At 58.4% G+C, this 56,344-nt stretch carries 52 protein-coding genes, 1 tRNA gene, 1 other RNA gene and 1 pseudogene (1 of these 55 cut by a window edge); 15 read left to right on the forward strand and 40 right to left on the reverse strand.

What is annotated here, in order from left to right:
* Position 1 precedes the first annotated feature (1 nt).
* Positions 2–1,126: a DNA polymerase III subunit beta gene (gene dnaN, locus AYT24_RS00005; RefSeq protein WP_010931695.1), complete on the reverse strand. Its 1,125-nt coding sequence runs from the start codon at positions 1,124–1,126 to the stop codon at positions 2–4.
* Positions 1,127–1,397: 271 nt separating this feature from the next.
* Positions 1,398–2,879: a chromosomal replication initiator protein DnaA gene (gene dnaA / locus AYT24_RS00010; RefSeq protein ID WP_010931696.1), complete on the reverse strand. Its 1,482-nt coding sequence runs from the start codon at positions 2,877–2,879 to the stop codon at positions 1,398–1,400.
* 405 nt (positions 2,880–3,284) lie between these two features.
* Between dnaA and rpmH the strand changes: the two genes are divergently transcribed.
* From rpmH to rlmD, 7 genes are read left to right on the forward strand one after another with little or no spacing between them, the layout of a single operon-like run.
* Positions 3,285–3,446: a 50S ribosomal protein L34 gene (gene rpmH / locus AYT24_RS00015; RefSeq protein ID WP_010931697.1), complete on the forward strand. Its 162-nt coding sequence runs from the start codon at positions 3,285–3,287 to the stop codon at positions 3,444–3,446.
* A gap of 59 nt (positions 3,447–3,505) precedes the next feature.
* Entirely contained in the window at positions 3,506–3,958 is a 453-nt protein-coding gene (locus AYT24_RS00020; RefSeq protein ID WP_226986822.1) for a ribonuclease P protein component, read from the forward strand.
* A gap of 58 nt (positions 3,959–4,016) precedes the next feature.
* Positions 4,017–4,268 carry a membrane protein insertion efficiency factor YidD gene (gene yidD / locus AYT24_RS00025; protein WP_010931699.1) on the forward strand — a complete coding sequence of 84 codons (252 nt, stop codon included), beginning with the start codon at positions 4,017–4,019 and terminating at the stop codon, positions 4,266–4,268.
* On the forward strand, positions 4,268–6,040 hold the full coding sequence (gene yidC, locus AYT24_RS00030) for a membrane protein insertase YidC (protein WP_010931700.1): 1,773 nt from the start codon (positions 4,268–4,270) through the stop codon (positions 6,038–6,040). Before yidD ends, yidC begins: the two co-directional genes overlap by 1 nt.
* A 6-nt stretch (positions 6,041–6,046) precedes the next feature.
* Complete coding sequence (locus AYT24_RS00035) at positions 6,047–6,643, forward strand: phosphatase PAP2 family protein (protein ID WP_010931701.1); 597 nt, start codon at positions 6,047–6,049, stop codon at positions 6,641–6,643.
* Positions 6,640–7,563, forward strand: coding sequence for an ROK family protein (locus tag AYT24_RS00040; RefSeq protein ID WP_010931702.1), 924 nt, complete (start codon positions 6,640–6,642; stop codon positions 7,561–7,563). Before AYT24_RS00035 ends, AYT24_RS00040 begins: the two co-directional genes overlap by 4 nt.
* A 41-nt stretch (positions 7,564–7,604) precedes the next feature.
* Positions 7,605–9,044, forward strand: coding sequence for a 23S rRNA (uracil(1939)-C(5))-methyltransferase RlmD (gene rlmD, locus AYT24_RS00045; protein ID WP_226986823.1), 1,440 nt, complete (start codon positions 7,605–7,607; stop codon positions 9,042–9,044).
* A 126-nt stretch (positions 9,045–9,170) separates the two neighbouring features.
* Here the strand turns inward: rlmD and fsa are convergent, their stop codons facing one another.
* The 3 genes from fsa to ffs all read right to left on the reverse strand — a co-directional run bounded on the left by fsa (position 9,171) and on the right by ffs (position 11,183).
* Entirely contained in the window at positions 9,171–9,839 is a 669-nt protein-coding gene (gene fsa / locus AYT24_RS00050) for a fructose-6-phosphate aldolase (RefSeq protein ID WP_010931704.1), read from the reverse strand.
* Between the two features lie 9 nt (positions 9,840–9,848).
* On the reverse strand, positions 9,849–10,901 hold the full coding sequence (locus AYT24_RS00055) for a 1,9-bis(guanidino)-5-aza-nonane synthase (protein WP_010931705.1): 1,053 nt from the start codon (positions 10,899–10,901) through the stop codon (positions 9,849–9,851).
* 183 nt (positions 10,902–11,084) lie between these two features.
* Positions 11,085–11,183, reverse strand: an RNA gene (gene ffs, locus AYT24_RS00060) — signal recognition particle sRNA small type.
* Between the two features lie 386 nt (positions 11,184–11,569).
* Here ffs and trpS point away from each other — a divergent pair.
* From trpS to argS, 3 genes are read left to right on the forward strand one after another with little or no spacing between them, the layout of a single operon-like run.
* A complete protein-coding gene (gene trpS / locus AYT24_RS00065; RefSeq protein ID WP_010931707.1) occupies positions 11,570–12,604 on the forward strand; it encodes a tryptophan--tRNA ligase in 1,035 nt (344 codons plus the stop codon).
* A complete protein-coding gene (locus tag AYT24_RS00070) occupies positions 12,601–13,305 on the forward strand; it encodes a beta-phosphoglucomutase family hydrolase (protein WP_010931708.1) in 705 nt (234 codons plus the stop codon). The genes trpS and AYT24_RS00070 overlap by 4 nt, the downstream gene beginning before the upstream one ends.
* A gap of 12 nt (positions 13,306–13,317) precedes the next feature.
* A complete protein-coding gene (gene argS / locus AYT24_RS00075) occupies positions 13,318–14,973 on the forward strand; it encodes an arginine--tRNA ligase (RefSeq protein ID WP_010931709.1) in 1,656 nt (551 codons plus the stop codon).
* A gap of 27 nt (positions 14,974–15,000) precedes the next feature.
* Here argS and nadD read toward each other — a convergent pair whose 3' ends face one another.
* The 10 genes from nadD to galE all read right to left on the reverse strand — a co-directional run bounded on the left by nadD (position 15,001) and on the right by galE (position 21,260).
* On the reverse strand, positions 15,001–15,588 hold the full coding sequence (nadD, locus tag AYT24_RS00080; protein ID WP_010931710.1) for a nicotinate (nicotinamide) nucleotide adenylyltransferase: 588 nt from the start codon (positions 15,586–15,588) through the stop codon (positions 15,001–15,003).
* Complete coding sequence (locus tag AYT24_RS00085; protein WP_164926787.1) at positions 15,585–16,514, reverse strand: outer membrane protein assembly factor BamD; 930 nt, start codon at positions 16,512–16,514, stop codon at positions 15,585–15,587. The genes nadD and AYT24_RS00085 overlap by 4 nt, the downstream gene beginning before the upstream one ends.
* A gap of 290 nt (positions 16,515–16,804) precedes the next feature.
* Positions 16,805–16,877, reverse strand: a tRNA-Ala gene (locus AYT24_RS00090).
* Positions 16,878–16,989: 112 nt separating this feature from the next.
* Positions 16,990–17,535 (reverse strand): F0F1 ATP synthase subunit delta, encoded by a 546-nt coding sequence (locus AYT24_RS00095; RefSeq protein ID WP_010931712.1) that lies wholly within the window; start codon positions 17,533–17,535, stop codon positions 16,990–16,992.
* A gap of 18 nt (positions 17,536–17,553) precedes the next feature.
* The gene (locus AYT24_RS00100; RefSeq protein WP_010931713.1) at positions 17,554–18,081 is read right to left on the reverse strand and encodes a F0F1 ATP synthase subunit B; all 528 of its coding nucleotides are present in this window, start codon (positions 18,079–18,081) and stop codon (positions 17,554–17,556) included.
* 85 nt (positions 18,082–18,166) lie between these two features.
* On the reverse strand, positions 18,167–18,388 hold the full coding sequence (gene atpE, locus AYT24_RS00105; RefSeq protein ID WP_010931714.1) for an ATP synthase F0 subunit C: 222 nt from the start codon (positions 18,386–18,388) through the stop codon (positions 18,167–18,169).
* An 84-nt stretch (positions 18,389–18,472) separates the two neighbouring features.
* A complete protein-coding gene (locus AYT24_RS00110) occupies positions 18,473–19,531 on the reverse strand; it encodes a F0F1 ATP synthase subunit A (protein ID WP_010931715.1) in 1,059 nt (352 codons plus the stop codon).
* A 9-nt stretch (positions 19,532–19,540) separates the two neighbouring features.
* Positions 19,541–19,933 carry a hypothetical protein gene (locus AYT24_RS00115; protein ID WP_164926788.1) on the reverse strand — a complete coding sequence of 131 codons (393 nt, stop codon included), beginning with the start codon at positions 19,931–19,933 and terminating at the stop codon, positions 19,541–19,543.
* Entirely contained in the window at positions 19,930–20,229 is a 300-nt protein-coding gene (locus AYT24_RS00120) for an AtpZ/AtpI family protein (RefSeq protein ID WP_319792416.1), read from the reverse strand. The genes AYT24_RS00115 and AYT24_RS00120 overlap by 4 nt, the downstream gene beginning before the upstream one ends.
* Positions 20,230–20,270: 41 nt before the next feature.
* On the reverse strand, positions 20,271–21,260 hold the full coding sequence (galE, locus tag AYT24_RS00125; protein ID WP_010931718.1) for a UDP-glucose 4-epimerase GalE: 990 nt from the start codon (positions 21,258–21,260) through the stop codon (positions 20,271–20,273).
* A 361-nt stretch (positions 21,261–21,621) separates the two neighbouring features.
* Between galE and pgeF the strand changes: the two genes are divergently transcribed.
* The gene (gene pgeF, locus AYT24_RS00130; protein WP_010931720.1) at positions 21,622–22,392 is read left to right on the forward strand and encodes a peptidoglycan editing factor PgeF; all 771 of its coding nucleotides are present in this window, start codon (positions 21,622–21,624) and stop codon (positions 22,390–22,392) included.
* On the opposite strand, the gene AYT24_RS00135 is transcribed toward pgeF, so the two are convergent.
* The gene (locus AYT24_RS00135) at positions 22,376–22,585 is read right to left on the reverse strand and encodes a hypothetical protein (RefSeq protein WP_010931721.1); all 210 of its coding nucleotides are present in this window, start codon (positions 22,583–22,585) and stop codon (positions 22,376–22,378) included. The two genes, pgeF and AYT24_RS00135, sit on opposite strands and share 17 nt — an antisense overlap.
* 215 nt (positions 22,586–22,800) lie before the next feature.
* On the opposite strand from AYT24_RS00135, the gene bchU reads away from it, so the two are divergent.
* Entirely contained in the window at positions 22,801–23,817 is a 1,017-nt protein-coding gene (gene bchU / locus AYT24_RS00140; RefSeq protein ID WP_010931722.1) for a bacteriochlorophyllide d C-20 methyltransferase BchU, read from the forward strand.
* A gap of 157 nt (positions 23,818–23,974) precedes the next feature.
* Here the strand turns inward: bchU and AYT24_RS00145 are convergent, their stop codons facing one another.
* The 15 genes from AYT24_RS00145 to mraZ all read right to left on the reverse strand — a co-directional run bounded on the left by AYT24_RS00145 (position 23,975) and on the right by mraZ (position 42,221).
* Positions 23,975–25,270 (reverse strand): acetyl-CoA hydrolase/transferase family protein, encoded by a 1,296-nt coding sequence (locus AYT24_RS00145; RefSeq protein WP_010931723.1) that lies wholly within the window; start codon positions 25,268–25,270, stop codon positions 23,975–23,977.
* 150 nt (positions 25,271–25,420) lie between these two features.
* Entirely contained in the window at positions 25,421–26,725 is a 1,305-nt protein-coding gene (ftsZ, locus tag AYT24_RS00150) for a cell division protein FtsZ (RefSeq protein WP_010931724.1), read from the reverse strand.
* Between the two features lie 46 nt (positions 26,726–26,771).
* Entirely contained in the window at positions 26,772–28,097 is a 1,326-nt protein-coding gene (ftsA, locus tag AYT24_RS00155; RefSeq protein ID WP_164926790.1) for a cell division protein FtsA, read from the reverse strand.
* A 14-nt stretch (positions 28,098–28,111) separates the two neighbouring features.
* Entirely contained in the window at positions 28,112–29,050 is a 939-nt protein-coding gene (locus tag AYT24_RS00160; protein WP_010931726.1) for a cell division protein FtsQ/DivIB, read from the reverse strand.
* Between the two features lie 36 nt (positions 29,051–29,086).
* A complete protein-coding gene (gene murC, locus AYT24_RS00165; protein ID WP_164926791.1) occupies positions 29,087–30,505 on the reverse strand; it encodes a UDP-N-acetylmuramate--L-alanine ligase in 1,419 nt (472 codons plus the stop codon).
* A gap of 12 nt (positions 30,506–30,517) precedes the next feature.
* Positions 30,518–31,612: an undecaprenyldiphospho-muramoylpentapeptide beta-N-acetylglucosaminyltransferase gene (murG, locus tag AYT24_RS00170; protein ID WP_010931728.1), complete on the reverse strand. Its 1,095-nt coding sequence runs from the start codon at positions 31,610–31,612 to the stop codon at positions 30,518–30,520.
* Entirely contained in the window at positions 31,609–32,775 is a 1,167-nt protein-coding gene (locus AYT24_RS00175) for an FtsW/RodA/SpoVE family cell cycle protein (RefSeq protein WP_010931729.1), read from the reverse strand. The genes murG and AYT24_RS00175 overlap by 4 nt, the downstream gene beginning before the upstream one ends.
* A gap of 59 nt (positions 32,776–32,834) precedes the next feature.
* Positions 32,835–34,232: a UDP-N-acetylmuramoyl-L-alanine--D-glutamate ligase gene (gene murD / locus AYT24_RS00180; RefSeq protein ID WP_010931730.1), complete on the reverse strand. Its 1,398-nt coding sequence runs from the start codon at positions 34,230–34,232 to the stop codon at positions 32,835–32,837.
* Position 34,233: 1 nt separating this feature from the next.
* Positions 34,234–35,340, reverse strand: coding sequence for a phospho-N-acetylmuramoyl-pentapeptide-transferase (gene mraY / locus AYT24_RS00185; protein WP_010931731.1), 1,107 nt, complete (start codon positions 35,338–35,340; stop codon positions 34,234–34,236).
* Between the two features lie 7 nt (positions 35,341–35,347).
* Positions 35,348–36,772 carry a UDP-N-acetylmuramoyl-tripeptide--D-alanyl-D-alanine ligase gene (gene murF, locus AYT24_RS00190; protein WP_164927184.1) on the reverse strand — a complete coding sequence of 475 codons (1,425 nt, stop codon included), beginning with the start codon at positions 36,770–36,772 and terminating at the stop codon, positions 35,348–35,350.
* A 24-nt stretch (positions 36,773–36,796) separates the two neighbouring features.
* A complete protein-coding gene (locus AYT24_RS00195; protein WP_010931733.1) occupies positions 36,797–38,323 on the reverse strand; it encodes a UDP-N-acetylmuramoyl-L-alanyl-D-glutamate--2,6-diaminopimelate ligase in 1,527 nt (508 codons plus the stop codon).
* A complete protein-coding gene (locus AYT24_RS00200; RefSeq protein ID WP_010931734.1) occupies positions 38,323–40,278 on the reverse strand; it encodes a penicillin-binding transpeptidase domain-containing protein in 1,956 nt (651 codons plus the stop codon). The genes AYT24_RS00195 and AYT24_RS00200 overlap by 1 nt, the downstream gene beginning before the upstream one ends.
* A 27-nt stretch (positions 40,279–40,305) precedes the next feature.
* Entirely contained in the window at positions 40,306–40,686 is a 381-nt protein-coding gene (locus tag AYT24_RS00205; protein ID WP_164926792.1) for a hypothetical protein, read from the reverse strand.
* Between the two features lie 106 nt (positions 40,687–40,792).
* The gene (gene rsmH, locus AYT24_RS00210) at positions 40,793–41,749 is read right to left on the reverse strand and encodes a 16S rRNA (cytosine(1402)-N(4))-methyltransferase RsmH (protein ID WP_010931736.1); all 957 of its coding nucleotides are present in this window, start codon (positions 41,747–41,749) and stop codon (positions 40,793–40,795) included.
* Positions 41,750–41,753: 4 nt separating this feature from the next.
* Positions 41,754–42,221 carry a division/cell wall cluster transcriptional repressor MraZ gene (mraZ, locus tag AYT24_RS00215; RefSeq protein ID WP_010931737.1) on the reverse strand — a complete coding sequence of 156 codons (468 nt, stop codon included), beginning with the start codon at positions 42,219–42,221 and terminating at the stop codon, positions 41,754–41,756.
* A gap of 235 nt (positions 42,222–42,456) precedes the next feature.
* Here mraZ and AYT24_RS00220 point away from each other — a divergent pair.
* Positions 42,457–42,735 (forward strand): annotated as a pseudogene (locus AYT24_RS00220) (phosphotransferase); the annotation flags it as partial.
* Between the two features lie 65 nt (positions 42,736–42,800).
* The gene (locus AYT24_RS00225) at positions 42,801–43,667 is read left to right on the forward strand and encodes a hypothetical protein (RefSeq protein ID WP_010931739.1); all 867 of its coding nucleotides are present in this window, start codon (positions 42,801–42,803) and stop codon (positions 43,665–43,667) included.
* Positions 43,668–43,709: 42 nt separating this feature from the next.
* Here AYT24_RS00225 and AYT24_RS00230 read toward each other — a convergent pair whose 3' ends face one another.
* The 9 genes from AYT24_RS00230 to AYT24_RS00270 all read right to left on the reverse strand — a co-directional run bounded on the left by AYT24_RS00230 (position 43,710) and on the right by AYT24_RS00270 (position 54,092).
* Positions 43,710–45,392 (reverse strand): AMP-binding protein, encoded by a 1,683-nt coding sequence (locus tag AYT24_RS00230; RefSeq protein ID WP_010931740.1) that lies wholly within the window; start codon positions 45,390–45,392, stop codon positions 43,710–43,712.
* 74 nt (positions 45,393–45,466) lie between these two features.
* On the reverse strand, positions 45,467–46,747 hold the full coding sequence (gene bioA / locus AYT24_RS00235) for an adenosylmethionine--8-amino-7-oxononanoate transaminase (protein WP_010931741.1): 1,281 nt from the start codon (positions 46,745–46,747) through the stop codon (positions 45,467–45,469).
* A complete protein-coding gene (bioD, locus tag AYT24_RS00240; protein WP_165439254.1) occupies positions 46,744–47,439 on the reverse strand; it encodes a dethiobiotin synthase in 696 nt (231 codons plus the stop codon). Before bioD ends, bioA begins: the two co-directional genes overlap by 4 nt.
* On the reverse strand, positions 47,436–48,218 hold the full coding sequence (gene bioC / locus AYT24_RS00245) for a malonyl-ACP O-methyltransferase BioC (RefSeq protein WP_010931743.1): 783 nt from the start codon (positions 48,216–48,218) through the stop codon (positions 47,436–47,438). Before bioC ends, bioD begins: the two co-directional genes overlap by 4 nt.
* Positions 48,215–48,895 (reverse strand): alpha/beta fold hydrolase, encoded by a 681-nt coding sequence (locus tag AYT24_RS00250; RefSeq protein WP_164926793.1) that lies wholly within the window; start codon positions 48,893–48,895, stop codon positions 48,215–48,217. Before AYT24_RS00250 ends, bioC begins: the two co-directional genes overlap by 4 nt.
* Entirely contained in the window at positions 48,892–50,112 is a 1,221-nt protein-coding gene (locus AYT24_RS00255; protein WP_010931745.1) for an aminotransferase class I/II-fold pyridoxal phosphate-dependent enzyme, read from the reverse strand. Before AYT24_RS00255 ends, AYT24_RS00250 begins: the two co-directional genes overlap by 4 nt.
* A complete protein-coding gene (gene bioB, locus AYT24_RS00260) occupies positions 50,109–51,110 on the reverse strand; it encodes a biotin synthase BioB (RefSeq protein WP_010931746.1) in 1,002 nt (333 codons plus the stop codon). Before bioB ends, AYT24_RS00255 begins: the two co-directional genes overlap by 4 nt.
* Positions 51,107–52,108 carry a biotin--[acetyl-CoA-carboxylase] ligase gene (locus tag AYT24_RS00265; RefSeq protein WP_010931747.1) on the reverse strand — a complete coding sequence of 334 codons (1,002 nt, stop codon included), beginning with the start codon at positions 52,106–52,108 and terminating at the stop codon, positions 51,107–51,109. The genes bioB and AYT24_RS00265 overlap by 4 nt, the downstream gene beginning before the upstream one ends.
* Before the next feature lie 229 nt (positions 52,109–52,337).
* Positions 52,338–54,092, reverse strand: a complete 1,755-nt coding sequence (locus tag AYT24_RS00270; RefSeq protein ID WP_226986824.1) for an N-acetylmuramoyl-L-alanine amidase family protein — start codon at positions 54,090–54,092, stop codon at positions 52,338–52,340.
* Between the two features lie 320 nt (positions 54,093–54,412).
* On the opposite strand from AYT24_RS00270, the gene topA reads away from it, so the two are divergent.
* Positions 54,413–56,344, forward strand: the 5' portion of a protein-coding gene (gene topA, locus AYT24_RS00275) for a type I DNA topoisomerase (protein ID WP_010931749.1). It continues 468 nt past the right edge of the window; the window shows 1,932 of its 2,400 coding nt (coding positions 1–1,932); the start codon lies at positions 54,413–54,415; its stop codon lies off the right edge, out of view.

Here is a 56,344-nt window from a genome sequence, read left to right on the forward strand (position 1 = left end):
GTCAATTGTTGATTCTGACCGGCATCACCAGAATGATCAGATCGTCCTGGCGCTCCTCGTATTTCGGTTTGAACAACACAGCCGTTGTCGGGCTGCTCATTTCGATGGAGACCTGTTCGGTTTCGATATGAGACAGGGCGGCTTCGACAAACTTTGCATTAAAACCGATCGTGATCTCTTCACCGGTGAACGTACACGGCAGCTCTTCCTGTGCAGATTCACCCTCACTGGCGTTTTCAGCCATCACCTTGATCTGTGAATCCTGTGCGCTGATCTTCAGGTCACCGATGCTTGAAAAGCGTCCGACCCTTTTAACCGAATCGTGCAACTGCGAACGGTCCGTCACAAGCTGCTTTTCGTTTTCAACCGGTATCACCGCCTCGTAATTGGGATACGGTTCGACAATGAGTGCTGACTCTAATTCCATGGTAGCAGTTTTGAACTTGACATTCCGACGCTCTGAGTCAATCGTCATTTTCACCTCTTCGTTTGTCAGCATTCTCTGAATGATTGACAGTACCCTTGCCGGCACGACGATCTTCTGCTTTTCAGCCACTGTCACCCCGGGTTTCTTTCGGCAGCGGACGAGTCGATGTCCATCGGTTGAAACAGCGGTGATATACTCTTCATCGAATTCGAACAGTACACCCATCATCGCTGGGCGCATGCCATCGACACTGCACGCGAACAGTGTTTTATGAATCATGTCCTGAAGCTCGTTTTGCTGAAGCTCAATCGAGAGATCGAAATTCCGCTTCTGACTTTCCGGTTTCGTGGTGAAGGTGCACGGAATGCGATAACGACCCTTGTCAGTGGCAATATGAATGGTGCCGAGTTCACCGATCGACTGGCGCTCGATGTCGAAGGTGACGTCAGTTTCGTACATGCTGCGCAGAAAATCCTGCAAGGTTCTGGCTCGGATGGCAATGTTGCCCTTGTCGGTTGAAGCCACATCGCAGTTCGTGGTGATCGACAGCTCACCATCAGTCGCAAACATGGTAAGCATTCCGTTCTCGAGGGTCAGGTTGATATTGTCGAACCGGGCATCGAGTGATTTTGCCGGAACGGCGAGAATAACCTTGTTTACAGCTTCCTGCAGTCGTTTGATGGTCGTATTGAATTTCATCTTCTTACAATCTTTATTTTTATATAAAAGATTTGTTGTTGTTGTTGAGCTTGTGGAAATCTGGACAGGGGAGCAATGAGACTCATTAAAATGTTATTTTATAATACGTTGTGTTCTTAATTTCTCTTCCATCTTCTGTGGATAGTGTGTTTATTTCCCTCCACAGGGCAGTTGACGGTTTGTTGGTGATTTCATGCGGCAACCCCACAGTGTTGATAACTCCCCTGAAATCAAGATTGCGCCAACAGGTTTTGAACAGGTTATACACAGGTTACATCGACATGATTTCGATCCTTTTTCTCAACTCCTCGATCTTCTTTCGCTCTTCGTTGGAAGCTGCGATCTTTTTTTCGATGGTGTTCAGGGCGTGAATGACCGTGGAGTGATCGCGTCCGCCGAAGTGAAGGCCGATGGTCTTGAGCGATGAGTCGGTCATGTCCTTCGACAGGTACATGGCAATCTGCCGTCCGACGGCGATCTCCTTTTTTTTCGATTTCCCTTTCAGGTCGTTCGAGGTGATCGAAAAATAGGAGCAGACCGCTTTTTCAATGGTTTCGAGAGTCAGTTGTTTGGTGTTGTACCGGATGATGTCCTTGAGCGTCGATTTGGCGAACTGGAGGTCGATCTCCTGGTTGTCGAGCGAGTGGGCCGCTAGCAGCTTGACGATGCACCCTTCGAGTTCCCTGACGTTGCTGGTGACGTTGGTTGCGATAAACTCAATGACTACCGGATCCAGACTGACGCCGCTCTGCTTGAGCTTGCTCTGGATGATCGCCTTGCGGGTTTCGTAATCCGGCGCCTGGATGTCTGTGGAGAGGCCCCAGTTGAAACGGGATATGAGGCGGTCTTCGATGCCCTTGATCTCCTTGATTGGCCGGTCTGCCGACAGGATGATCTGCTTGTTGGACTGGTGCAGGGTGTTGAAGATGTGGAATATCTCCTCCTGCGTCTTCTCCTTGCCCGCGAAAAACTGGATGTCGTCGATAATCAGGACGTCGATGTTTCGGTAGAACGCGGAGAACTCCTGGATGTTGCCGTTCTGGATGGCGTTGACAAAATCGATGGCGAACTTTTCGCTTGAAACGTACAGCACGGCGTCAGTGATGCGGTTTTCAAGTACCGAGTTGCCAATAGCCTGCATCATATGGGTCTTGCCGAGTCCAACGCCGCCGTAAATGACCAGCGGGTTGAAGGCATTTTGTCCCGGGTTCTGGGCGATCGATTTGGATGCGGCAAATGCCAGAGAGTTGCAATCTCCCCTGACAAGCGTCGAAAAGGTGTATTTCGGATTGAGGTTGCTCTCGAATCTGGGGCGTGCGATCTCGAGCCGTTCACGTTCGGCGGAGGCTTTTTGACCAGGCGCCTCAGGCCGGACCGATCTTTCCGCTGGCGCGGCATCGATCTGGTGCGGCAATTCGATGGTCACCGGCTGCCCCTGTGATTTGTCTATCACGATGGAGTACATCAGCTTCGCCTCCGGACCGATCACCTGCCGGAGCGCCTGCTTGACGTGCACCGAATAGTTCTCCTCGATCCACTCATAGAAAAACTGGCTCGGTACCTCGATGGTCAGTTCGCTACCCGAAAATGAAAGAGGTCTGATTGGCAGGAACCAGGTTTTGAAAGCAAGCGTGTTGATGTTCTCCTGGATAAGTCCAAGGCAGGCACTCCATACCTTCTCCGCAAATGATCGACCATGCGTCGGGGTTACTTGTAGGTTGTCCGGAGCTTCTTGCTGGATCGTATCAGACATGGGAATTGGCTGTGAGATGCGTTGTTTCGGTGATTCATCAACATTTTCTGTTTACAAGGTACGGCTTTCGGTGGACAAAAAACAATCCTGCTTCTGATTTTTGGGGTGGATGAAGCCTCTTTTGCTTACGAACATATCAACATTCTATCTCTTTTATTTATTGTGGTTTATCTGTTTTCTTGTAAAAGTTGTCAACATGTGTTGATGCCTCTCCGCATCGGTCTTGCTTGGGTTTGGGCAGTTTAGTGTTTTTTTATCCACAACTTATCAACACTGTGGATAGGTTGTGGGGTTGATGGTGTTGGTAAGTGCGAGAAATGTGGCATCTCTTGTTTATCTGTGACTAAAATGATAAATTGAAAGTCCTGTAATTTTAAACAATCATTCGAGAGGAGTTTTGAAGAGATGAAAAGGACATTTCAGCCGAGCAACAGGAAGAGAAGAAACAAGCATGGCTTTAGGCAGAGAATGGCTACCAAGAATGGACGCAAGGTTTTGTCTGCCCGTCGTGCCAAGGGCCGTCACTCCCTGAGTGTCAGCAGCTCGATGAGTGCTTCGAAACGTTAACTCACTGGCCGGAACGGGGCTTCGGTTTCACTTCCGGGCGGATTTGCGTGTATCCGGGCATGCTTTCTGAAAAACGAACCAATGCCCTGCCAAGGGGAGAAATAGCCCGGGGAAAAAGCGCTGTTTCCCGTCTGTTTAGCCAGGGTGGCCGTCTAAAGGGCGGTTTTCTCCTGTTGATCTATTCTGCTTCACGGCCGGTTGAGCAGGCACCCCGGATACCAGTGAGGGTGCTGTTCACGGTTGGCAAAAAGCTGGTTCCGAGAGCCGTTGACCGCAACCGGATCAAACGACTGATGCGTGAGGCTTACCGGCTCGAAAAAAATATTTTGACCAGAGCGCTTGCATTCGACGCCGGCAAAGGCGATCATCAGGTGATGCTGGCGTTTTTATACCGGGCTCGGGCCGATGCCATTCCATCGCTTGAGCGGTTCCGGGCTGAAATTCGGCACATGCTGAAAAATCTTCTATCGAACAGGCTGCCGCAAACGCGGGAGGGTGACAGGATTGAGTAATACGGGCAATCAACAGCATCACGGGACGGAACACAACGGCAAAACCCCTGGCCAGCTGTTGAACATCGTGCCGATTCTCCTGATACGATTTTACCAGTCATTCATTTCTCCGCTGCTTGGCCCCTCCTGCAAGTACCATCCCACCTGTTCCAACTACGCTATCGAGGCGTTCCGGCAGCACAATTTTTTCTACGCCTCCTGGCTGACCGTCTGGAGGGTGCTTCGTTGCAATCCGTTTTCAAAAGGCGGCTATGATCCGGTACCGCCAAAATCAGTGAAATCCGCAGGTAATTCAAAAGATTCGAAGTAATGGACAGAAATTCGGTGATAGGCTTTGCCCTGATTGCTGCAATCATGATCGTATGGCTACAGTTCATGAAGCCTGAGCAGAAGCTGGGACTCGAAAAAGCGGCGGCATCGCGAGAGGCGGTTCAGAAAACACCTGCGGCGGCATTGCCCGCCCCGTCGGCGGCAGTGGCGGCTGCGGCCAGGGCTGACAGCCTCGGTTCCTTCGCCCAGGCCTCCGTCGGCACGGAAAAGACCATCACCGTCAGCAACGATCTGTTCACGGCAACCCTCTCCTCGAAGGGCGCGACCCTGAAGTCGCTGGTGCTCAAAAAGCATCTCGATGGCAACCGCAAGCCCTTCAACCTGATCTCCGCCAGCGACAAGGGCGCGCTCTCCATGCTGTTCCTCAGCAGTGACGGCAAGAAGATCGATACCCGCGATCTCTATTTCCGCAGCCTCGATGCCAAAACCACCGAAACCGTGACCGGCAAAGAGAAGCTGTCCGTCAGTTATGTGCTCGATGTCGATGCCACGCGCAGCATCCAGATCACCTACACCTTCACGGGCGACAGCTACGTGGTCGATTACGATCTGAAGCTCAACGGTTTCGGCTCGTCCATCGCCGGAAACGAGTACCAGCTCGACTGGGACGGCGGACTGAACTACTCGGAAAAAGACCAGGTTGACGAGTCGCACAACGCCATTGCCAGTGCCTACCTTGGTGGTAGCGTGGTCAAGCTCGATGCCAAGGACGCCAAAAAAACCTGGCAGGATGAGGAGTCCGGCAAGGCGCAGTGGGTTGCCGTCAGGAACAAATATTTTGTCGCGGCCATCATGCCGCAGCGCACCACCGATGGCATCTATCTGCACGGCACCAAAAAGGATGGCAGCGATTTCAAGAACTATGTCGCGGCGCTGAAAATGAGCTTCCCCGCCGGTCAGCAGAGCGTCGATGACCACTACCGTCTCTACGTCGGCCCGCTCGACTACAACACGGTCAAGTCGCTGAACGCCGATCTCGAAAAGATCATGGACTTCGGCTGGGACTGGCTGACCCGTCCCTTCGCCGAATACCTGATTCTGCCGATCTTCAACTGGATGAACAAATATGTGACCAACTACGGTCTTATCATCATCATCTTCGCCTTCCTCATCAAGCTGGTCACCTGGCCGCTGTCGCTGGCCTCGACCAAGTCGATGAAGAAGATGTCGGCGCTTCAGCCCGTGATGAAGGAGCTTCAGGAGAAGTACAAGGACAACCCGGCCAAGCTGCAAAGCGAACTCGGACGCATCTACAAGGAAGCAGGCGTCAATCCGCTTGGCGGCTGCCTGCCGACGGTGATCCAGATGCCGCTGCTCTTCGCGATGTTCTACGTCTTCCGCTCCTCGATCCAGCTTCGCCAGCACGGCTTCCTCTGGGTGAAGGATCTTTCCGTGCCCGACTCGGTGTACCATTTCGCCTTCAAGCTGCCGCTCTACGGCGACCACATCGCGATCATGCCGATTTTGATGGCCGTGACCGTTTTCTTCCAGCAGAAGATCACGCCGAACGCCCAGTCAAACGAGCAGACGAAGATCATGATGTGGCTGTTCCCGGCCATGATGCTGTTCTTTTTCAACAACATGCCGGCGGGCCTGGCGCTCTACTATCTGATGTTCAACATCTTCAGCGTCGCCCAGCAGGCCTACATGAACGCCACCATCACCGACGAGGAGAAGGCTGCCGCCGCCATGCAGGTCGCCGCCGCCACCAAACCGGCTCAGTCTGCCAAAAAGGGAGGGAAGAAAAAGTAACCCACGATGGGCGGTCTCGAACAGGCGGATGCTCGGCTTTTCCAGCTCCTGAACCATAGCTTGGCCACTCCGGCGCTGGACGACCTGATGCCGTTTCTGACCAGCCCGAAGCACTCTGTCCATATCCTGGTGCTTCTCGCACTCTTCATTCTTGTCAGAAAGGGAAAAGACGCACTCTTCGTCATTCCCCTTCTTCTTTTCGCTGTCGGCATCGCCGACTACACCGCATCCGGTATCATGAAGTCGCTTTTTCATCGCGTTCGTCCCTGCTTCGCGCTCGAAGGGGTACGTCTTCTCGTCGATCAGTCGCACTCCTGGTCGTTTGCCTCCTCGCACGCGGCCAATTTGACGGCCATCGCCAGCCTTGTGTGGCTCTTCTTCTGGCGGGGCGAAACGGTTGATAAAGTCTTCACTGTGATGGTGATCGCTTACGCCTCGATGGTCGCTTTCTCGCGAATCTACGTCGGCGTGCACTATCCTGGCGATGTGCTTGGCGGCGTCGTGATTGGTCTTGCCAGCGCGGCGGTGATCTACACGGCGTTCGCCTGGATCGTCAAGAACGTGGTGCACCGGCGAGTGATGCAGAGGGAGGGCTCGGAATGAATCGCTGGGGAATCGATCTCGGCGGCACCAAGATCGAGGGGGTGATCCTCGACAGCGAGTTGCGCCCTCTCATTCGCCATCGCATTCCGACCGGGCAAGAGCAGGGGTACGGCCATATTCTCATGCAGATCAAAAGCCTCGTCGGGACGATGGCCGAGAAGTCGGGACTCGGCCTGCCGGAGAAGATAGGCATCGGCACGCCCGGGCGCGCCGATGGTAGCGACGGCGTCATCAGCAACTCGAACACGATCTGCCTGAACGGAATGCCGCTCTTGCGCGATCTGCAAGAGGCGCTCCGGCTGGAGGTGGTGATCGACAACGACGCGAACTGCTTTGCGCTCGCCGAGTCGATGCTCGGCGCGGGGCGCGACGAGATGGCGCGGCCAGGCGCGACAGCTTTCGGTATCATTCTCGGCACCGGCGTGGGCGGGGGCATCGTCCGCGATGGCCGGATCATCCGGGGCGCGCACGGCATCGCCGGAGAGTGGGGGCACAACCCGCTGCCGGGCGAGCACGCGGCGTGCTACTGCGGTCGGCGCGGCTGCGTCGAGACGGTCGTCTCCGGCCCGGCACTCGAGCGCCACTACGCGGCCCTCAGCGGGCGAAAGGCGTCGCTGCAAGAGATCGCCGCCTCGACGGGGCGCGACCGCTTCGCACGCCAGACCATCGAGCGGCTCGTTTCGAAATTCGGCGTGGCGCTGGCGACGGTTATCAACATTCTCGATCCCGACCTGGTCATCATCGGCGGCGGCGTGGGCAACATCCGCCAGCTCTACTCCCCGGAGGCGCGGCAGGCGATTGCCGCCAACGTTTTCAACCGCTCGTTCGACATTCCGCTCCTGCCGCCGATGCTTGGCGACAGCGCGGGCGTGTTCGGCGCAGCACTGCTCTCGGGGCCGCCACTCATTGCACAGTATTGATTCACCGCGACTCCCCTGCGGAGCGCTTATTGCACACTCCATTGGAACAACAGGAAATCCGCTACAGAAAAGGCGACATCATCGAACTCACCATCACTGACCACGCCGAGAAAGACAAATGCTTCGGCAAAACCACCGAGGGCATGGGGGTGATGGTCTCCGGCATTCTCGCCCCCGGTGACCGCGTTTCGGCGCAAATTTACAAGGTCAAGTCGCGCTACCTCGAAGCACGGGCCATCGAGGTGCTCGAAGCGTCGCCGGATCGCGTTGAGCCAGTCTGCCCGGTCTTCGGCTCCTGCGGCGGATGCAAGTGGATGCACGTCAGCTATGAGGCGCAGCTTCGCTACAAGCACAAAAAGGTGACGGACTCGCTGGAGCACATCGGCGGTTTTGAGAGTCCCGACGTCCGTCCGGTGCTTGCCGCGCCAGACGCGCTGCACTACCGCAACAAGGTGGAGTTCTCCTGCTCCAACATGCGCTACCTGCTCCAGTCGGAGATCGACAGTGATCAGCTTGCCAAGCCGAAAACCTTCGCCCTCGGCTTCCACGCGCCGGGCAACTTCGAGAAGGTGCTCGACCTCGACACCTGCTACCTCGCCAAGGAGTGTATGAACCGGGTGCTGAACGTCTTGCGTGACTTCGCCATCGAACGCGGTCTCGAGCCCTACGCCGCCAAGGCGCACGAAGGCTACCTGCGTAACCTTATGCTCCGCTACAGCGAACGCCATGAGCAGTTGATGGTCAACATCGTCACCTCATGGTACGACAAGGCGCTGATGCAGGCGCTCAAAGAGCGGCTCGAAGCGGCCATGCCGGAACAGCAGATGACGCTGCTCAACAACGTCACCACGCGCAAGAACACCGTCGCCACCGGCGAGCAAGAGTACGTCATCAGCGGCGACGGCTACGTCACCGAACGGCTCGGCGACCTCGACTTCCGGATTTCGGCCAACTCCTTTTTCCAGACCAACACCCGCCAGGCCGAAACGCTCTACGACCAGATCATCGCTGTCGGCGGCATCACTCCGGAGGATACGGTCTATGACCTCTACTGCGGCACTGGCACCATCACGCTCTACCTCGCCCGCCACTGTAAGCAGGCGATCGGCATCGAGGTGGTCGAAAGTGCCGTCAAGGATGCCGAGATGAACGCCGAACTCAACGGCCTCTCGAACACCGTCTTCTTCCAAGCCGACCTCAAGAATTTCCACGCCATGCAGGAGGCGCTCGAACCCTACGCCAAACCGCGCATTATTGTTACCGACCCTCCGCGCGCCGGAATGCACCCCAAAGCACTCGACACCATGCTCAAGCTCCAGCCCGAACGCATTGTTTACGTCAGCTGCAACCCCGACAACCTCGCCCGCGACGGCAAAGAGATCGCGGCGAGAGGCTACCGCATGACGTCCGCCCAACCGGTGGACATGTTTCCGCAGACGAACCACATCGAGACCGTGGCCTGTTTCGAGCGGGCAGAATAAATCCGGGCAGGACGCGTCCCGAAAGCTTTGGGCGGAGCTTATTGTCTTGTCAACTGCCAGAATTTCAACAAAAAAGCCGGACATGCTCACATGTCCGGCTTTTGAAAAGGCAGATGCTTTCGCGCCTTATGGCTTCATCACAGCGGCATCTTCCATAAACTTCTCCAACCCTTTGTCGGTCAGCGGGTGGTTGGCGAGCTGTTTGATGACGCTGTACGGGATGGTGGCGATGTCGGCCCCGACCATCGCCGATTCAACGACGTGCAGCGGGTTACGCACGCTGGCGACGATCACTTCGGTGAGGTAGCCGTAGTTGTCGTAAATCGTGACGATCTGGCGTACCAGTTCCATGCCGGAGGTGCTGATGTCGTCGAGCCGTCCGACGAACGGGCTGACGAAGTCAGCTCCGGCTTTGGCGGCGAGCAAGGCTTGCGTGGGCGAAAAGACCAGCGTGGCGTTGGTCTTGATGCCGTTGGACGAGAAGTGCTTGATCGCTTTCAGGCCGTCCACGGTGAGCGGGCACTTGACGACAATGTTCTTGTGAATGGCCGCAAGCTCCTCGCCCTGGGCGATCATCTCTCCGGCTTTGAGCGTGGTGACCTCGGCGCTGACCGGGCCATCGACGATTTCGCAGATTTTGGCGATGTGCGCCTTGAAGTCGGCGTAGGTGAAGTTGGTCGAGTCTTTGACGATCTTGGCGATCAGCGACGGGTTGGTCGTGACGCCGTCGAGCACGCCAAGTTCATTGGCGGCCTTGATTTCGTCGAGACTTGCGGTGTCGATAAAAAATTTCATAGGGCCTCCTCAGGCGTTAACGGGTTTGGCGTCGAGCATGGCGTTGAAGTTGCGGGCCGGGCGGCCTTCCCAGTTGCGCTTGTGATAGGCGTAACCGGCGATGAGCGGCATGGCAACAGTGGCTTCGGCGAAGACCATCTGCTCGTACACTGTGTCAACCTTGCCCCACGAGCTGGCCTCCTTGAGCGTTGAACCGGAGAGTGCGCCGTCGCGTTCGTCGGCTACGGTGATCTGCACGGCGTAGGTGTGCATTGAAACATTCTCGTAGCCGAGTACCTCAGCCGCAACAACGATGTCCTGCGTAAAGTTCTTCGGAACGCCGCCGCCGATCATGAAGATGCCGGTCTTGTCGTTCTCGATCTTGATTTTGGTCAGCTCGCGAAAGTCCTTGACCGAGTCGATGGAAACGTGCTGGTCGGGATTGTGCCACTGGTGGTGCACCAGGCCGAAACCGGCGGAGCAGTCGGAGAAGGCCGGGCAGAAGATCGGCACGCCCTTCTCGTAAGCCTTGTAAACGATGGAGTTTTTGTCAAGTCCCTTCTCTTCGATGTACTTGCCCATCTCGACGATGAACTCGCGCGACGAGTACGCGCCGGGCTGCATCGAGTTGGCGATGATGGCTATGGTGTCGTCGCAGACGCGAAGCTCGTCCTCGTCGATGTAGGTGTCGTAGATGCGGTCGATGGCCAGCTCGCGAAGCTCGGAGTCGTCGACGAACTGCGAGCCTTTCCAGTGCTTGAAGCCGAGCGCCTCGAAGAAGTCCTGATCGACGATGTTCGCGCCGGTCGAGACGATAACGTCAACCATGTTGTGCTCGAGCATGTCGATGATGACCTGCTTCAGTCCGGCGCTGATGAGCGAGCCGGCGAGGGTGAGAATGACGGCACACTCCTTGTCTTTCTGCATCAGATCGACGATGAAGGCCGCGCGGGCCAGGTTGCGCGCCTGGAATGCCATGTCGGCCATCTCCTCGACCATTGGCACGACGTTGTGTTTGGTGATGCCGATGTGCTTGATCGGCTCCTTCAGAAATCCTGCTTTCTGCATCGAACGCTCTTCCATGGGTAACTCCTGTACTATTTTAGATGCTTCTGTTTGATGATATAATTGTAATGCTGGACTGACAAGCCGGGCGAGGAAAGCCTTGTCACTGAATTTCTCAGGCCCGAACGCTCAGTTTATCGATTTTGATTCCGATTTCAATTTCGACCGGAATCTGTTTGCCGATTTTTCACAATAAAAAAAGGAGAGCAAGCTGACTATATCACGCACTCACATTACCGGATGCTGCTTCCTTCCGGACCTGACATGGTTGGGCAAGAGAATGCTGTATAGGACTTACTCTCCTAACTCTGCTATGTTCCTGTTTTTATCAGCGCCGATTAGTTGGCCCAAGTAAAAACAGGACTCTAATATAGCGTTCTGAAGTTAAAATACAAAAACAAAGCTTTTTTCTTTGTAGCAACTGTTATAACTTCGTAACCGTCCCTGAGAATCTCCTTTCAGGAGCTTTGGATGGGGCGCAAAAGCAGGCAGTGGTGTCATTCTGAATGAAGTGAAGAATCCAGCGTCTTTGGAATTGGCTGGCAACTTGTTGATTAACTGCAAATTACGTGACTTTCTTGATTCTTCGCCCGACTGCGTCGGACTCGGAATGACAAGAGAGAAAATACAACCCGCCATAACTATCATAGAGATTCCCTGCAAAACAGGAGCAACAAACCCGACCCATGTCGACACAAAGGATTTTAAGCGGGATGCGGCCTACCGGCAAGCTGCACCTCGGTCACTACACCGGAGCACTTGAAAATTGGATCGCGCAGCAGAACCTTCTCCATCCCGACGGAAGCCGTGCTTACGAGACCTGCTTTCTGATCGCTGACTACCACAGCCTGACCACTTCGCTCGATACGTCGAGCCTGTATGCGCACTCCATCGACATGCTTGTCGACTGGCTGGCGGCGGGAGTTGATCCCGAAAAAAGCCTGGTGTTCCGGCAGTCGCAGGTCAAGGAGCACGCCGAGCTGTTCCTGCTCTTCTCAATGCTCATCACCACCGCACGTCTCGAACGCAATCCGACGCTCAAGGAGCAGGTGCGCGACCTGAACATGGACTCGCTCGTGTACGGCCACCTCGGCTATCCGGTGTTGCAGGCGGCGGACATTTTGCTCTACAAGGGCAACGTGGTGCCGGTTGGCGAGGATCAGATTCCGCACGTCGAGATCACCCGCGAGATCGCCCGCAAGTTCAACAGCCACTACCAGCATCCGGAGCTGGGCGACGTCTTCCCCGAACCCGCACCGAAGATCACGAAGTTCGCGCGTCTGGTCGGTCTGGACGGCAAGGCGAAGATGTCCAAGTCGCTCGGTAACACCATTCTGCTTTCGGATGCTCCCGAAGAGGTGATGGCGAAGATGCGCCCCGCCGTGACCGACACGCAGAAGGTGCGCCGCAACGATCCTGGTCGTCCCGAGGTGTGCCTGGTCTACAGCTATCACCAGAAGTTTACCGGCGAATCGCAGCTTGTCGAAATCGAGACCGGATGCCGCTCGGGCGCACTCGGCTGCGTCGATTGCAAGAAGATGTGCGCGGCGAACATTTCGGCGGAGCTGGCTCCGATTCTCGAACGGCGCAAGCACTACGAAGCACAGCCTGAGCTGGTCAAAGAGATTCTGTACGAAGGTGAATCCAAAGCGAGAAAGATTGCCGGAGAAACCATGAAAGAGGTCAGAGAGGCGATGAGCCTCGGGGAGAGCAACGCATGATGATACAAAACGATACCAAGCCGAAAGCCTTCATTTTCGACATGGACGGCGTGCTGGTCGATAACATGAGAATGCACGCACAGTCGTGGGTCGATCTGTTTGCCGACTACGGCCTTTCGGGCCTCGATCCGGAGCGCTACCTTGTTGAAACCGCCGGAATGAAGGGCCTCGATGTCTTGCGCTACTTTCTCGATCCGTCTATTTCGCCCGAAAAGGCTGACAGGCTTACCGAGCTGAAGGACATTCTCTACCGCGTGATGAACCGCAACGCCATCGTTGCCATGCCGGGCCTCGAAACGTTCCTCGACCGCGCGGCAAACGCCGGCATCCGGCTCGGCATCGGCACGGGCGCGGGGCCGAAGAACATCGACTACGTGCTCGGTCTTACCGGCCTGACGTCACGCTTCGAGGTGGTGGTCGGAGCGCACATGGTCAGGCACGGCAAGCCCCATCCGGAGACCTTCCTGCAGGTCGCCGAACGGCTCGGCGCTGATCCGGCGTCGTGCATCGTCTTCGAGGACGCCCTGCCCGGCGCGGAAGCCGCCGCCGCAGCTGGAATGAGCTGCGTGGCAGTCACGACGACCAACCGGCCCGAGGCGTTCGCCGCGTTCGACAACGTCATCACGACCATCGACCATTTCGACGGACTCATGCCCGAAGCGTTGCTGGAGCTGAACCGCGCCGTCAAAACCATGTCTTAACGATTCATACCGATGCGAGCTTTTTTCCTCCCCTTCATTCAGGATGCCCTGCAAAAAGCGGGCATCGAGACCGACAAGGAGATTCAGATCGACAAGCCGAACGACAAAAAGTTCGGCGACTTCTCGACCAACATCGCCTTCCTTGTGGCCAAGGAGGCCCGGAAAAATCCGCGCGAACTGGCGGGGCAACTCATCGGCCTGCTCGACTTTCCTGAAGGCACGGTGACGAAAACCGAGGTGGCCGGGCCGGGCTTCATCAACTTCCATCTCGCTCCGGCCTTTTTCATGCGCTCGGCGCAGGAGGTGCTCGCAAAGGGCGAGGGGTTCGGCTGCAATGAGTCTGGCAAGGGACTGAAAGCGATTGTCGAGTACGTGAGCGCCAACCCGACTGGGCCGCTTACCATCGGGCGTGGACGCGGCGGCGTCTTGGGCGACTGCATCGCCAACCTGCTCGAAACGCAGGGCTACGAGGTGACGCGCGAGTACTACTTCAACGATGCCGGACGCCAGATGCAGATTCTGGCCGAATCGGTGCGCTACCGCTACCTCGAAAAGTGCGGTCAGGTGATCGAGTTCCCGGAGACGCACTACCAGGGCGACTACATCGGCGAAATCGCCGAGACGCTCTTCATCGAGCACGGCGACGGACTGGCCGCGACCGACGAGTTGACGATCTTCAAGGAAGCCGCCGAGGCAGTCATCTTCAGCTCGATCCGCAAGACGCTCGAACGCCTCTTGATCACGCACGACTCCTTCTTCAACGAGCACACGCTCTACCAGTCCCGCGAGGGGCAGCCGTCGGCGAACCAGCGGGTGATCGACGCGCTCGACGCCAAAGGGTTCATCGGCAACTACGACGGCGCGACCTGGTTCATGACGACCAAGCTGGGGCAGGAGAAGGACAAGGTGCTTATCAAATCTTCCGGCGATCCGAGCTACCGCTTGCCGGACATCGCCTACCACGTCACCAAGTTCGAGCGTGGCTTCGACCTCATGGTGAACGTTTTTGGCGCGGATCACATCGACGAGTATCCCGACGTGCTTGAAGCATTGAAGATTCTTGGCTACGACACCTCGAAGGTCAAGATCGCCATCAACCAGTTCGTCACCACCACGGTCGGTGGCCAGACGGTCAAAATGTCCACCCGCAAGGGCAACGCCGACCTGCTCGACGACCTTATCGATGACGTCGGCGCGGACGCCACACGCCTCTTCTTCATCATGCGCGGCAAGGATTCGCACCTCAACTTCGATGTCGAGCTGGCAAAAAAGCAGTCGAAAGACAACCCGGTTTTCTACCTTCAGTACGCCCACGCGAGGATTTGCAGCCTCGTGCGCATGGCCGAAAAAGAGGTCGGCTTCGACGAGGCGACGGCTATTGGCGCAGGTTTGCCGCTGCTTTCGAGCGAGCCGGAGATCGACCTGGCTTCCGCATTGCTTGACTTCCCGGATATCATCCAGTCAAGCCTCCGCCAGCTCGAACCGCAGAAGATGGTCGAGTACCTGCACACGGTTGCCGAACGATACCACAAGTTCTATCAGGAGTGCCCGATTCTGAAGGCTGATGAACATCTCCGCACCGCTCGTCTCGAACTGTCACTCGCAGTACGTCAGGTGCTGCGCAACGGATTCAAAATCCTCGGCATCTCGGCTCCGGAATCGATGTAAGTAAGGGAAAATACTTTCGAGCCCTGATCAAGCGCTATACAGCTTGTGCTCGGCGATGTACTGCGCAATCGATGACGGCACAAACTGTCCAATTGGCTGACCGGCGGCGGCCAGACGCCTGATCTTTGTCGCTGAAACGGGCATATCGAAATCGTAGTGGATCGCTGGCAAGAGAGGATCGCTGGGGGGAGCATCTGCGGCGTCAATATCTGATCTGCCGAAAACGGCAATCGTACAATGCTTGAGAATTTCCGACGCAAATTTCCACTGCGGCATCTGAAGGTAGCTGTCCTCCCCGACCAGCAGCACCAGCTCGTCACCCGGACAGCGCTCCTCGACGTGGCGCAGAAGGTCGATGGTGTACGATGGCCCCGACTGCTGCAGTTCCCAACCGCTTATTTCAGCAAATACTCCTGCGACGTTGATCTCGGCAACGAGCAGGCGGGCCATGGCTGACCGGTCATCATCGGATGCATCGGCCGCGGCCTTGAAAGGATTTTTTGAAACCGATACAATCAACCGGTCAAGCCCGGCAAGCTCTCGCGCAAAGAGGGACAGCGCGAGATGGCCGTTGTGCGGCGGATCGAAACTTCCGCCGAAAACAGCAGTTCTCACTCTTTCGATTTCGGGTCGCGCTTGTTTGAGTAGTGGGCGGTAACTCTCTTTGCGGCAGGCTCAATCAGCTTGGCCTTGTCCGGATAAAGCTGCTGGAAGGTCTCTATCGACTGGCGTGCTTCGAACCAGTTGTTCTGCTTGATTTCTGAATCGATTTTTCCGATCCAGGCGGATTCGAGCCATTTGGTATCGGGATACTGGTTGATAACCACATCGTAGAAAATCTCCGCGGCGCGGTACTTCTTTAGCTTGAAATATTGACGGGCGATCGAGAAGCGATTATGGGCAAGCCTCTCACGAAGCTCGGAAATGGCCTTCTGGCTGTATCGAGCCGGCGAGCCGCTCGCGAGTTCCTCCTTTGCCGCTTCGTACTTCTCACGGTAGGAGGCGTTGTCGGGATTGACCTTCATCAGATTTTTGTACAGCTCCAGATCGTTGGCTGCCTGCGCGGAGTCATCCGAAGGGTACTGGTCGAGATAGGTCTCGAATTCGTTGATTGCCTTGACGGTGTACTCCTGGTCAAGCTCGTGGAATGGCGAGAGCTTTTCGTACGATTTTGCAAGCATGAACTGCGCGTCTCTGGCATAGGGCGAGTCCGGCGTCTGCTGAAGCAGCCGGCGGTAGGTGTCGGCGGCAAGGATGTACTCTTTCTTTTTGTAATAGGAGTCGGCAAGAGCCTTCAGCACATCGTCTTCGAGAGCGGTCGCTCTGGTCGAAAACATGAGGGACTCAAGAATGACGATCGCATCGTTGTACTTCCGTTTTGCGATCTTTTCGGTGGCTTCGCGGTAGCGCAACTCGACCGGAGTGGCCGTCATGGTGGCTTTTGGCGATTTTGAAGACGAGCATGATGAGAGCGGCAATGCAAGACACAAGAGACCGGGCAGAATCCTGAGCACCGACTTTTTCATGACCGATTGAGACATAGAGACTCCCTTGAAGCAGGTGAAAAAATAACTTACCAATTGATCCTGACGGGCTGCCGTCAGACGTACAGTAAACCGGCGCAACGACGGGAAAAAAGAGGCCGGGGCCTGGCGCGGGTTTACAGCAGAAAAGTGCAAGCCGGATGAGCCTGTTTCGAGAGGCTGAGCTGCTGAAGTGATCCGCTTGGGCTTGCGAAGGAACACCCGGAAATGCCTCATCCAGGGAAAAACGCCGCGCCCTGCTTTCGGGTCACGATTTCCGCAATCGGGATGAGACCTGCAGGGTTTTGTGGAGCTTAGGGGAGTCGAACCCCTGACCTTCTCATTGCGAACGAGACGCTCTACCAACTGAGCTAAAGCCCCAAAAAAGAAAAACAAGTTACAGCTATTTCGCGTGCGGACAATATAATCTTTTTCACCGATGCAAAAAAAGCCCGCTCAACGGCAGGCTTTTTTTGAACAGAAGGCTACGGAATCAAGCTGGTTGAGCGACCAGTGAATGCCTGAGCATTTCAAGCTGATGGCTGATACTGCCATCAATGATCGTGTCGCCGATTTTGACGGTTACCCCGCCAATCAGGTTCTCGTCGAGCCGCATCTTGGCACGTATTTTCTTTCCTGTACGAACTGAGAGGCTGTTGACCAGCTCTTTCGCCTGTTCGTCGCTGAGCTTGATTGCGCTTTTCACATCGGCGTTGATAACGCCATTGCGTTCATCGATCAAGGCGTTGAATTCAGAAATTACTCCGGCAAGAAGAGCTGCCCTTTTCTTGTGAGCGAGCAGCTTGATAAAGACCATCGTTTTCTCATCGACCTTGTTCCTGAAAATCTCTTCGAGAATTTTCGATTTGAGATCGACATTGATCAGTGGGCTTTTGAGAGCCAGCACGAGCTCATGACTTCCAGAGAGCACTTCCTGTATTTTCTGCAGGTCTTCGGTAACTTTCTCCAGAAAGTTGCCTTCAACGGCCACTTCGAGCAAGGCCACCGCATATCGACGGCTTGCAATTGCACTTGACATAGTTCCGAGGTTTTATTATCAGTTACGACTGGCAGCCATTTCCTTGATCATATCGTTGACCACCGCTTTTTGCTTGTCCGCATCAAGAGTGGTACGAATAATTTTCTCGGCGCCTTTTACGGCCATATCGGCGACCTCGTTTCTGAGCACATCCAGTGCGCGGCGCTTCTCCTGCTCAATCTCTTCCTTGGCGGAAGCAATTATCTTGCGAGATTCATCATGGGCTTTCTCGGTAAGATCGGCGCGAAGCTTGTCCGCTACCTCCTTGGCTTCCCTGATGATTTTATCGGCTTCGGCATCTGCCTTGGCCAGCAAATCCCGGTTTTTCTTCAGGATCGCCTCAGCCTCGTCTTTTGCGGTGTGAGCTCGATCAATAGCTGATTGAATGCTTTTGGCCCGCTCTTCGAGCATCGACAGGATCGGCCCCCATGCGGTTTTCCTGAGAATAACGAGAACGATCAGAAAAGTAAGCGCTGTCCAGAATATGAGGCCCGGATTTGGGTTGAGAAGCCCGCCTTCGAGCAGAATAATCCCTGACGTTAGCATGAACGCAGTCCTTTAACAGTTTGATAAAAAACCGTCTGCGGTTTCAAATAGATACTGCAGACGGATTAAGCTATGGCACGAGGCATTACTTCAGGGCGAGAAGCACGCAGATAACCTCACCGAACAGCGCAACACCCTCGATAAGAGCGGCGGCGATAATCATCGTGGTACGGATGTCCGAAGCCGCCTCAGGCTGACGCGCCGTGCCCTCTGCTGCAGAAGCCGCAGCGTTTCCGATACCAAGACCTGCACCGATTGCTGCCAGACCTGCGCCGATGCCGGCACCCAAATAACCCAAACCTTCCATCTTTAAATTGCCTCCATTGATTGTTGTTGTAAAATGAATGCTACTTCTTGTAGCAGTTCTAAAATCATCGATACATAAAACTCGTCAAACCGTCAGCCCGTCTCCATGACGAGCGGTAGCCTCCAGCTCGTGGCCGTCGTGGCTGTCGGAGTGCGCCGTGGCCAAGCCGATGAAGAGCGCCGAGAGCATGGTGAAAACGTACGCCTGCAGGAACGCAACGAAGAGCTCGAGCAGATAGATAAAGATCGCGAACGGAATCGACACCGCCACAGCTACGATGTAGCTCTTCAGGATGAAGCTGATGAAGAACAGGCTGAGAATGATGATATGGCCCGCCGTCATGTTCGCGAAGAGTCGGATGGTCAGTGCGAACGGCTTGGTGAACTGGCCGAGAATTTCGATTGGCACCATGATAATCCAGAGCGCCCAGTGCGTTCCTGCGGTTAGGTGCTGAAGATAACCTTTGACGCCCTGGGCCTTGAATGCCGAGAACTGGGTGATGACAAAGGTGAAAACCGAGAGGGTAAGCGTAACGTTGATGTTGCCGGTCGCGGTCGCGCCATAAGGGATGAGGCCGAGCAGATTGCAAACCAGAATGAAAAAGAACACCGTCAGCAGGTAGGGCAGGAACTTTTCGTAACCGTGACCGATGTTGGGTTTGGCGACGTCATTGCTGATAAAATCGACCAGTGACTCGAAAACGTTGGCAACACCCTTCGGCGCCTGATTTGCGGACATCTTCTTGACGCTCGCGCCGGCAGCACTTGCGATAACGACCAGCAGGATCGCGGCAAGCCAGATCATCACCACATGCTTGGTGATCGAAATATCGAAACCGGCGACTTCGAGATGGGGAAGATGCACCTCACCGAACGGCTCGAAAGAGAAGGTGCTGTTATCGAGAATGTGGTGCATGATGAGGTCGCCCGGCTTCTCTTCAGCCTTGGCGGCCTGACCGGCAGCGGCTTCGGCGTGTCCGGCGACTGGCGCCGCGACGGTTGACGGCACAGTGTGAACGGCTTCGACCGCGGAGCCCGTTACCGGAGACTCATCCTGGACGGAAGTGGCGAATGCTTGGCTGTTCAGGCTCAGGAGAACAGGCACGACCAGTGCCAGAATTCTTGAAATCGCTTTCTTTCGCATACCGTCTTGTCAGTTTTTTGCCGCGTTTTTTTTCAGTTGATTCTTCTTCTGGTAAGCGAGAATCTCGAGCACCAGATAAATACAGTAAAAAGAGATGAAGGATACCACGAAATCGATCGACTTGACCATACCCAGCAGATTGATGACCAGCACCAGCGCCATGATAATCAGAAGCCGGAGTGCGACACCGCCGAAAACGACGAGCGTGAAAACCTTCGACTCCTTGTCAAATCCGTACTCAAAGAGCAAGTACCCCGTGAGGCTGTTGAGAATAACCATAAGCCAGGCAACGAAAACCGAGTTGATGTCAATCGGATAGTTTGCCGAGCTCCAGTAAACACCCCCCCATAAAATGACCGACAAGATAAATAACTTTATAAGAAAATCAAACAATGCCTTCATGTCCGGCGATCCTTTTCGTGGTTTCGAGTGTGTTGATGTAAACGGTCATGCTCGCGGTCTGCCTGCCGAATGGTTTTCATGAGCACAAGGGCCATGCCAACCATGCCAACAAGCACTCCGGCCAGCAGAAGCAGAGGCGAGGTGCCAAGCTTCGAATCTGACCAATAACCGAGGAAGACGAAAAGTGCGAAACTCGCGGCGATCTGAATCCCGATCCCGAGATACTCCGATAGCGCTCTGACCGTTCCTCCAAACTGCTCGGAGAATTTATCCTTTTTCCTGTCATTATCTAACATGGTCATCTCCTTTGGAGGCATGAGCCGCTATCGGGTAATAGCTATTGCCTGCCGGAACCTGCGTTAACATCCCGGTAAACATTCCAGGTCGATTCAACCAGCGTGTCCAGATCGCTGTACTGCGGAACCCAGCCGAGCAACTCGCGAGCCATCGCGGAGGTTGCCACCAGATTGGCCGGATCGCCCGCACGACGCGGCGCGAATTCTGCCATAATCTCTTTGCCTGTCAAACGGCGCGCGGCTTCGAGCATTTCGAGCACAGTGACGCCAGTTTCGCTGCCGAGGTTGACCGACAGGCTTTCGCCGCTCTCGATTACCTGCTCGAACGCGAGTACGTGTGCGGTAGCGAGATCGTTGACGTGGACATAGTCGCGGATACAGGTGCCGTCCCGAGTCGGGTAGTCGGTGCCGAACACCGAGAGCATTGGCCTCACGCCCGACGCAACCTCCATGATGACCGGCAACAGATTGGCCGGATTCCTTTCCAGCCCTCGGATGCGCCCGCGCACATCGTATCCGGCGGCGTTGAAATATCTGACTGCCGCGAACTTCAGCCCCTTGAGCCGGTCGTACCATTCGAGAATCCGCTCGATTTCGAGCTTGGTGAAGCCGTAGTAGTTTTCCGGCTTCTTGGGATGATTCTCGTCGATGGGCAAATAAGCCGGGCTGCCGAAAATGGCTGCCGAAGAGGAGAAGAGGAGGCATTTAATGCCGCTTGCCACCGCCTGGTTGATGGTGCCGATCGTACCGCAGATGTTGTGCACGGAGTACTCCTCCGGCTTCTGCATCGACTCTCCGGCAGCCTTCAGTGCCGCCAGATGAACGCAGCCGTCAAACCCGCGATTCATCACCTCGGCCAGCATTTCCGCGTCGAAAATATCTCCACGAACAAACTCCGCGTCGTCAAAAAGATTCTCCTCCCGACCGGTGGAGAGATTGTCGAACACCGTGACCTGGTAGCCCCGGTCGAGAAACTCGCGAGCCACATGACTGCCGATATACCCTGCGCCGCCGATAACGAGAATTTTCATGCCTGAATATTTCATATGGGGTTTATACACGATCAAGCCCAAAGATAACACTTCCCGCCAGATAACTTACGTGGAGCCCACGCGTGATTTGCTTGTGCTCCGAAATCTGCGGCGGTAAAGCTTTCTGTTCAATGGCTGGCTATCGCGACCAAACGAACAGATCAGAAGGGGCGAATCCGATCGAGATTTCACGATTGACGGAAGAGCGTGCCGCGCCGAATCAAACCCTGTTATTTGGAACTGCTTCTTGAAATCGGCAACTTCAGTCACTCCGCTCAGCTTTACCGTTACATCTACCTGCGAAAGATCTACCTGCGAAAGCACCCCTTTTCACGCATATGAACAGATAATTATCAGAACCATGAACCATACTTCGGGTATAACACCTCTCCACCCCTCAATCTTTCACAACATTCTCGGCCTTGTGGCGCTTCAGACTACCCGCGTCGGCGGGGTGAGTGCTTCACCGCTGGATTCGTTGAATCTCGGGACTCACGTCGGAGACGATCCGGAGCGTGTGCGGGAAAATGAGCGACGGCTTTGCGCTTTTCTGGAGATTAGTTGCGAGAGCATCGTGACAACCGGGCAAGTGCACGGGACGGAGATTGCCGTCGTTACCGGGCCGGGGAAACTCGACGGGTATGACGCGCTCATCACCACCGTTCGCGGACTTTTCGTCGGCATCCTGACAGCCGATTGCTACCCGATCCTGATTTACGACCGCCGGACGAGGGCCTGCGGCGCAGCTCATGCGGGGTGGCAGGGCACGGCGGGACGGATCGCTGAAAAGACGGTCAACGCCATGCACAACTCGTTCGGCACCCGTCCGGAGGATTGCCTCGCCTGGGTCGGCACCGGCATCTCCGGTGAATGCTACGAAATCGGCGGCGAAGTCGCTGCCCGCTTCAGTAGCCGCTATCTCAAGCCGTCGCCCTCCGGTGAAGGGCGGCAACTGCTCGACCTCTCGGCGGCCAACCGAGACCAGCTCATCGAAGCAGGCATCCCGCCATCGCAGGTGCAGTGCTCGGAGCTCTGCTCATACCGAGACGCCGACCGCTTTTTCTCCTACCGCCGTGACAACGGCAAAACCGGTCGGATGCTCGCGCTGATAGGACTCAGGCATTCTGACTGAGACCCCTGACCGCTACCAGCATGGTGCCGAGTTTTTCCTCGAGTGCTTTGATGGTGGCGAGGTCGGCTTCGCTGAGGTCGTCGGAAACGACATCATACTCGGAGAATGAGAGCAGTGTTTTGCCGAGCTGCTGTTCGAGAGAACGAATCTCTTCGAGCTGCTCCGGGGTGAGTTTGGACAGGCTGGATAACATGATGAACTCCTTTGTTTGTGCGCCTTCCGAGAGCCGGATGGCGCGGTTGACTGAATCCAGAGAACATCCCGCCCATGCGGACGGTCACAACGATTTATTCGGCTCGCTGTTGGTTAACAGCTCTTTTTGGGATAAATTGGACGTCAGATTTCCGTGCGCCAGCACTCGCTGTTTTTCTACTCGTCTCTCATATCTAATAAAGAAAATTATCGACAATGAGCAACAATGACCTCCTGAACTACTACCACAGGGCCAACGAGCTGGTCTTCAAGGGCCTCATCGAGTTCAGCTGCATGAAGGCCGCTATCGAACTCGACCTTTTCAGCCACATGGCCGAAGGCCCCAAGGACCTCGCGACGCTGGCAGCCGATACCGGTTCGGTACCGCCCCGTCTCGAAATGCTCCTTGAGACGCTTCGCCAGATGCGCGTCATCAACCTTGAGGATGGAAAGTGGTCATTGACCGAGTTTGCCGACTACATGTTCTCGCCGACCCCGAAAGAGCCAAACCTGCATCAGACCCCGGTTGCCAAGGCGATGGCGTTCCTTGCCGATGATTTCTACATGGGCCTTTCGCAGGCCGTCAGGGGTCAGAAGAACTTCAAGGGCCAGGTACCCTATCCGCCGGTCACGCGCGAAGACAACCTCTACTTCGAGGAGATTCACCGCAGCAACGCCAAGTTCGCAATCCAGCTGCTGCTCGAAGAGGCAAAGCTCGACGGTGTCAAGAAGATGATTGACGTTGGCGGCGGCATTGGCGATATTTCGGCTGCTATGCTCAAGCACTTCCCTGAACTCGACTCCACCATCCTGAACCTGCCGGGCGCCATCGACCTGGTCAACGAGAATGCCGCCGAGAAGGGCGTGGCCGACCGTATGCGCGGCATCGCGGTGGACATCTACAAGGAGTCTTACCCGGAAGCCGACGCAGTGCTATTCTGCCGCATCCTCTACTCGGCCAACGAACAGCTCTCGACCATCATGTGCAAAAAGGCGTTCGATGCCATGCGGTCCGGCGGCCGCCTGCTGATTCTCGACATGGTGATCGACGATCCGGAAAACCCGAACTTCGACTACCTGAGCCACTACATTCTTGGCGCCGGAATGCCCTTCTCGGTGCTCGGCTTCAAGGAGCAGGCCCGCTACAAGGAGATTCTCGAAAGCCTCGGCTATAAAGACGTGACCATGGTGCGCAAGTACGACCACCTGCTCGTTCAGGCTGTGAAGCCGTAAGAGTTCGAAGGGAAAGAGATTCCATCACTTGATCGTCACTGAAAAGGCTGCCTCATCGGGCAGCCTTTTCTCGTATAGGGCTTATTTGACTGCACTCTTCAAAGACGACAGGTTCGAGACCTGCCCTTACGCGTTCATCGGCACTTTTCCCAATTCATCAATCGATCAGGCAATTGCTTTTTCGCCCATACAGCTCGTGTGCCTGGCGGAGGATCTCTTCGCGGAAGTCGGGGTGGGCGATGGTGGCGAGCGCTTCAGCTCGCTGGCGGAGGTTCTTGCCGTGCAGGTTGACAATGCCGTATTCGGTGACGACGTACTGCACGTGTGCCCTTGTGGTCACGACACCTGCACCGGGCTTGAGCTGCGTCACGATGCGTGACTCGCCCTTGCGCGTTGTGGCGGGAAGGGCGATGATCGGCTTGCCGCCGGGGGAAAGCGCCGCGCCGCGGATGAAGTCCATCTGGCCGCCGACACCTGAAAAGTGGCGGGTGCCGATCGAGTCAGCGCACACCTGGCCGGTCATGTCGATTTCGATGGCGCTGTTGATGGCTGTCACCTTCGGGTTTTTGCGAATCTCCTTCGTGTCGTTCACGTAGTCCGAGCCGAACATCTCGACCAGCGGATTGTCGTCCACGAAATCGTAGAGCTTCCGGGTGCCAACAAGGAAGCTCGCCACAATGATCTCGTTGTGTGTTTTCTTGCAGCGTCCGTTCACCACCCCCTTTTCAACCAGATCGACCACGCCGTCGGAAAACATCTCCGAGTGGATGCCAAGGTCCTTGTGGTTCGTCAGCGCGGCAAGCGTCGCGTCGGGAATCGCGCCAATGCCCATCTGTAGCGTCGCGCCGTCCTCGACGATGGAGGCGATATGCTGGCCGATCTGGCGCTCGACGTCGGTCAGCTCGTGGCGCGGCGTCTCCGGCAGAGGATCGTCCACCTCGACCAGCGAATGAATCTTGCTGACATGCAGCAGCCCTTCGCCGTGGGTGCGGGGCATGTTCGGGTTCACCTGGGCGATGACGTGCCGGGCGGTATGCACGGCGGCGCGGGTCGCATCAACCGACACCCCGAGCGAGCAGTAGCCGTGACGGTCGGGCGGCGAAACGTGCACCAGTGCCACGTCGAGCGGCATGACTCCGTCGTAGAACATCGCGGGCACGTCGCTCAGAAAAATCGGGATAGCATCGGCGTAGCCGCACTGCACCGCCGAACGGACGTTCCTTCCGACAAAGAAGGCGTTGAGCCTGAAGCTCTCCTGAAATTCAGGTCTGACGTACGGTGCGTCGCCCTCGGTGTGCAGGCTGACGATCTCGACGTCACGCAGATGGCTGGCGCGGCTGACCATCGCCTCGATCAGCCTGAGGGGCGTTGCCGCCGCGGTGTGCAGAAAAACCCTGTCTCCCGACTTGATGGCCATGACGGCCTCTTCTGCGGATATCGTCCGGTAACTCATGATACTTTGACTCCTTTTTGAACTGGTTACAGCTCCGCCTCTGCCTCGTAATTCAGGCGATTAGCCCCAAAGAATGGCGATGCTCATGGATAGTGGTAAACGATAGGGGGCGCGCCGGGAAAAGCGGCTGCGCCCTTTTCCCGAATTGCTTCATTGCAGTGGTGGATTGTTTTTTCGGCGAAGATAGGCCGGAGTATCGGTAGCGCCTTTCCGTATCTGCTCGTCTTCGTCGCTCTGGCCGGGCATAGGGGCCGATCCGCCCGAAGGACGCGATCTGGTGGTGCTGCACGCTCGACCAATATCGAATGGCTCCTGAATAGAGCGGCTTTTTCTGATGTAGGCGGGAATTCTCATGTCCTCGACCACCTGTTCGGGATAGCCTGAGGATTGAACGAGACGTCCGAAACCCTGCACGTGGTGGGCTTTAGGCAGCGTCTTTTCCTGCTGTCCGGAGGACGAAGCGGGTTGTCGCTCCTCTCCCGGTTCAACTCTCTTGAAACCGGTGACAATTACCGTGACCCGGATTTCGCCCGATACCTGCGGCTCATCGACATAGCCATTGATGATCTTGGCATCGCTGCCAACCTGCTCTTCGATGTAGTTCATGGCATCAGCGATGTCGCGCATGGTCACATCGCCCGTGATGTTGACCAGCACCCCCTTGGCACCGCGCATCTTGACCCCCTCCATCAACGGACTGGTGACCGCATCCGACGCGGCTTTCAGTGCGCGACGCTCTCCGGCAGCGGCGGCAGACCCCATGACCGCGTCACCCGCACTCTGCATAATGCTTCGGACGTCTGCGAAATCGACGTTGACGTGGCCGTGGTGGGTAATGATGTCGGCGATACCCTTGACCGCCCGGAACAGCACGTCATTCGCCATGTTGTAGGCCTCGGTGGCGCTGACGCCTTCATCGGCGATGCTCAGGATTTTTTCGTTCTCGACGATGATGAGCGTGTCGATATACTTGCGCAGTTCGGTGATGCCGCTGTCGGCGATACGCGCCTTGATCTGCCCCTCGAAGCTGAAGGGGCGGGTGACGACGCCAATGGTAAGGATGCCCATATTGCGGGCGATGGAGGCGACGACCGGCGCTGCGCCGGTGCCGGTGCCCTTGCCCATGCCAGCCGCGATAAAGACGAGGTCGGCCCCCCGCAACTGCATGGCAATCAGCTCGCGATCATCCTCGGCAGCGAGCCGTCCCTTGGCAGGATCGGCCCCCGCGCCAAGGCCGTTGGTGGCCTTTTTGCCAATTTGCACGCGGATCGGCGCCTTGGAGTTCAGGAGCGCCTGGCGGTCGGTGTTGAAGACGACGAACTCGGCGCCGCTGATCTTCCGGTCCATCATATTGTTGACGGCATTGCCGCCGCATCCGCCGACGCCGACAATCTTGATATTGACTCCGCTGTCCTGATCGCTGTCGAACAGGCCTGGATCGAGTTCGAATGCCATACTCTCTATTCCTTGTTTTTCCTGTCGTTACAGGTAACTATCTCTGCTACAACTGATCCCAAAACTTTTTCAGACGGTCAACAAACTTCTTTCCGGTTGGCGGGGTATCGGGATTCTGCTCGGGACTCTGTTGAGCCTGCGAGGGTTCAGGAGAAGACGTAACCGGCTCCTGAGTCTGCCCGGACGGTGCCGGGGCAACCTCTCCGTAATCCTGGTACAGATTGTTCTGGAGCGAGTGAGCTACCAGACCCATCACCGTTGCGTACATCGGGTTGTTGATCGCATCCTTGATGCCGCCCGAAACCCCTTCCGGATAGCCCGTGCGCACGTCGAGACCGAGAATGTCCCTGGCCAGCTCGCCGGTGCCGGGCAAGAGCGCGCCGCCGCCGGTGATGATGACTCCGGCGTTCAGGTAGTCGTAGTAGCCCGAGCGCTTGATGATGTCTCGCACCAGTTCGAAAATCTCCATCATGCGGGCTTCGATGATCACCGTCAGGGAGCTTTTCGGGAACGACTTGCTCGGCCGTCCCTCGATGCTCTCGATCAGGATCTCCTCCTCCTTGTCGAGCACCTTTGCATAGGCGCATCCGTGCTGGATCTTGATCTCTTCAGCCACGTCGTTGAGTGCCTTGATGCCATAGGCCACATCGTGAGTCACATCGTTGGCCGCAACCTTGATCACCTCGGAATAACGGATCGCGCCGTCGATGTAGATGGCCACCTCGGTGGTGCCGCCGCCGATGTCGATCACCACCACGCCGCTCCGCCTCTCGCTCTCCTTCATCACGGCGAGACCGGAGGCCACCGGCTCAAAGGTCATGGCGCTGACTTCGAGGCCTGCCTTTTCGATGCACTGCTTGATGTTGCGGATCTTGGTCCGAAGTCCAACGACGATGTAGGCGCTGCCGCGCATGATCGTTCCGGCCATGCCGATCGGATCGAGCACGCCATCCTGGTCATCGACGATGAACTCCTGTGGAATGACGTGAATGATCTCGTGGTCGATGTCGAGATAGCGGATGTTGGTTTTGGCCTTTTCGAGGAAGCGCCGCACATCGGACTCGTTGACGATGCCCGACTGGTTGACGCTGATTTCGGAGTTGCTGTAGATGCAGTGGACGTGCGCGCCGGAGATGCCGACGTTGACTCCCTTGATTTTGATCGACGACTCGCGTTCAGCATCGGCCACCGCCTTCCTGATGGCGTCAACCGTCTTGTTGATGTTGACCACCGTCGCCCGTTGCAACCCCTCAGAGTTGGCGCGCCCCTTGCCGAGGACGTTGAGCTTGCCGACGTCGTCCTTTTCGGCGACGACGACGCAGACCTTGGTTGTACCTATATCGAGACCGACTACAATATTGCTCTTCGGCATGAGAAGTTTTGAGTTCAATGGTGTTCATCGGGAAGTTGGCCGCCCGCAGGCGGGGCAACCGGCGCCGCTGTAGAATCTACGGAGGCTTCTTCGTTTACGGGCGAAGTGGCGAACACTCTCTGCCGGAAGCGAAGATCGACCGACTCATAACAATCGATGCCTTTTTTTGCAACAACCTTTTGCCAGAATATCTCGAATTTTTTCAATTTTTCCTTGAAATTCCCGTCGTTTCCGACAACAAAGCGTATTGGCGACCCCGTCACGGTGAACCATGTCTGGTTGTCGGGGGTAAGATGAATGGCTGAAACCATCAGCCGGGCGTAAGTGCTTTGATCGAAGGCGACGAGCAATTCGAAGAGCAGATTCCGGTCCTTGTCATTCAGCCGTCGGACGCCTCCGGGGCGCGCCGGGCGAGTGCTTCTCGCGCCATATACCGGCACAAGGCGAAAGCGCTCCGAGACTGCTTCGTCGGGCAAAAGATTTCCTTCCGTATCGATAATCAGTGGCTGTCCCGCGTCAGCCATGAGCGCTGCCGGACGCCGCTCATCGATGCCGACGCGCAGAATGCCGTTCAGCTCCTTGCTGATTCGCATCTGCTTGATCCAGGGTTCCGGGGCGAGCGCCCGGCGGACATCGTCGAGCCTGACCTCATCCAGATTTTTTCCCTTGAACCGGTTCAGGCGGCGTTCGATGGAAGCGGTGGGAATCAGGTTCACGCCGCTGACCACCACCCGGTGGACCGTCACCTGCTGCTTCCACTGCGTGGCGTACCACGAGAGCGCCGCGACCGCCGCGAGCAGCAGCGCGGCGAAGGTCATCATCACCGGCGTGGTACCGAAAAGTCGGCGCAGCTTGCCACTGCGAGGACGCACCGATTCAGGTGCATCGAGGTCCGGCAGCGCCGGATCTTGACGCAGTTCCTCGCTCCGCTGTTCATGTTTCGGACGAGCCATACTTGTTGCTCCTGTTATGCCAGTCAACGGCGGAGATCATGACGCCGTTGCGTCTGCGTTGCTGCGCATCTCCGTGCACCATGCGGCGAATCGCGCGGCCAGATGCGTGATGTCGCCCGCCCCCATGAAGAGGAAAAGCGTCTCCGGCGCGGCCTCCTCCTGAAGCGCCGCGAGCAGCGCTTCGTGCTCTTCGGTGAACCATACGTTTTTCGCCCCGGCGGTTCTCGATGCTTCGGCCACCAACTCGCCGGTGATACCGGGATAGTCCTCGGCCTTCTCGCGCGACGGGTAGATGCCCGCCACGTAAACCGTGTCGGCGCGGGAGAGCGCCCAGCCGAACTCACCGGCGAACTCCGCCGTCCGCGAGTAAAGATGCGGCTGGAAAACCGCCACGATGCGGTGCTCTTTCCATCCGTCGCGGGCTGCCCGGACGGTCGCCTTCACCTCGGTGGGGTGATGCGCGTAATCGTCGATGACGAGCACGCCGTCAGCGCCCCGGTACTTGACCTGGAAGCGGCGGCGCATTCCGCTGTACCTGGCCAGGCCAGCGATGATCCGCTCCGGCGGCAGGCCGATTTCGAGGCCGACCGAGAAGGCCGCCAGCGCGTTGAGCACGTTATGCCTGCCGGGCACGTTGAGCCGTACGCCGGGGTAGCGCTCGCCGAACGCCTCGACGGTAAAGGTGCTGCCCCCATCGCCGGGTTCGATCTCCGAAGCCATCACATCGGCGTGCTCCTCGATGCCGAAGGTAGTGTAGCGGCGATTCAGCCGGGGAATGATACGCCGGATCTCCGGCCAGTCAACGCAGCAGATGACCCGCCCGTAAAACGGCACCTTATTGGCGAACTCCGCGAAGCAGTCGCGCAGGTTGTCCATCGTGCCGTAGGTGTCCATGTGCTCCGATTCGAGGCTGTTCAGGACGGCTATGGTCGGCGTGAGCTTGAGGAACGCGCGGTCGTACTCGTCGGCCTCGATCACCATGGACTTGCCCTCGCCGACCACCGTGCTTCCCTTGAGGTAGTCCGACACGCCGCCGATCATCACTGTCGGCGACTGGCCCGCTTCGAGCAGCATGGTTGCGACCATTGCGGTCGTGGTGGTCTTGCCGTGGGTGCCCGAGACGCAGATGCCCGATTTGTGGCGCATCAGCTCGCCGAGCATTTCGTCGCGCTTGATGACCGGAATGCCGAGCTTCTGCGCGGCGAGAATTTCGACGTTGCTCTCGGGACGCACTGCCGAGGAGTAGACGACAACGTCGCTCGCGCCGACATTTTCGGCCTGGTGCCCCTGATGGATTACCGCGCCAAGCTCACGAAGCTTGTCGATCACCTCGCCTGAGGCCAGGTCAGAGCCGCTGACCGCGAATCCCGATTTCAGCAGCAGTTCGGCGATGGCGCTCATTCCCGCGCCGCCGATGCCGACGATATGCACATTCTTTGTTTTTCCCAGTTCCATGGGGGGCACTCCTTATGATTTTGATAGCGCGATGATTCTTTCCGCGAGTGTCGCCGCCGCGCCGGGATGACCCTCTCGCCGGGCCGCCTCGCCCATTTGCGCGAGTTTCTCGCGGTCGCGGAGCAGTGTGAGGATCACGTCGAACGACGCTTCTTCGCCGATCTTTGAGTCGTCGATCATGACCGATGCGCCCGCGCTCACCAGCGCCATCGCGTTGTGGCGCTGGTGATCAGCCGCCGCGTAGGGATAGGGGATCAGCACCGAGGGCTTGCCGAGGTTGGTCAGCTCGGCAAGGCTCGAAGCCCCCGCCCGGCAAAGCACCAGATCGGCGGCTCCGTACGCCTTGCCCATCTCCTGAATGTAGGGACCGATCCAGCGAGTTGCCGAAGTGCCGATCTCCCCGCGCATCCGGTCGGCGTCAAGCGCGCCGGTCTGCCAGATGAGGTTGACCGTGCCTTCGAGACGATGGCACAGCTTCAGCACGGCGTTGTTGATCGCCCGCGCCCCACGGCTTCCACCGAAGACCAGCAGCGTCGGCAAACTCCGGTCGAGGCCGAAAAAGTCGAGGCACGACTCCCGGCTCTCGGCGGGAAACTCCCGCGCCGGATTGCCGGTCACGAACACCTCGGATTTTCCTCCGAAAAACTTCCGGCTCTCCTCGAACGACAGATGCACCTCGGTCGCCATGCGCGCCAGCAGTCGCGTCGTCACTCCCGGAAAAGCATTCTGCTCCTGAATCAGTGTCTTCTTGCCCGAAAGCTGCGCGGCGAGGAGCAGCGGCGCGCTGACGTAGCCGCCCGTACCCACCACCACGTCGGGCTGCTCCTTGCGCACAAGCGCCATTGCCATCGAGAGCGATTTGGCGAAGTCGCCGAGAATGAGTGCGTTCTCCACCAGCGCTCGGATCGACAAACCGCGCTTCAGCCCCCTGACCGGAAAGAGTACGAGCCGGTAGCCGAGGCGCGGCACCTCGGTTGCCTCGATTCCGGCGGAGGTACCTGCGAAGGAGATGCTGATACCAGGCACCCGCTTCTTCAGCTCCGCCGCCATCGCCACACCGGGGTAAAGGTGTCCGCCGGTGCCGCCACCTGCGAAGAGCACTTTCATAAGGAACCTCCCTTCGATTCGAGCAGCGCCTGCGCCCGCTCGATGGTTTCGACCTTTTTCCGGTAACGTGAAATGCTGACCAGAAGCCCGATGCCGAGCGAGTTGAACAGCAGCGCCGTGCCGCCGTAGCTGATGAACGGCAGCGCCACACCGGTGGTCGGCATGAGGTGGCAGGCCACGGCGATGTTGATGAATGCGAAGAAGACAATGGCGAAGGTGACGCCGATGGCGACGTAGCGTCCGAACAGGTCGGGAGCGTGCTTGGCGATGATGATGCCACAGGCAAACAGCCCGGAAAAGAGCAGCAGGATAACCAGCGCACCGATAAAGCCGTACTCCTCGCCGATGATAACGAAGACGAAGTCGTTGTACGACAGCGGCAGGTAAAGCTCCCGCTGTTTGCTGGCCCCGAGGCCAAGACCGAACAGGCCGCCGTTGCCGAGGCCGAGCAGCGCCTGGCGCACCTGGTAGCTCAGCTCCTTCTCGCCGCCGCCGAACGAGACGAGGCGGGCGACGCGGTAGGGCGCGGCAATCGCGAAGACTGCCGCAATCGGGATCAGCAGCGAAGCGGTGGCAAGCAGATACTTGATCCGGATGCCGCCGATGAACATCAGCGTGAAGCCGATGATCGCGATGATCGAGGCGGTGCTGAAGTTCGGCTCGAGCGCCACCAGCGCAACAACGATCATCAGGAGCACCAGCATCGGATAGTACCCGTCATGCAGATCCTTGATATACGCTCTCTTTTCAGAGAGCAGCCGGGAAAAGTGAAAAATGATGGCGTATTTGGCCAGATCCGAAGCCTGGAACTTCAGCGGGCCAAATCCGAGCCAGCGGGCGGCGCCGTGAATGACATGCGCCAGCTTGAGCAACAGCAAAATGGCCAACAGACCGATGCTGACAAAAAGAAACAGTTTGCTGATCTTTCTGAAGATATGGTAGTCGATGGCGCCAACCACGAAGATCACCGCCATGCCAGCAATGGCAAAAGTGAGCTGCCGCCAGAGGAAGTACTGCGGGTCGGAAAATTTCTGTTCCGCCCACCCGGCTCCGCTACTGTAAACGACGACCACTCCGATGCACATCAGCAGCGCGACGATCAGGAGCAGCAGCTTGCCGGCGATGTTTTCGCCCCGTCCGGTCGAGGGCAGCAGCGACGCCATCGATTCGGCGGGAGCGTCGTCAAGCTCCAGATCGAAATTCAGTTTAAGGTCATTCAGCTTCATGTCAGCTCCCGGACAAGTTGCTTGAACTGGCGCCCGCGATCCTCGAAGTCTCGGAACATGTCAAAGCTCGAACAGGCTGGCGAAAAGAGCACGCTCGCGCCGGGACGGGCGTTCTGGCGAGCCAGCTCGACCGCCTCCGCGAGCGAAGCGGCCTCGACGACCGGTGTGACGCCACGGAACGCGTCGGCGATCTTCCGGCGCGACTCGCCAATCGCCACGATGCAGGCGACCTTCTCGCGCACGAGGTCGGCGATGGCGCTGTAGTCGTTGCCCTTGTCGCGTCCCCCGGCGATGAGCACCATGCCCGCCGGAACCGACTGAAGCGCTTGCCGAAGCGCATTGACGCTGGTGGCCTTCGAGTCGTTGATCCAGTTGAGGCCGCAGGCGTTTCCGGCAAGCTCCTGCCGGTGCTCCACGCCGCCGAACCCGGCGAGCACGCCCCGCATCGTCTCCGGCGCAACACCAGCGGCCAGCGCCGCTGCGACGGAGGAGAGCGCGTTGTAGAGATTGTGTTCGCCGCGAAATCCCGGCTTCATGATCTCGTCAACCCGCATGAGCCGCTCCGTCGATCCGGACGCGCGGACGACGATCTCGCCGTCTTCGACGGAGACGAAATCTCCCGGCGCGACGTCGAGCGTTTCGGCCCGCAGACCGAGGCGCACCAAGCGGAAGGGCCACGGTTCGGAACGGTCGAAATGGGCGCGCAGGATCGGATCGTCATGATTATAGATGAGGGTGTCGCCCGCGCCCTGCCGGGCGTGGATGCGATACTTCGCAGTGGCGTAGGCTTCGATGCTGCCGCCGTAGCGATCCATGTGGTCGGGCGTGACGTTGGTCAAAACGGCGATGTTGGGCCGAAAGTCGAAGCACGCTTCGAGCTGGTAGCTGCTCAGTTCGAGCACGGCGATGTCCGCCGCCGTCATGCCGGGGACCTCCGACGAAAACGGAATGCCGATGTTACCCACGCTGAAGGCTCGGAATCCCTTCCGTTCGCCCTCCGCCGCGCAGATGCGGTGGAGCAGCGTGGCCGTGGTGGTCTTGCCGTCCGTGCCGGTGATGCCGATGATGCGGGCCGGACAGAACCAGCTCGCCAGCTCGATCTCGCTCACCACGGGAATACCGCGCGCGTGCATTTCGCGGATGACTGGCACGGTTTGCGGAATACCGGGACTGACGATGCACAGCGCAGCCTCGAAGACCCGCTCCGAATGGCCGCCCTCTTCGAACGGCACGCCAAGTTGTCGCAGTGTTGCCGCCGCCTCCGGGCTGACCGCGCCAAATTCGCTTAAGAATGGCCGCGCCCCCGCCCGCGCGAGCAGGCCAGCCGCTGATACACCGCTTTTGCCGGCGCCGATCACCGACGCCACTTTCCCTTTCAGCTCTTCCGGTTTCACGTTATCGCAGTTTCAGGGTCATGAGGCTTGTCAGAAAGAGCAGGATTGAAATGATCCAGAAACGGATCACGATCTTCTGTTCCGCCCATCCCTTCAGCTGAAAATGGTGATGCAGCGGCGCCATCAGGAAAATGCGACGCCCTTCGCCGTACAGCTTTTTTGAAATCTTGAACCAGGCGACCTGCATCGAAACCGAAAGGGTCTCGACGAAAAAGACTCCCGCCAGCACCGGTAAAAGGAGTTCCTGCTTTATCATGAGCGCGATCACCGCGATGGCGCTACCGAGCGAGAGAGAACCGGTGTCGCCCATGAACACCTCGGCAGGGCTGGAGTTGAACCACAGAAATCCCACACACGCCATGACGATGGCCATACTTACCACGGCAACCTCGCCCGCGCCTGAGATGAAGGGGATGCTGAGATAGCCGGAATAGACCGCGTTACCACAGAGGTAGGCGAAGACGCCGAGGGCGAAGGTGACGATGGCCGCATTGCCCGCCGCCAGGCCGTCGAGGCCGTCGGTGAGGTTGACTGCGTTGGAGACCGCCGTGATGATGAATATTACCACCGGAATGTAGAAGATGCCATAATCGACCGAGAGCTTTTTGAAAAAGGGTACGGTGGTATCGGAGAGCAGTACCGAAAAAACGGGATCGTTCCAGGTGTAGAAGCCGATGACCAGGCCGAGCGTTACCTGCCCGATCAGCTTGTAGTGGCCGGCAAGGCCGCCCTTGACCTTCAGCACAACCTTCTGGTAGTCGTCGATGAAGCCGATCAGGCCCATCCAGAAGACGGCCAGCATGATGAGCCAGACATGCGGATCATCGATCTTGGCCCAGAGAAATGCCGAAACTTCAATAGCGAAAATGATCATGAGTCCGCCCATCGTGGGGACATCTTTTTTCTTGCGATGTTCTGGTGGCGCCTCCTCTTTGATTGGTTCGACGAATTTCGACTTGAGAAAGCGGATGAACCTCTGCCCGGCGAAGATGATGATCAAGAGGGCCGTGATGGCCGCCGCGCTGGCCCTGAAGGTCAGATATTCGATGACCCCCATGCCGGGAAGACTGTAGAGTTCGTTGATGTATCGAAGAATGTAATAGAGCATTACCGGTTCAGATCGAGTGCTGTTGATTCTGTTTGATAAGATCGTCCGCCGCCAGTTCAAGCTTCATTCCGCGAGACCCCTTGAAGAGCAACGCGTCACCCGGCTGGACGTACTCCGACAGGAAGCCGCGAAGCTCGTCCATCGTCCCGAAGTGCCTGAGGCAGCGCCCGCCCGCCTGCTCGCAGATGAGTTGGGCGGCATCACCCAGGGTGAGGCAGGCATCGAGCGGCAGTTGGCGAATATACCTGCCGATGCTTTCATGTTCAATGGCCGAATTGTCGCCGAGTTCGAGCATGTCGCCAAGCACCGCAATCCGGCGGCCCCGGCACTCGATGGCCGCAAGCGTATCGAGCGCCAGACGCACCGAGTCGGGATTGGCGTTGTAGGTGTCGTTGAGCACCACGATTCCGCCGTCTTCGAACAGCTCCATGCGCTTCCAGCCCTTCGCGGGCAGGAGTGTGCCAAGTCCTTCGGCGATGTGCGCCGGGGCGAGGCCAAAGTGCGCGCCGACCGCAGAGGCGGCTACGGCGTTGATGACGTTGTGTCGCCCGACAAACTGCATCGCCACTGGCTGGTGAACGCCGGATTCGGAGCAGAGCGTGAACGAAACGCGGCCCACCCGGTCCGCGCCGATCTGTTCGGCCCACCACGCGCGGCCCGCTCCCGGCTGCGCTCCGTAGCCGGTCTTGCGTGACAGACTCGCTCCTGCAGCGGCGAGGCGGTGATCGTCGAGATTGACGAACGCTGTTCCGCCGTGCGCTTCGAGGTAGCGGAAGAGCGCCGCCTCGGCATCGGCGACCCCGTCGAGGGAGCCGAAAAATTCGAGATGCTCGTGGCCGATGTTGGTCAACAGGCCGTGTGTCGGTTTGGCAAGCGAAGAGAGGAACTCCATTTCGCCGGGATGGTTGATGCCCATCTCGATCACGGCCACTTCGGTGTCGCGGCGCATCTGCAAGAGCGTCAGCGGCACGCCGAGGTGGTTGTTGTAGTTGCCCTGCGTGACGAGGACGTTGAAGCTGGTCGAGAGCACGGCGGCAAGCATCTCCTTGGTGGTGGTCTTGCCGTTGCTGCCGCCGATGCCGATTACCGGAATGTCGAAGCGCTCCCGGTAGGCGGCGGCGAGCTGCTGGAACGCCTTGACCGGATCGTCGGCGACGAGAAAACGGCGGTCGTCGCCCTGATGCTCCGCGCCCTTTTCGACGAACCATTCGCGCGACACCACGGCCCACGACGCACCGTTGGCGAACACCTCGCCGACGAAGCGGTGCCCGTCGGTGCGCTCTCCCGGCAGCGCGACGAACACTGCGCCATCGACCGCCTTGCGAGAATCGATTACCACCACCGGATCGTCGAGCCGGTACCCCTCGCCAACGTCACGGGCCACGACGGTTCCCGCCCGCTCGAAATCGCTGAACATCAGCGCTCCTTTCATCTTCACTCCCTGACTTCCGTTAACTCATTTCATTTGCGCAAAACATGCCTCCAGACACTCGCGGTCGGAAAAGTGGTGCTTCACGCCCCTGATCTCCTGATACGCTTCGTGCCCTTTTCCTGCCACCAGCAGAATATCGCCCGCACCGAGCTGCTCGACCGCCCGGCGGATCGCCTCGGCACGGTCGGCGATGCGTAGATGCACCCGGCCCGCCATGCCTGCCTCGACCTCGTCGAGAATCGCTTCCGGATTTTCGTCCCGTGGATTGTCGGAAGTGAGAATCACCCTGTCGGCCAGTTCGGCGGCGATGCGGCCCATTTCGGGGCGCTTCTGCCGGTCGCGGTTGCCACCACAGCCAAAGACCACCGCGAGCTTCGCGTCGGCAGGCGTCACCGCGCGCAGGGCTTCGAGCGCCTTTTGCAAGGCGTCAGGCGTGTGAGCGTAATCGACCACGGCGCAGCGGCTGCGGTCGCGGCTCCAGATGCGCTCCATTCGGCCCGCGATCGCATCGGCGGCGGCGAGGCTGCGAAGCGCGGTAGCGGGATCGATGCCGAGGCCGACGCCGACCGTGAACGCTTCGAGCATGTTCATCACGTTGTACGCGCCCGGCAGAGGAACCTGCATCGCCATCGACTGTCCGTCAAACGTGACATCGGCTTTCGAGCCTTCGACCGTCGAAGCGGTGATGACCGCATGGAAGCGACGAGCCGGATCGCAGAGCGATGTATTATCGCCGGTCGAGCAGCAGAAAACGCGCTCCGGCGCAAGCCTGGCGGCCATGAACTCCGCACGGGGATCGTCGGCGTTGATGACGGCGAAGCCCTCGGCGTTGAGCTGGTCGAAGAGCAGGCGCTTGGCTTCGGCGTACTCCTCCATCGTTTCGTGAAAGTCGAGGTGCTCCGGCGTGAGGTTGGTGAAGACGGCGGCGCGGAAGAAGAGGCCATGCACTCTGTCGAGCACCAGTGAGTGGGAGGAGACCTCCATCACCGCCGCCCGGCATCCGGCATCGACCATCTGGCGGAAAAGATCGTGAAGCCTGTTCGGCTCGGGAGTGGTGCGTTCGAGCGGAATGTCGTGATTGCCGATGCGGCAGAGGCCGGTGCCGATGTATCCGGCGGCGACGCCCGATGCGTTGAGCATCGAGGTGACGAGCCGCGCGGTGGTGGTCTTGCCGTTGGTGCCGGTTACGCCGATGAGCATGAGCTTGTCCGAAGCGTTGCCGTAAAAGGCTTTCGAGAGTTCGGCGAGCGCCTTTCGGGCGTCCGGCACGACGAGCCAGGTGACCGAATCGCTGTACGCAGCCGGAAGCTCTTCGCACGCCACCGCCACCGCGCCCGCTTCGATGGCCGCGCCGATGAAGTGGTGGCCGTCGGCGACGAGGCCACGCACCGCCACGAAGAGCGCACCCGGCGTGACCGCCCGCGAGTCGCAGGTCACGCCCGTGATGACGGCTCGCGCTCCGTCGCCGCCCCGGCGTTCAGCCAGCGCGCCGAGAGCGGCGACCAGGTCGTCGAGCTGCGCACCCGGCGCTCCTTCGCGGATTTCCTTCATTACTTGTTCTGAACCCTTTTCGCCAGGCGAACCCTGACCGTTGTTTCTTTCTGTACCTTCGTGCCGGGCGCGATGCTCTGCGAGGTCACGCTGCCGCCGCTGCTCCCCGATGGTTCCAGCTTCAAGCCGTTCCATTCAAGTAGCTTGGCGGCTTCGCTCTCACGCAATCCTTTCAGCTCTGGAACAACCACTGTCGAAACGCGGTCAAGCAGCTCCTTTTCGGGGGATTTCATGCTCAGCCGTTTCTGCATCTCCAGAGAGCAGGCTACCGCGCGGCCGCAGACCCTCGAAAAAACCGGAGCCGCCACGGCTGACGCATAATACGCTGTCTGCGGCTCATCGACAACGATAATCGCAGCATACTGAGGATTGTCGTAAGGGAAAAATCCAACGAACGACGCTACGTAGTAGCGCCACCCTTGATAGCTGCCGTTGTGCAGCTTCTGGGCCGTGCCGGTCTTTCCGGCGACCGGAATTCCCTCGATTTTCGCCGACATGCCGGTGCCCTTTTCGACCACCGCGCGGAAATATTCCCGCGCCATGTAATGGGCCGTTTCCGGCTTCAGCGCCTGCACCACCTTCAGCGGCCTGGTCTCTTCGATGGTCTTGCCGTCAGGCCCGCTCACTCTTTTGATGATGAAGGGTCTCATGCGCACGCCGTCGTTGGCGAGCGTTGCGTAGGCCTGAAGCACCTGGAGTGGCGTGGCCATCACCTGATAGCCGTATCCCATCCACGGCAGCGTCATTTTGCCCCAGCGCGAAACCGGCTTGAGAAATCCGCCCGATTCGCCGATGAGGCCGACGCCGGTTTTCTGGCCAAAGCCGAGGGCGTGGGCGTAGCGGTAAAAGGTCGTGGCTCCGACCCGCATGGCGGTGCTCGCCGCGACGACGTTGCTCGACTCGGTGATCGCCTTCTGGAAGTTCATCGCTCCGAACGGTTCGTGATCCCGCACCTGCTTGCCGTAGATGGTGATCGACCCGCCGTGGCCGTCCACCGGTGTTTCCGCCCTCCAGCCGAGCGCCTCGGTGGCCGCCGAGGCCATGACGATCTTGAAGGTCGAGCCCGGCTCAAACATATCGGTAACGGCACGATTGCGCATTTGATCGGCGGTCAGCCCGCTCCTGCGGTTCAGATCGAAAGTGGGGTAGTTGGCCATCGCGATGATTTCACCCGTCCGGACATCCATGATGATGCCCATCGCGCCACTGGCCTTGAACTCCTTGACCGCCTGTGCAATCTCCTCTTCAAGGATCCCCTGCACATCGGCGTCGATGGTCAGCGTCACATCATTGCCTGCAAGGGGCTGCACCTGATCGGCGTCGGGAGCCGGATAGCGTTCGCCGGTTGCCGAGCGCTGAAAAATCCGCACGCCGTCGCGTCCGCTGAGCTGGCTTTCGAAGCTCTTTTCGAGTCCGCTGATCCCCTTGTTGTCGCGATCGGTCAGGCCGATGAGCTGGGCGGCCACGTTCAGGTAGTAGCGATGCTGCTCGCGCCGGAACCCTACACCCTTGATTTTGAGACTCATCAGTTTCGCGGCCTGCGATACCGGCACGTTGCGCTCCAGCCAGACAAAACGCTTGTTCTTGCGAAGCAGATCGAGATAGTAGTCGCGGCTCTTGCCGAAGGTGTTCGCAAACAGTTTTGCTGTAGCGCCGGCATCGTTCACCTGCTCCGGATCGGCGTAGAAAGAGATGCTCTCGACGCTCTCGGCAAGCGGACGACCGTAACGGTCGAGAATGCGCCCCCGCCGGGCTTTTTCGGTTACGATCGTCTCGTATTGCCGGCTCGCTTTCGCTCGGTATTTTTTGACATCGAACACCTGGATGCCCAGCAGCTTCGAGACGATCGCCAGGCAAAACAGCAGCATGAGCGCAACCATAATGCCAAGGCGCAGGCTGAATTCATGGTCGCTGGTGCCGCGGTGGTTCTCCGGTGTTGTTCTCGCCTGGTTCATGCATTCTTCGATAAAAGAGGGGTGCTGTCAGGGTTCAATCTCGACCGGAGGAATGAATGAGGAGTCGAGTCCGAGATTTTTGGCATAACCGGAGATGTACCGGATGCTCTGAAGCTCCCGGCTCTTTAGCTTTTCAGCAGTCGAGATGCTGGTACTGATCCTGAGCTGTTCCCGCAAGCGTTCGTTGCGCTTGGCCAGGTCATTGATCGCCAGGGTATTGTTGATCTGCACCAGAAACAGCACAGTCCCCAAGAGGAGGTAAACGAACGTTCTCAGGCGCAAGAGTGAGTCTATATCGAAAATTTCGGGCGAATTCGCCTGTGGTGATGCTTTGCGAAATGGCTCCGGATCGAAGCCGAATGGCCGCCGCTCCCTCACATCGACGACACCAAGCTCATAGCTTGCCATGTTGCTCCCGTCCTCCTTCCCCAAAATTTTGCCCGGCCTGCCAACGAAACCGGCAAACGGCTTTTCAGCGGATTTCAAAACGTTCACGACTTACCTCCTCTGAAGGTTACAGTTTCTGAATGACTCTGAGACGCGCACTTCTCGATCTCGGATTGCGGCTGATTTCTTCAGCCGTGGCTTCGAGCGGCTTTCTGACCACCAGCACCGCTTCGGCAGGCTTCAGCGGTTCGCGGAGCGCGAGCCCCTTTGGGCCCCAGTCCGCCGACGTTTTGGCTGCAAAAAAGCGTTTGACGATCCTATCCTCCAGCGAATGGTAGCTGATGACCGCGAACCGCCCGCCCGATGAAAGCAGCTCGAAGCCATCCTCTAAAGCCTGTTCAAGAACGCCGAGTTCATCGTTGACCTCAATGCGCAATGCCTGATAAATTCTCGACAGTGTCTTGATCGCCAGGTCTTTTCTGGGGCAGGCCGCCCTGATCACTTCGGCCAGCTCGCCGGTCGTCGTCAGTGGCGCGGAACTTCTCGCCGAGACAATCGCCCTGGCGATTCTGCCGCCAAGCGGCTCCTCGCCATACCGGAAGAACAGCTTTGCCAGCGCAGCCTCTTCATACCCGTTGACAATATCGGCGGCGGTCAGCGGCCCGTCCGGGTCCATTCGCATATCGAGAGGGCCGTCCTTGAGATAGCTGAATCCGCGCTCTGGCGTATCGATCTGAAACGATGACACCCCGAGATCGAGCAGAAAACCCATGACCGGAAGACCGTTCCCCGCGCCCCGCATCATTGGCTCCACGAGCTCTTTCACCATGCCGAAATTGCCCCTGACCAGGCGGCGCCGGTCACCAAACTCCCCGAGTTTCTTCCCCGCAGCTTCGAGGGCATGAGTATCCTGATCGATGCCGACAAGGAGCGAATCACCGTTAAGCGTTTGAAGATGCCGAAGCAGTTGCAGAGAATGGCCACCTCCGCCAAGGGTGCCGTCGATGTATATCCCCGGGAGGGTGACCAGCAGCGATACGGATTCCCTGGCCAGCACCGGCTCATGATAGTCCTGGTAATCCATGGGCTCAGATGTACCGGTTTGCAAGTGGTGCGAACCGGCTCGCGTTATCGCTTAGCAGCCGTTCCAGACGGAGCGGCTCCCAGACCGTCATTTTCGCGTTGGCCCCGATGATGACCGCATCCTTGACGATGCCGGCATGATCGAGCATCTCCCGCGACAGCGCGATGCGCCCGGAGCGATCAAGCTCCGTCTGGTCGAGGCGCGCATAGATCATGGTGGTCAACAGGCGCTCATCGGGATTGAAATCAGAAAGTTTGAGCAGTTGCTGCTCCTTTTCGCTCCAGACCGACGGTTCGTAGAGTTCGAGCGAGCCGTCATCGGCCTTGAACACGTAGAGCACCGGAGAGCGGCTCGGAGCGCCCGTGGCGGGATCGTTCTCCTGCAAGAGGAACCGGCGTCGAAACCGGGCGGGAATCAGAAGCCGCCCCTTTTCATCGACACTATGCTGTTCTCTTCCGATAAATCCGGGCACTGGTTCCCCACTTTTTCCCACTTTTCCCCATCTTTAATGTAGTTAATCAAAACTTCAAAAAAAATAACAGACTATCGGTGGCTGTGATCGAAAAAGCGCAGGGATTTATTCTTGGGGATTGGGTTGACCGGAGAGTTTCTCGGCAGACAGCGAAAGATTTTTTCAGCAGCGGTGCTCACGTATTTCCGGAGCATGAGAAGCCGGTTTATATTGACATGACTCCAACAGCACTTGGCAAGGGACCCCGGTTGCCTGCCATCCCTGTTTCCGGAACCACTCCGGCGAAGAGCCGTCGTTCTTCTCTCTGGGAAAATCACGAACAGCTCGCCACACTGTTCGATGACTGGGAGGTGGCCAACCGCAACGACCTGTTCAGTGTGGTCGGTCTGAAAAAGTTCAACTACATCGCCAACTCCGACTTTCACGAACGGCGTCATCTGTTGTCGTGGAAAACACTCTTGCGGTGCGAAAAAATGTCGAGTCGGTTAAGGCCGCCATCAGAAAGAATGAGTAGGTTTCGTTATTTTTGTGCCGTGGTGGAAAAATCCGGCTGTGACTTGCGGCCCCAAAAGCGGAACGATGGTCGTTGTTTTCAGGCGCTTTGTCGCTTTGTATGATAGGTTTGAGCTGCTCTGGGAAGACCAGCGCACGGAACGCATGGCAGCCAATCTGCTGATTCTTGCGTTTGCCTTTTCGCTTGCCCTGATCGAGCTTGCCCGGCAGGGACTGCTTCCGGCAGAAGTTGCGGCCCGGGTGCCGAAAAGTCATTATTATGCCATCAATACAGCACTCTCCATGCTGCTTGGCCTCGAAGTGTTCGGATTGGTTTTCAGCATCGCCAAATCGGTTTCGGCGTCGGTCGGCAAGCAGTTTGAAATTCTTTCGCTCATTCTGCTGCGCCACTCCTTCAGCGAACTTGTCCATTTCAGCGAGCCGCTGGACGCGACGGAGGCGTCGCTGCCGGTGCTGTTCATGCTTGCCTATGCGGGCGGCGGTCTCCTAATTTTTCTCCTGCTCGGCGTCTATTACCGGCTCCAGCACCATCGCGCCATCACCCGTGACAAGGAGGCTGCGGCGGATTTCATCGTTGTGAAGAAGATTATCGCGCTCCTGCTCCTGTTGATCTTCTTCGTAATCGGCGTTATCGACGGATTGAAGTACCTGAACGGCAATGCCACGAACGAATTCTTTTCGCTTTTCTTCACGATTCTCATCTTCAGCGACGTGCTGCTGGTGCTGATCTCGTTGCGCTACAGTTCGAGTTATCCGGTTGTTTTCCGGAATTCCGGTTTCGCGGTCGCCACCTTGCTCATCAGGCTTGCCCTGACCGCGCCGCCCTGGTTCAGCGTACTGCTCGGCATCGGCGCGATCGCGTTTTCCATTGGGATCACCTTCGCCTACAACCGCTTCGAAAATCTGGAGATACAGCGCTCAGCGCCTATCTGAGCGAGCGCGGCCTTGTTCGTGGAGGTGCGCTGGTGTCTCTTGTCAGCTGGTGAGGTGCTGCTCGACGAGCGCCTGGCGGAGCACCTTGCCGAGAGCTGATTTGGGTAACTGCTCGCAGAATTCGATGTGCTTCGGCACTTTGTATGGGGCCAGCGTCTGGCGGCACCAGTTCTTCAGCTGTTCCGCGTCCAGCGAATGCCCTTTGTGCAGCACCACCCAAGCCTTGACCGCCTCGCTCTGATAGTCGTCGGGTACGCCGGCCACACCGGTTTCGAGCACGGCGGGGTGCATGGCGATCACCTCCTCGACCTCGCTCGGCCAGACCTGGAATCCGCTTGGCTTGATTACATCCTTCTTTCTGTCGACAATGTAGAGATAGCCGTCATCATCGATGTACCCGAGATCCCCGGTGTACAGCCAACCGTCACGCAGCACTTCGGCGGTCTCTTCGGGATTTTTCCAGTAACCAGTCATGAGCTGGGGCGAACGGATGACGATTTCGCCGATCTCCATTGAGGGCAACACTTCGATGCCCGTGTCGGCATCGACGATGCGCATTTCGACATCCGGTACCGGCAGGCCGACCGACCCGTTTTTCCTGATGCCGTTAAGCGGCTGGCAGACCGGGGAGACCATGGCTTCGGTCAGTCCGTACGCATCTATGATCGTTGCTCCGGTCAGCTCCTTGAAACGGCGTCTTGTTTTGTTATGCAGCGGTGCGGCGGCGGAGATGATCAGCTTGAGGGAGTCGAGGGAACCGGGCGCTTCTTTAAGCAGCGGATGGGCGGCCAGCGCGTTGAACAGCGTGGGGATGCCCGGTAGCAATCCGACCTTGTACTGCTTGATCGTTTTGATCAGCAATTCGAAGTCCCGGGGATCGGGGATGAGCACCAGCGGCGAGCGAGTGACGAAGCCATAACCTATAATGGCAACCTGCGGATAGACATGATGCAGCGGCAGGTTGAGCATCACCGGAACCCGGTCGGAACCGAGCACAGGTCTGAACCAGGCATCGACCTGCATCCCGTTCATGACAGAGGCCTCGTGACGGCCAATAGCGCATTTGGGCTTGCCGGTCGTTCCGCCGGAAAAGATAAACAGTGCAGGGTCTTTTGGGGATACTTCGACGGCCGGCGTTTGCGAACCGGAGTAGCTTTCGATCATTGCCGGCATCCTGAGGTCGCTCGATTGCAACATTGTGGCTACCGCTCCGTTTGCCGGAGAGGCGTTGCGCATTGCTGCGGGAAAATAGTCGTGCAGGTCGGTGATAACGACCGTTTTTAACGAAGTTCTCGACCGGAGATGGTTGATCTTTTCATAGAACGGAGCAAGCACCACAGCGATTTCAGCTTCGCATTCGTCGATCGCGCGTTCAAGCTCGTGCTCCGTCCAGAGCGGATTGAGCATCACGGCGATACCGCCGGCTTTCCAGATACCGAATTCGGCGATAATCATCTGGGGGGAATTGGGCAGGAGCACGGCGACACGGTTTCCTTTGCGCACTTCGCTGGCATGCAGGGCTGCGGCGAAGGCGTTGCTCTCCCGTTCAAGCTCCCCGTAGGAAATGGTGTTTCCCAGGAAAAGCAGCGCCGGGTCTTCGGGGTGCTTCCGTGCGGCTTCACGCAGAATATCCGGCAGGGTTACCCGTGGATAGGGCGCAAGGGAGCTCGGTATGCCCTCGTCGTAATGGCTGAGCCAAGGTGCGTTAGAGGGTGCGTTAGTCATAGGAGTCCTGGTTGTAGGTTATCGCATGATCCGCCAAAAGATGGACAGGATGACAGGAGAAAAAATAGACACTTTCATCTGTATTCTGCCCCAATGACCTCGCAGATTACTGACGTGAGACGAGTCAGCTCGTTGTCACGGATAATGAATGGCGGCATCAGATAGACCAACCTGCCGAATGGCCTGACCCAGATGCCCCGTTCCACGAACGCCTGCTGGATTTTCGCCATATCGACCGGGCGGTCGAGTTCCACCACGCCGATCGCGCCGAGCACCCTCACGTCGCGGACTCCGGTCATTCCGGTACAGGGCGCGAGTTCCTCGGCGAGCTGGCGTTCGATGCGCCAAACAGTGGATTGCCAGTCGCCGGAGAGCAGCAGCTTCAGGCTCGCCACGGCGACCGCGCAGGCGAGTGGGTTGGCCATGAAGGTGGGGCCGTGCATGAAAAGTCCGGGATTGCCGCCGGAGATCGTGTCGGCGACGTGGCCAGTTGTGACGGTGGCGGCGAGGGTCATGTATCCGCCAGTGAGTGCCTTGCCGAGGCAGACGATGTCAGGTGTGACGCTTGCGTACTCCATCGCGAACAGCTTGCCGGTGCGCCCGAAGCCGGTGGCGATTTCGTCGAAGATAAGCAGCACGCCGTGCTCCGTGCACAGTTCTCGGAGGCGTCGCAGGTAGTGCGGCGAGTAGAAGCGCATTCCGCCTGCGCCCTGCACAATCGGCTCGATGATGACTGCCGCGATAGTGTTGGCATGATCTTCGAGCGCCTGCCGCATTTTGTCAATCGCCTCCTCGCGCCACGGCTCGTTGAACCCGCAGGCGGGCGCTTCGACGAAGAGCTGCTCCGGCACCGCCCCGCTGAAGAGGCTGTGCATTCCCGTGACCGGGTCGCAGACCGACATCGCCATGAAGGTATCGCCGTGGTAGCCGGAACGCACGGTGAGCAGTCGCTTTTTGCCAGGCTTGCCCGCAGCCAGCCAGTATTGCAGGGCCATTTTGATGGCTACCTCGACCGCTACCGAACCGGAATCGCAGAAGAAAATGCGGTCGAGCGGATCGGGCAAGAGGCTGGTCAGGATTTTCCCAAGCTCGATGGCTGGTTCGTGTGTCAGGCCGCCGAACATGACGTGGCTCATGCGCCCGAGCTGCTCGGTCACGGCGCGGTTCAGCACCGGATGGTTGTAGCCGTGAATCGCCGCCCACCACGACGACATGCCGTCGATGAGCTTCCGCCCGTCCTCCAGCTCGATCATCACGCCGCTCGCGCGTTTGACCGGCCAGACCGGCAAGGGATCGGCCATCGAGGTGTAGGGGTGCCAGAGGTGGCAGCGGTCGAAATCGAGGTCTATCGTCATTGGCCCGGAGGGTTCAGGATGCGTTGCAGGTCGCCCGGCTCCGCCGAGAGCCCGCTGGTGTTGAGATCGATCACCGGCGCCTCACCGAAGCCGTAGCGCTTGAGCGCGGCGGCGATCACTTCGCGCGTGTTGGCGGCGATACGTTCGTCCGCCTCGAAATAGCGGTTGTAGACGATGGCCCGGACAGGAATGCCGCGCCTTGCACAGGCTTCGAGCGAGAGGAGTGTGTGGTTGATGCTGCCGAGCCGCGAGGCGCTGACCAGCACGAGGCCGTAGCCCGCGTCGCGCACGTAGTCGGCGAAGAGCAGTTCAGGCGTGAGTGGCACGAGCAGCCCACCGACCCCTTCGAGCAGCACGAGGTCGTAGAGCTTCTGCAATCTGAAGGTGCTGCGGCGGATCGTCATGAAATCGATCTCGCGCCCCTCCACTGTAGCAGCCAGGTGTGGCGAGGCCGGAAATCGGAAGAGGTATGGGCAGGTCGTTCCATCGAGATCGGCCTCCTGCAAGTCGATACCCATCAGTTTCCGATGTTCGGCGATGTCTTCCGAAACGCCTTCGCAGCCGGTTTGTGCGATTTTCTGGGTGATTGTCCGCCAGCCCGTTTCAGCGAAGCACCGGGCGAGCAGGCCGGTGACGACGGTTTTGCCGATGCCGGTGTCGATGCCGGAGATGGCGAGTACCTGTCCTTTCATGACTTTTTCTTTCTGAAACAGCAATATACCGGATGCCAGGTGAGCGTAACGCCTTCGCCTGACGGGTAGGCTGACCGGTAGCGTTGCAGAAAATCGAGGTACTGCGAGCGCGTCCAGGCGCGGCGGGCTACGCCGTTCACGCCGGTTTTGCGGATGTGGCGAAGCACCGCCTCCGGCGTGTCGAACTCCTGCCGGACGATGTCGTCTTCGATTGCGACCAGCTCGAACAGCTCTCCGCTGAGCGCGGCGATTTTGTCGAGGCTCCGGTAGGGCAGCGCCGCCTCGCCGAGCGCGGCGATTTCGTGCATGTTTTCCGCACCGAAGGTGCTGAAGGCCACGATGCCGCCGGGTTTCACCGATGTTGCCAGCCGATCGAAAAATCGCGCCGGGTCGTGCAGCCACTGCACCGTGGCGTTCGAGACGGCGAGGTCGAGATTTCCGGGCAACGGATCGAGCCGCTCGACGTCGCCGGGCAGGAACGTCAGCCGTTCGACATTCCGTCCCGTCACCGCTTTTTCGACAAAGGCGCGGCTTTCGGCGACGAGGTCGTTGGCGAAGAATTCGTTCGCAGAATAGCGCTCGAAGAGTATCGAGGTGAGCATGGCCGAGCCGCTGCCGAACTCGAAGACGCGCCCGAGATGCGTTGAGGCTCCGGCGTTTTCGATCAGCGCGACCAGCCGCACGGCCATGCGCCGCTGCACCTCGGCGTGTCCTGCGTAGGTTGGCAGCGCCCGCCGGAAGCGGCGGCGCACGAGCTGCTTGTCGATCACGCCGTTCATGTGAAAAGCTCCCCCCAGCCGGCGATGTGGGTGAACGGGAAGTGGGGCATTGCGGCGATTTCGGCGACGCGAACCCCCGCCTCGCTCCACGCGCGGCGCTGGTTCTCGGCTGAAAAGATGAGGTCGCGGCCACCGATCAGCGCTTTCGAGAATTTCCACGACGCGGTGGATTCCGCCGGAAATCTGGCGACGGCTTCGCCAAGCGACAGCAACTCCGCCTGCTGGTCGGCAGAGGTGCGATCTGAACGTGTGGCATCGACAATCTTCGGCGGCACGCCGCCCGTCATCCGGCGTTCGAAGCGCTTGCGGTTGGCGTCGTTCCAGCTTTTGAGCGTGCCTGCGAAAATCTCCGGCGGAATGCCTCGCTCCGCATCGAGTGGCGTTGCCGTGCCGTTGATCGCCACGGCACGGTCGATTTTTTCGAGTTCCGAATTCACCGCAGCCCACACGCCGAGCGACCAGGCGACGAGATCGACCGCGCGGGCCTCGGCCATCACCTCGCCGAGCCACGCGGGAATCGACAGGTTGCGATAATCGTACAGCACGGCGATGTCGCGTCCCGCCGAGTCAGGCCACGCCGAAACGAGCCAGTCGGCCACGCGGCGATCCATCCCCCAGCCGTTGAAAAAGAGCAGCAAATCCGTGTTGCCCTTGCGCACGATCCACTCTGCCTTCATGCCGCGCCTCTTTTCATGGTTTCGGCAAGGGCGGCGATGTCGCCGCTCGTCAGGTCGGCGCGGAGTGAAAAGCGGAGACGCGAGCTGTTTTCGGGTACCGTCGGCGGGCGTACCGGCAGCGCGTGGAAACCCGCTTCGCGCAGCGCTCCGGCCATCTCGACCGCTGTGCGATCTTCGCCCAGCACCACCGGTACGATGTGGCTCTCGCCGGGTACGTCGAATCCCGCCTCGCGGAGGCTGCCGCGCAAGGTCGCCGCGAGACCGAGCAGATGGTCGCGCTCCCGCTGCATCGTGAGTTGTTTCGTGAAGGTGGCGAGGCTCCAAGCGAGCGTCATTGGCGGGAGGGCGGTGGTGAAGATCAGGGTGCGCATCGTGTTGACGAGGTACTCGCGAAAGAGGCCGCGCATGACAGCGTAGGCCCCGGCGGAGGCGAGTGACTTGCCGAAAGTGCCGACGATGATGTCGATCTCATTCGTCACGCCGAGCGCTTCGCAGAGGCCGAGGCCCCGCTCGCCGAAGACGCCTGCGCCGTGCGCTTCGTCCACGATCAGCACCGCCTTGAAACGACGCTTCAGCTTGACCAGACGACGCAAGTCGGCAAGGTCGCCGTCCATGCTGAAGACCGATTCGGTGACGATGAAAATCTGCCGGTAGCACTCTCTGGCGGCGGTTTCGAGCTGCTCTTCGAGGTGGTCATAATCGGCGTGGCGGAAGCGGCGATAATCGGCGTCGGCGATCCGCAGGCCGTCGATGATGCTGGCGTGGTTGAGGCGGTCGCTGAGGATCAGGTCGTGGCGGGTGGCGAGTGCGGGCAGAATGCCGGTGTTGGCGTGGTAGCCGCTGTTGAAAACGAGCGCCGTTTCGCTGCCGTAGGCGGCGGCAATCGCCGATTCGAGCTGGTCGCAGACCGGGTGGTGGCCCGTCAGCAGGCGCGACGAGGAGCTGGTCATGGCGAAGCGTCCGTCGTCGAACCGATCATCTCGAATCTGTGCGATGAACGAGCTGAACAGCTCGCGGTCAGCGCCGAGGCCGAGATAGTCGTTCGAGGAGAGGTTCAGCAGCTTGCGACCGCCAACAGTGACGAAGCGCCCGCTCCGCTCGCCGGTGGCGGGAATCGAGCGGAAGCGCTGCTTCGCCTTGAGCTTCGCAAGCTCCACCGCGATGTCGGCCACAATCGGCGGCTCGACCTGGCCCGCATTCGTAAATCCGCCGCTCATGAGAACTTCGAGAGTTGCCGGGCGAGCTGCCGGTCGGTGGAAATGTCACGTCCCCGCGTCGTCAGGTAACCGCCGGTGAGGAAGCCATCCGCTCCCGCCAGCATGAGCAGACCCTGAAAATCCTTCATCACGGTTTCGCGTCCGGCGGCGAACTTGATGATCTTTGTCGGGTGCGCGAGGCGGCAGATGGCGAAGGTTTTGGCGATTTCCGGCACCGAGACCGGTGCGGCTCCTTCGAGCGGCGTGCCGTCGATGGGTACCAGCACGTTGAGCGGAATGACCGTTACGTCGAGGTCTCGCAGCGCGAAGATCATGCCGATGCGCTCCTGCATCGTTTCGCCGACGCCGAGGATGCCGCCGCAACAGACGCCGATGCCGTTTGAGCGAAGCCGCCGGATTGTTCCAATCCGTTCGTTAACCGCGTGCGTGTCGGCGATCAGTTCGCCGTAGCGGGCCGGATCGACCTGGATGTTGATGTTGTAGTGTGCGATGCCGTGGCGGGCCAGTTCGGCGGCGGGCGCGTCGCCGAGCACGCCGAGTGAAGCGCAGACATGCAGACCGGGCAGTTCGCGATGCAGCCGGTCGATCATGCCAAGAATTCGCTCGAACTCAGGCGTCACCTTCAGGTAGCCATAGCCGCTGGTCACGATGCCGAAGTGGCCGATGCCCTGCTCCCACGCGCTCCGCGCCTGTTCGAGCACCTTGTTCTCATCGACCAGCTCATAGACATCGACCTCGGCGCTGTTGTGCTTCGACTGGGCGCAGAAGCGGCAGTTCTCACCGCATACGCCCGATTTGGCGTTCATGATCGAGCAGGCGTGAATCGCGCCGTGGTTCGCGGCGTGGCGGGCCTTGACCCGGTTGGCCAGCGATACGAGGTCGAGCACCTCGGAGTCCGGAAGCCGCCCCAGCGCCGAAGCGAGTTCGAGCGAGAGCGGCTCGCCGGTGTCGAGCACGGCGTAGGCCTTTTCAATGTCGGGATGCAGTCGTGACTTCATGCGGATCTCGGTTCGTGGTTGACGGGAAGCAGGTGAGCCTCGCCCGAAGTGACAGACAGCAGAGCGCCATCGACGGTGCGCAAGAGGAGGTGGCCCTGCGGCGACAATCCGGCCTCGGTGCCGGTCAGCACCGTGTTGAACTGTTCGATTTTCAGCTCGCGCCCTTTCAGCCAGGAGTGTGCTTCGAGGTATGGCAGGATGAACGCCAGGTTCTCCTTTTCGAGCCAGTCGCGGTAGAGCTGCTCGAAGCGGTTGAGCACGGCGGCGAGCAGCCGTGCTCGGGACATTCGCAAGCCGGTCTCGATGGCGATGGAGGTGGCGATCTTTCGCAGCTCCTCTGGTACGGGATCGAGGTTGACGTTCAGCCCGAAGCCCACCACCACGAAGTGTGTGCAGTCCGGTTCGGACTCCATCTCGCACAGAATGCCGCAGAGCTTTCGCCCGCCCGTGATGATGTCGTTCGGCCACTTGATGAAGGCCGCCAGGCCGGGGCACTCCTGAGTCACGGCTTCGTGGATCGCCGCCGCCGCCACGAGCGGAATCTCCGGCACGCGGATGGAGGGCACGGGCGGGCGCAGCACAATCGAGCAATAGAGATTCACCCCTGCGGGCGAAACCCACGCGCGGCGCATCCGCCCCCGGCCTTCCGTCTGGCTGTCGGCAACGACTACCGTTCCCTCCACTGCGCCCTCCCGCGCCGACGCCCGCGCGCGGAGGTTGGTCGAATCGATGCTTTCAAGATAGATGAAGTTTCGCCCGAACGACTCGGTTGCCAGCAGCGGCGCGACCTCTTCGGCAACCGGTGAGCCGGTCAGACTCTCAAGGCGGTACCCTTTGCCGCTTGTCGCCTCAATGGCATATCCGGCTTTTCTCAGAGCGACAATATGTTTCCACACCGCGCTCCGGCTGATCTGCAACTCGTTACAGAGATCGCCTCCGGAAACAAATCCGCCATCACCGGCGAGACGTTGCAGAATGGTTGCCGTCACCGGATTCATACCGACTCCACGCCCGAGGCGGCCGATAACGGCAAAAGATGGTGGTGAAGGAAGCCGTGCATGATAGGAGACAGTCTGGATCTGAAAAGAAAAACTCTCTGCAGGAATTGATTTGTAAACCGGAATTTATCTGACGGTTGACAATCATCCAAAAAGAAATTCCGCTCAAATGGCACGGAGGGACTTGTTGGGTCGTTGAAAAGAGTGGAGCCGTGCTTGGGATAAACCGTCAATTGACCGGACGCGCCGCCGTTGTCATCCGGGTCTCATAGCGTGAGCGATACTGCTGCAGCCCCTGGAAAATGGCGTAGGCTATCTTGGTCTGTTCCTTGCGGTCGCGCAGGAGCTTTTCTTCGGAGGGGTTGGACAGGTAGCCGGTCTCGACCAGAATGCTTGGCATCGAGGGAGTCCAGAGCACCATGAATCCCGCCTGCCGGACGCCGAGGCCATTATTGCTGTTGTTACGGCTCAGGCGCTGGAGCACATCCTGCGCCAGCTCGGTCGATTGCGTTGCAAAGGCGCTTTGCGCCATGCTGCTCATGATGAGATACTCGTCGGAAAAGCCTTTGTATTTTTCTGCGAAGTTCTCCTCGCCAGTGATGACCGAGTTTTCAAACATAGCTACCTTGAGGGCGGCATCCGTTTTATGAGGACCGAGAATATAGACCTCCGGCCCCCGCACCTTGCTGTTGTTTGGCGCGGAGTTGCAGTGGATGCTGATGAACACCTTGCCGCCGTAGCGGTTGGCGATCTGGCCGCGCTCCTTGAGTGGAATGAACCGGTCCTCCTTGCGGGTGTAGATCACCCTGACATCGGGCCACTTCTGCCTGATGAACATGCCGAGGTCGCGGGCGATATTCAGTGCCACATCCTTTTCGTGAGTGCCCTGCGTACCGATCGCGCCGGGGTCTTTGCCGCCATGGCCGGCGTCGATGACCACTGCGTCTAGCTTCCACTTGTCTACGTCACGGCTCAGCCCCTCCTGGATGCGGCGCTCTTTTTCCGACAAATGAATGGCTTCGACATCGACATCATTCATGATGGAGATGACATAATCATTTTTTGCCGCATCATACTTGAACGACGATGATTTGATCGAAGAGGTCGGAATATCGAGTGCAATGGTGAACTGCAAGGCCCCGCTGTCGAGAAGCTTCGGGCTGATCGATTTGATTGCCCCTTCCGGATAATTTCTCGCAAGGCGAGCAGGGTTTCCAGTGGCATTTTCAATGGTTAGATAGAGGATGCCACTGTTGTCCGGCCTGAGAAAAGAGGCATTACGCATGTCGCCGGAAGCTGAAAATCGTATAATGGCGCCGTTTGCACGGGTTTCGATCTTGATGTCGTCGATCGTGGTTTTTCCTCCGGCGGCGCGGGCATCGGTGCGGTTGTCCGATGACGGCGCGGCCTGTTCCGGCGGGTTTGGGGGGAGGGCATCATTAGGCAGGCGTCCGATGGATTGCAGTGAAGCGTCCGGCCTGCGGCTGTCGAGCGTGGCATCGATTCTGTTCTCCGAAGCGTTGTATCGCAACTGCCGGCCAAGCCAGAGCGTAAACATCCGGCACGCCTGGTCAACCGGCAGATAGACCTTGTCCTGTCGTATGACAGGAGCCGAGGCGAGCTGCAAAACCCGTTTCGGGGTGTCCCCTGCGGCGGAGGCGATGACCGCGAAATCGCTGCCTTCCAGGAGTATGCAGCTTGTTACTGTGTCGCCGAACGCTTCGTCGATCTGCATCTGCTTGCCGTCGAATACGCTGCCGAGGCGAAGGGCGCGGGCAAAGGAACCGATGTCCGCCAGAAAAACGCCATCTGGCCGGGTACTTCCCTGTACTTTGATCGTATATCCCTGTTCAGGGCCATTGGTGACATGCAAGAGCACCGCCTCCTTTCCGGAAGGCCCGGCCAGGAGGCGGGAGGCAAAAAGCACAAAAAACAGCAGGAGGCTCAGTGGCCTGATAAATTGTCTGGATAAAGAGTCTTTCATGATACGCGTTGAAATCGTCGCTATGCATTGGGGCGGAGTTGAACAACGGTGTCACAGCATGGCCTCTCTCGCTCGAGGCGATGAGCCTTTGCCTGTGTTGTTTGTCGATTGGGGTAATAATAAGCAATAAATCCCTTAGCTTCCAGAGCAGATCGAAGCCTGTTGCCATAAATTCTTGAGCGCACCGGCAATGACCGCGAGTCTTGCAAAGTTTGTTTTTTGGCAGGCAAGCCCTATCTTTTCCGTCATTATTTGCAAAGGCATCTCCCGGCTGCGGCGTCGGGTTACCCGCAATCCCAAAGCAACAGGGATCAATCGCAATGGCTTCAAAAAGCGCAACCCCTTCGGCCAGGAACAGGACCCTCATCGTTGTCGAGTCTCCATCCAAGGCGAAAACCATCAACAAATATCTGGGCGACGATTACACGGTTTACGCTTCAGTCGGTCATATCAAGGACTTGCCGAAAAAAGAGATCGGCATCGACTTTGACAACCACTACGAACCGCGCTATGAAGTGATCGCTGGCAAGGAGAAGGTGGTGCGGCAGCTCAAGAAGCTCGCCGGGGAGGCCGACAAGGTGCTGATCGCCACCGACCCTGACCGCGAAGGCGAGGCCATTGCCTGGCACATCTCCAACGAGATCGACTTCGCGAAGAAACCTGTCTTCCGTGTGCTCTTCAACGAGATCACCAGGAACGCCATCATCGAGGCTATCGGCCATCCGCAGCAGATCGACTACCGGCTCGTGCGTTCGCAGCAGACCCGGCAGGCTCTTGACAAGATCGTCGGCTATAAGATCAGTCCATTCCTCTGGAATGTGGTCTATCGAGGCCTTTCGGCAGGCCGTGTGCAGTCCGTGGTGCTTCGGCTGATCTGTGAGCGTGAAACGGAGATCGAGGCCTTTACGCCACAGGAGTACTGGACGATCTACGCCGACTTCACCACGGAAAATGGAGAGACCTTCCGGACAAAGCTGGTAAAAGTCAATGGCGAGAAACCCGACATTACCTCCGGCGAGCAGGCCGAAGCGATCGCGTCAGCCATTCAGGGCCGGCTGTTCGCGATTAGTGAGATCGTGCCGAAGGTGATCCAGCGCAAGCAGCCGCTACCGTTTACCACCTCGCTTTTGCAGCAGGCGGCCTCGAACCAGCTCGGCTTCGGTTCGCAGAAAACGATGCGCACCGCCCAGCAGCTCTACGAAGGCATCGACCTGGGCTCGGAGGGTGCTACCGGTCTCATCACCTACATGCGTACCGATTCGACCCGCATCAGCGGCGAGGCGGTCGCTCAGGCGCACGATTACATCTCGCAGCAGTTCGGCCCGGAGTACAAGGGTTTCGGTGGCCAGGGCAAGGCGGGCAAGAATGCCCAGGACGCGCACGAAGCGATCCGGCCCACCTCGGTGACTCGCACGCCCGAATCGCTCCGCCGTCACCTGACGCCCGACCAGTTCCGCCTTTACGAGCTGATCTGGAAGCGCTTCGTGGCCTCGATGATGGCTCCGGCCAAGATTGAGCAGACTCGCGTGGATGTGGATGATCAGAAAAAGGAGTTTGTCTTCCGTGCCACCGGCAACAAGGTGCTCTTTCCCGGTTTTTTCCGTGTCTACGATGACCAGCAGGAGCTTGACTACGAAGCGCAGAAATCTACCCGTGAAGAGCTCGAAAAGGAGCAGATCGTCAAGCTGCCCGAGCGACTTTCTGTTGACGAACAACTCAAGCTGGCCGAACTCGACCGCCGCCAGAGCTTTACCCGTCCGCCTGCCCGCTACACCGAGGCGAGTTTGGTCAAGGAGCTCGACAACTACGGTATTGGCCGCCCATCGACCTACGCCTCGATCTTCTCGACCCTTCAGGATCGGCGCTACGTCGAGCTACAGAAGAAGAAGATCATCCCGACCGAACTGGGGCGTGATGTCTCGGCGATTCTCGTGGCCAACTTCCCCGATCTCTTCAATGTCCGCTTCACGGCGGAGATGGAGGACGAGCTCGACAAGGTCGCCTCGGGTGATGACGAGTACGAAAAGGTGCTCGACCGCTTCTATCGCCCGCTCGAATCGGTTTTGAGCCACCGCAAAAGCGATCCGCTCATTCCGCAGAACCGCGACGCCGTGCTCTGCGAAAAGTGCGGCAAGGGGCACATGATTGTCAAGTGGACGACCAGCGGCAAGTTCCTCGGCTGCTCGAACTATCCCAAGTGCAAGAACATCAAGGCGATTACCACCAACAAGGCCAAACCGAAGGAGACTGGT

It is taken from the genome of Chlorobaculum tepidum TLS (assembly GCF_000006985.1).
GTDB lineage: Bacteria > Bacteroidota > Chlorobiia > Chlorobiales > Chlorobiaceae > Chlorobaculum > Chlorobaculum tepidum.

Excerpts from the sequence above, each read along its gene's own strand:
- AYT24_RS00225 (WP_010931739.1), top strand. The coding sequence starts at position 42,801 with ATGGTCGTTGTTTTCAGGCGCTTTGTCGCTTTGTATGATAGGTTTGAG.
- murF (WP_164927184.1), bottom strand. The coding sequence starts at position 36,772 with ATGAAAGGAGCGCTGATGTTCAGCGATTTCGAGCGGGCGGGAACCGTC.
- AYT24_RS00095 (WP_010931712.1), bottom strand. The coding sequence starts at position 17,535 with ATGTCAAGTGCAATTGCAAGCCGTCGATATGCGGTGGCCTTGCTCGAA.
- AYT24_RS00265 (WP_010931747.1), bottom strand. The coding sequence starts at position 52,108 with ATGAATCCGGTGACGGCAACCATTCTGCAACGTCTCGCCGGTGATGGC.
- atpE (WP_010931714.1), bottom strand. The coding sequence starts at position 18,388 with ATGGAAGGTTTGGGTTATTTGGGTGCCGGCATCGGCGCAGGTCTGGCA.
- AYT24_RS00115 (WP_164926788.1), bottom strand. The coding sequence starts at position 19,933 with ATGAAGGCATTGTTTGATTTTCTTATAAAGTTATTTATCTTGTCGGTC.
- AYT24_RS00035 (WP_010931701.1), top strand. The coding sequence starts at position 6,047 with ATGGGCGGTCTCGAACAGGCGGATGCTCGGCTTTTCCAGCTCCTGAAC.
- rsmH (WP_010931736.1), bottom strand. The coding sequence starts at position 41,749 with ATGGATTACCAGGACTATCATGAGCCGGTGCTGGCCAGGGAATCCGTA.
- argS (WP_010931709.1), top strand. The coding sequence starts at position 13,318 with ATGCGAGCTTTTTTCCTCCCCTTCATTCAGGATGCCCTGCAAAAAGCG.
- AYT24_RS00205 (WP_164926792.1), bottom strand. The coding sequence starts at position 40,686 with ATGGCAAGCTATGAGCTTGGTGTCGTCGATGTGAGGGAGCGGCGGCCA.
- AYT24_RS00175 (WP_010931729.1), bottom strand. The coding sequence starts at position 32,775 with ATGGCGTCGCTGCTGCCCTCGACCGGACGGGGCGAAAACATCGCCGGC.
- AYT24_RS00255 (WP_010931745.1), bottom strand. The coding sequence starts at position 50,112 with ATGAGCGGCGGATTTACGAATGCGGGCCAGGTCGAGCCGCCGATTGTG.
- dnaA (WP_010931696.1), bottom strand. The coding sequence starts at position 2,879 with ATGTCTGATACGATCCAGCAAGAAGCTCCGGACAACCTACAAGTAACC.
- AYT24_RS00160 (WP_010931726.1), bottom strand. The coding sequence starts at position 29,050 with ATGGCTCGTCCGAAACATGAACAGCGGAGCGAGGAACTGCGTCAAGAT.
- ftsA (WP_164926790.1), bottom strand. The coding sequence starts at position 28,097 with ATGCCGAAGAGCAATATTGTAGTCGGTCTCGATATAGGTACAACCAAG.
- AYT24_RS00230 (WP_010931740.1), bottom strand. The coding sequence starts at position 45,392 with ATGACTAACGCACCCTCTAACGCACCTTGGCTCAGCCATTACGACGAG.
- AYT24_RS00055 (WP_010931705.1), bottom strand. The coding sequence starts at position 10,901 with ATGGAAGAGCGTTCGATGCAGAAAGCAGGATTTCTGAAGGAGCCGATC.
- AYT24_RS00145 (WP_010931723.1), bottom strand. The coding sequence starts at position 25,270 with ATGAGTTACCGGACGATATCCGCAGAAGAGGCCGTCATGGCCATCAAG.
- galE (WP_010931718.1), bottom strand. The coding sequence starts at position 21,260 with ATGAAAATTCTCGTTATCGGCGGCGCAGGGTATATCGGCAGTCATGTG.
- AYT24_RS00085 (WP_164926787.1), bottom strand. The coding sequence starts at position 16,514 with ATGTCTCAATCGGTCATGAAAAAGTCGGTGCTCAGGATTCTGCCCGGT.
- AYT24_RS00120 (WP_319792416.1), bottom strand. The coding sequence starts at position 20,229 with ATGTTAGATAATGACAGGAAAAAGGATAAATTCTCCGAGCAGTTTGGA.
- AYT24_RS00110 (WP_010931715.1), bottom strand. The coding sequence starts at position 19,531 with ATGCGAAAGAAAGCGATTTCAAGAATTCTGGCACTGGTCGTGCCTGTT.
- pgeF (WP_010931720.1), top strand. The coding sequence starts at position 21,622 with ATGAACCATACTTCGGGTATAACACCTCTCCACCCCTCAATCTTTCAC.
- bchU (WP_010931722.1), top strand. The coding sequence starts at position 22,801 with ATGAGCAACAATGACCTCCTGAACTACTACCACAGGGCCAACGAGCTG.
- AYT24_RS00270 (WP_226986824.1), bottom strand. The coding sequence starts at position 54,092 with ATGAAAGACTCTTTATCCAGACAATTTATCAGGCCACTGAGCCTCCTG.
- yidC (WP_010931700.1), top strand. The coding sequence starts at position 4,268 with ATGGACAGAAATTCGGTGATAGGCTTTGCCCTGATTGCTGCAATCATG.
- bioD (WP_165439254.1), bottom strand. The coding sequence starts at position 47,439 with ATGAAAGGACAGGTACTCGCCATCTCCGGCATCGACACCGGCATCGGC.
- rpmH (WP_010931697.1), top strand. The coding sequence starts at position 3,285 with ATGAAAAGGACATTTCAGCCGAGCAACAGGAAGAGAAGAAACAAGCAT.
- bioC (WP_010931743.1), bottom strand. The coding sequence starts at position 48,218 with ATGAACGGCGTGATCGACAAGCAGCTCGTGCGCCGCCGCTTCCGGCGG.
- AYT24_RS00250 (WP_164926793.1), bottom strand. The coding sequence starts at position 48,895 with ATGAAGGCAGAGTGGATCGTGCGCAAGGGCAACACGGATTTGCTGCTC.
- dnaN (WP_010931695.1), bottom strand. The coding sequence starts at position 1,126 with ATGAAATTCAATACGACCATCAAACGACTGCAGGAAGCTGTAAACAAG.
- fsa (WP_010931704.1), bottom strand. The coding sequence starts at position 9,839 with ATGAAATTTTTTATCGACACCGCAAGTCTCGACGAAATCAAGGCCGCC.
- AYT24_RS00200 (WP_010931734.1), bottom strand. The coding sequence starts at position 40,278 with ATGAACCAGGCGAGAACAACACCGGAGAACCACCGCGGCACCAGCGAC.
- mraY (WP_010931731.1), bottom strand. The coding sequence starts at position 35,340 with ATGCTCTATTACATTCTTCGATACATCAACGAACTCTACAGTCTTCCC.
- AYT24_RS00135 (WP_010931721.1), bottom strand. The coding sequence starts at position 22,585 with ATGTTATCCAGCCTGTCCAAACTCACCCCGGAGCAGCTCGAAGAGATT.
- AYT24_RS00020 (WP_226986822.1), top strand. The coding sequence starts at position 3,506 with ATGCTTTCTGAAAAACGAACCAATGCCCTGCCAAGGGGAGAAATAGCC.
- AYT24_RS00100 (WP_010931713.1), bottom strand. The coding sequence starts at position 18,081 with ATGCTAACGTCAGGGATTATTCTGCTCGAAGGCGGGCTTCTCAACCCA.
- AYT24_RS00070 (WP_010931708.1), top strand. The coding sequence starts at position 12,601 with ATGATGATACAAAACGATACCAAGCCGAAAGCCTTCATTTTCGACATG.
- bioA (WP_010931741.1), bottom strand. The coding sequence starts at position 46,747 with ATGACGATAGACCTCGATTTCGACCGCTGCCACCTCTGGCACCCCTAC.
- trpS (WP_010931707.1), top strand. The coding sequence starts at position 11,570 with ATGTCGACACAAAGGATTTTAAGCGGGATGCGGCCTACCGGCAAGCTG.
- murC (WP_164926791.1), bottom strand. The coding sequence starts at position 30,505 with ATGGAACTGGGAAAAACAAAGAATGTGCATATCGTCGGCATCGGCGGC.
- murG (WP_010931728.1), bottom strand. The coding sequence starts at position 31,612 with ATGAAAGTGCTCTTCGCAGGTGGCGGCACCGGCGGACACCTTTACCCC.
- ftsZ (WP_010931724.1), bottom strand. The coding sequence starts at position 26,725 with ATGGCATTCGAACTCGATCCAGGCCTGTTCGACAGCGATCAGGACAGC.
- AYT24_RS00195 (WP_010931733.1), bottom strand. The coding sequence starts at position 38,323 with ATGAAGGAAATCCGCGAAGGAGCGCCGGGTGCGCAGCTCGACGACCTG.
- AYT24_RS00040 (WP_010931702.1), top strand. The coding sequence starts at position 6,640 with ATGAATCGCTGGGGAATCGATCTCGGCGGCACCAAGATCGAGGGGGTG.
- bioB (WP_010931746.1), bottom strand. The coding sequence starts at position 51,110 with ATGAAGTCACGACTGCATCCCGACATTGAAAAGGCCTACGCCGTGCTC.